This window comes from Pseudonocardia sp. WMMC193 (genome assembly GCF_021728735.1).
In the GTDB taxonomy this organism is placed as follows: domain Bacteria; phylum Actinomycetota; class Actinomycetes; order Mycobacteriales; family Pseudonocardiaceae; genus Pseudonocardia; species Pseudonocardia oroxyli.
The window spans coordinates 6,733,840-6,791,510 of sequence record NZ_JAKKDO010000003.1 but is presented as its reverse complement, the minus strand read 5'-3'; the positions used below and the strand labels follow the sequence as shown (position 1 = coordinate 6,791,510).

Sequence of the window (57,671 nt, the reverse complement as noted above, 5' to 3'; positions counted from 1 at the left end):
CGGCGATGGTCGAGACGGGCGCCGAGTACGACGCGATGGTGGCTCAGCTGATCGCCAGCGGCACCATCTCCGACCCGGGGATGCTCTACTTCGACATCCGGCCCAGCGCGCACGTGCCGACCGTCGAGCTGCGGGTGTGCGACGCGTGCACCGAGGTGGACGACGTCGTGCTCATCGCCGGGCTGTTCCGTGCCCTGGTCTGCCGGGCGCGCGAGGAGATCGACGCGGGGCAGCCGCTGCCCGCGGTCAGCCAGGAGCTGCTGCGGGCCGCGGCCTGGCGGGCCGCCCGGTCCGGGCTGGAGGGCGACCTCGTCGACCTGGCGGGGCCCACGCTCGTCAGCCCGCCGCTGCTCGTCGGGCAGCTGGTGCAGAGCCTGCGCCCGCAGCTGGAGGAGCTCGGCGACTGGGAGCAGGTCCTGGAGCTGTCCCAGGGCACGCTGCTGCGCGGGTCCGGGGCGGCCCGGCAGCGGCGGATGTACGGGCGGCGCGGCGAGCTGGTGGACGTCGTCGACGCCCTGATCGAGAACACCCAGGGCAGGCTGCTGGCGATCGACCCGCCGGTCGAGGCGCCGCTGGCCCAGGCCCTGCTGCAGGACTACCACCCCGCCACCTTCGACGAGGCCGTCTCCGACGGCGGCACCGTGCTGCCCGCCTACGGCTGGATGTTCCGGGCGCTCGACCGGCTCGGGCCGCGCGGCCTGGTCGCGGCCGAGGCCGCGCTGGCGACCGAGCAGCGCGCCCGCGGCGTCACCTTCGGGGACGACGGTCGGCTGTTCCCGCTGGACCTGGTCCCGCGGATCATCACGGCGGACGACTGGCAGACGCTGGAACCCGGCCTCGGCCAGCGCGTCCAGGCCCTCGAGCACTTCCTGCGGGACGCCTACGGCGACCGCCGGATCGTCCGGGACGGGATCGTGCCGGCCGCCGTGCTCGACAACGCACCCGGCAGGCACCGCAACGGCGAGATCGTGCCCGCGGACGTCGTCCGGATCGCGGTGGCCGGGATCGACCTGGTCCGAGACGCCCCGGACCACTGGCTCGTCCTGGAGGACAACCTGCGGGTGCCCTCGGGCATCGGGTACTCGATCATGTCCCGGCGGCTCGTGCGGTCGGTGATGAGCGATCTCGAGCCGCCCACCGGCGTCGTCGGGTTGGAGGACGTGCCCGGGCGGCTGCGGGCCGCGCTGCTCTCCGCCACCGAGACCGGCACCCCGGGGCACGACGAGGTGGCGCTGCTCTCGTCCGGCCCGTCGGACTCCGCGTTCTTCGAACACGAGCTGCTCGCCACGCAGATGGGGGTCCCGGTGGTCACCCCGCGGGACCTGCAGGTCACCGACGAGGGCGTCTACCTGGTGTCGGTCGGCAGCAAGCGGCGGCTCTCCGCGCTCTACCGTCGGATGGACGAGAAGGACCTCATGTCCTCGCGCGGCGCGGACATGCGCCCGATCGGACGGGCCCTGGCCGCCGCCGTCGCCAAGGGGCGGGTCGCGCTGCTCAACGCCCTGGGCAACGGGCTCGCGGACGACAAGCTGGTCTACGCCTACGTCCCGGACATGATCCGCTTCTACCTCGGCGAGGAGCCGCTGCTCGACTCGGTGCCGACCTACCCGTGCGTCGACGACGCGCGGCGCGCCGAGGTGCTCGACCGGCTGGACGAGCTCGTCCTCAAGCCGGTCGACGGCTACGGCGGCAGCGGGATCGTGATCGGCCCGCACGCCGAGCGCTCCGAGCTCACCGAGGTGGAGAAGCAGATCCGCGCCGAGCCCGCGCGGTGGGTGGCGCAGGACATGGTGCAGCTCTCCACGCACCCGACCTTCTCGGGGCGCCGGTTGGAGCCGCGCGCGGTCGACCTGCGCGCGTTCGTCTTCCAGAGCCAGTACGGCGGCAACGCGCACCTCGACGTGGTGCCCGCCACCCTGTCCCGGGTCGCGCCGGCAGGCTCACTGATCGTCAACTCGTCGCGGGGCGGCGGGGCGAAGGACACCTGGATCTTGCGCTGAGGTCGTGCGCGGCGAGTGGTGCTCTGGCACCACTCGCCGCGCACGGGTAGGGAGTGGCACATGTGCGGTATCGCGGGCGAGATGCGGTTCGACGGGGAGGCGGCGGATCCGGCGGTGGTCGCGCGGATCACCAAGGCCCTCGAACGGCGGGGGCCGGACGGGACCGGGGTGCACGCCGCGGGGCCGGTCGCGCTGGGGCACCGCAGGCTGAAGATCATCGACCTGTCGGAGCGCGGGGCGCAGCCGATGGTCGACTCGGCGCTCGGCCTGGCCGTGGTGTTCAACGGTTGCATCTACAACTACCGCGAGCTGCGCACCGAGCTGGAGGCCGCGGGGCACACGTTCTTCTCGAACTCGGACACCGAGACCGTGCTCAAGGCCTACGCGCACTGGGGCGCGGCCTGTGTGGAGCACTTCAAGGGGATGTTCGCGTTCGCGGTGTCCGAGCGGGACACCGGGCGGCTCGTCCTGGGCCGCGACCGGCTGGGGATCAAGCCGCTGTACTACTCCCCCGGCCCGCGCCGGATCCGGTTCGCCTCCTCGCTGCCGGCGCTGCTGGCGGCGGGCGAGGTCGACACGTCCATCGACCCGGTCGCGCTGCACCACTACATGACCTTCCACTCGGTGGTGCCGGCGCCGCGGACGATCCTGAACGGCGTCCGGAAGCTGCCGCCCGCCACCGTGCGGACCTACGAGGCGAACGGCACGTTCTCCGACCACGTCTACTGGACCCCCGTCCACGAGCGACGGCTGTCCGTGCCGGACTGGACCGAGGCCGTGCTCGAGGGGCTGCGCGCCGCCGTCCGGCGCCGGATGGTCGCGGACGTGCCGGTCGGGGTGCTACTCAGCGGCGGCCTCGACTCGTCCCTGATCGTCGCGCTGCTGGCGCAGGAGGGGCAGCGGGACCTCAAGACCTTCTCCGTGGGCTTCCACGCCGCCGGCGGGGAGAAGGGCGACGAGTTCGAGTACAGCGACATCGTCGCCAAGGAGTTCGGGACCGACCACCAGCAGATCCTGGTCGACCCCGCCCGGATGCTCCCCGCCGTCGACGACACGATCACGGCGATGTCCGAGCCCATGGTCAGCCACGACTGTGTGGCGTTCTACCTGCTCAGCGAGGAGGTCGCCAAGTCGGTGACGGTCGTGCAGAGCGGGCAGGGCGCCGACGAGGTGTTCGCCGGCTACGACTGGTACCCGCCGCTGGCCGCCACACCGCGGGACCAGGCCGTGGAGGCCTACCAGGCCGTGTTCACCGACCGGCCGCACAGCGACCTGGCCTCCATCCTCGAACCCGAGTGGCTGCTCGACCACGATCCCAGCCGCGCGTTCATCACCTCACATTTCGCGCAGCCGGGGGCGGAGCGCACACTGGATGCGGCACTGAGGCTGGACAGCACGATCATGCTCGTGGACGATCCGGTCAAGCGCGTCGACAACATGACCATGGCCTGGGGGCTCGAGGCACGGGTCCCGTTCCTGGACCACGAGCTCGTGGAGCTGGCGGCGGCGTGCCCACCAGAACTGAAACTCAGCGAAGGCGGCAAGGGGGTCCTGAAGAAGGCGGCCCGCGGCGTCGTCCCGGACGCGGTCATCGACCGGCCGAAGGGATACTTCCCGGTACCGGCCATCCGGCACCTGGAGGGGCCGTTCCTCGAACGGGTGCGTGCCGCCGTCACCGATCCCGTGGCCAAGGCCCGGGGGCTGGTCCGCAGCGACTGGCTGGAGCGGATGCTGGCGGATCCGAACACGCAGCGCACCAACCTGGGTTCGAACGCGTTGTGGCAGGTAGCACTGCTGGAGATGTGGTTGCAGGAGAGGGGGATATGAGTGGAGAGCTTCACCGAACGGCGGCGCGCCCAACTGGCCGGTGACCTCGGCGATCAGCTGATCGTCCCCTCCTACCGGTCCCCGCTGCCGTCCCCCGACGGCACGCTGCTGGCCTGGATCTCCGACCGGGACGGGCGGCCGCGGGCGTGGGTGGCGCCGTTCGGCGAGGAGCCCGCCGCGCCGTTGGACACCGAGGTGGACCCGACCGTGGCCTGCGACGTCGTGGCCCTCTCGTGGTCGCCGGACGGCGCGTGGCTGGCCGTGCAGATCGCCCCCGGCGGCGGGGAGCGGACGCGGGTCCTGCTGCTGTCGCCGAACGGGGTGGAGCGCCGCGAGATCGCCGCCGGGTCGCTCGCGGTCACCCTCGGTGCGTGGTCGCCGAGCGGACGCCAGGTCGGCGTCACGATCTACGGCCCGGACGGGGACGGCACGGCCTGCCTCGTCGACGTCCGGGACGGGTCCTCGACGGTCCTCGCCTCCGGGCCCGCCGCCGTGGTGTGCGCGGTGAGCCGGGACGGACGGATCGTCGTGGTGCGGACCGGGCGGCGCGGCCGCCGCGGCCTGGAGCTGATCGACCTGTGGACCGGGCGTCGGGTGGAGCTGCTGCCCGGCCACGACGCCACCGTCGCGGACGCGCGGTTCGGCGTCACCGGGTCCGTCCTCTACCTGCACACCGACGCCGGTCGGGACCGCCCCGCGCTGCTCGCCTGCACCGTGTCCGACGACGACGTCTCCCTGGCCTGGGAGGTCGCCGCCCGCGGCGGAGACGATCTGGACGCCTACGCGCTCGACCCCGCGGGCGCCCGCGCCGTGCTGTCCTGGAACGTCGACGGACGCAGCGAGCTGGAGCTCGTCGACCTGCGGGACGGGCTCTCCTCCCCGGTCTCCGACCAGCCCGGGGACGTCGTGACCGGGCTGGCGTTCACCCGGGACGGGCACACGCTGCTCGTCGCGTCGGAGGGCCCCACGATGCCGCCGGGCATCACGCGGATCGCGCTGGACGTGCCCCTGGCCGAGCCGGTCGCGGTGCTCCCCGGCGAGATCGAGGTGGTCGAGGACTTCGTCGAACCCACGCTGCACGAGTTCCGCGGCGAGGACGGGCTCGGGCTGACCGGCTGGCTGTTCCGGCCCCACACCGCCTACGGCGCGGCGCCCACGCTGATCTGGCTGCACGGCGGGCCGGAGGCGCAGGAACGGCCGGTGTTCCACCCGCTGTTCCAGGCGCTGGTCGCGGCCGGGGTGCAGGTCTTCGCGCCGAACGTCCGCGGCTCGGCCGGGTTCGGCCGCGCGTTCTCCCAGGCGGACGACCTGGACCAGCGGTTCACCGCCATCACCGACGTGCGGGCGGCCGTCACGTTCCTGCGCACGTCCGGGCTCGCGGACCCGGACCGGATCGGGGTGTCCGGGCGGTCCTACGGCGGGTACCTCACGCTCGTCGCACTGGCCTGGTTCCCGTCGCTGTTCGCGGTGGGTGTGGACGTGTGCGGGATGAGCGACCTCGAGACCTTCTACGCCGAGACCGAGCCGTGGATCGCGTCGTCGGCGACCACGAAGTACGGGGACCCGGTGGCGGACCGCGAGCTGCTGCGCTCGCTGTCGCCGATCCACGCCGTCGACGAGATCCGGGCCCCGCTGATGGTGGTGCACGGGCGCTACGACACGAACGTCCCGCTGGGCGAGGCGCTGCGCATGGTCGCGGCCCTGGAGCAGCGCGGCGCCACCCCCCGGCTGCTGCTCTTCGACGACGAGGGCCACGAGACCCACGCCGTCGCCCACCGGGCGCAGTTCGTCCGCGAGGTGGTGGGGTGGGTCACCGCGCACCTGCAGGAACCGGCCTCCCAGACGGCGTGAGGCGGCGGTCCGCTCAGGCCCGCGAGAAGGACTGGATCAGGTCGTCCTGCACGGTGAACGTGTAGGGCTCGCTGCTGGTGGAGCCGTCCGCCCTGGTGAAGACGATGGTGGCCGAGACCTGGCCGTTCCCCGAGCTGCGGGCGTTCTGCACCTGCACGTCCCGGATGCCCGCGTAGAAGTTCCGGAAGCCGGAGATCCCGCCCGAGGCCGCCTGCGCCTGCGGGCTGAGCCGTACGAACGCGGCGTCCGGGTCCTCGGGCAGCAGCCCGTAGTAGTCCTGCACGAAGGCCACCGCGCCGTCGCTCGCGGGGGTCGTCGTCGGGGTCGTGGTGGTGGGGCGGGGCGTCGTGGTCGTCGGCGCGGCGGTGGTGGTGCGCGGCGCGGCCGTGGTGGTCGGCCCCGCCGCGACCGGCGGCGGGTCCTCCTGCTGCCCGGTGTTCGCGCGCAGCGCACCGATCAGGACGCCGGCGCCCACCACCAGCACGGCCAGCACGCCGACGAGGATCGGGACCCACCGGCGGCGGGTCGGGGGCGTGCTCGGCGGGGGCGCGGCGGGCAGGTCGGTGAGGGTGCGCGGACCCTCCGGCGGCGGCGGGGACGCTACTGCGGCGACCTGCGTGACCGGCGCCGTCGCCACCATCCCGGCCGCGGACCCGCCCGCCGCGATCGCGGACAGGGCGTCCCTGGCCTGCGACGCGGTGGGCCGGTCGCCGGGCTCGTTGGCCATCAGGCGCATGAGCAGGGCGGTCAGCGCGCCCGCGTGCTCCGGCGGGCGGATGCGGCCGGTCGCGACCTTGTGGAGCAGGGCGTAGGCGTTGTCGTCCAGTCCGAACGGCGGCTCGCCCTCGACCGCGGCGTAGAGCGTGGCGCCGAGCGCGAACACGTCCGACGCGCTGGTCGGCTCCTGGCCGCGCGCCACCTCGGGGGCGAGGAAGGCCGGGGTGCCCGCGATCATGCCGGTGCGGGTGAGCTGCACGTCGTCCACGGCGCGGGAGACGCCGAAGTCGGTGATCTTGGCGCGGCCGTCCTCGGCGATCAGGACGTTCCCGGGCTTGATGTCGCGGTGCACCACCCCGGCCGCGTGCGCCGCGGCCAGCCCGTCCGCGATCTGCACGCCGACGGCCGCGGCGTCCTTCGGCGTCATCGGGCCCTTCTCCCCCAGGACCACCGCGAACGAGCGGCTGGGGAGGTACTCCATGACGAGCCAGGGCCGCTCGTCGTGCACCACGACGTCGAACATGCTGATGACGTGCGGGTGCTGCAGACGCGCCCCGATCCGGCCCTCGCGCAGCAGCCGCTGGCGGGACTCCTCGGCGGCGTCGTTCCCGTGGCCCATCGGGGCGCCCGCGACGATCAGCTCCTTGATCGCGACGGTGCGGTTGAGCAGCTCGTCCGTCCCGCGCCACACCGCGCCCATCGCCCCGGCGCCGATGCGCTCCTCCAGGCGGTAGCGGTTCCCGATGCGCGCGCCCCCCTCGGACGACGGCGCGGGGGGCTCGGGCGGGGTCATGACCCCCAAGGGTAGGCGGGGCTCGGCGGGGCGCTGCTCCCAGGTGCGGGGGTCATCGTGGGACTCATCGCGGGGGTGCTCGCGAGGGTCTGTTCGGGGGTCGTCGCGGGGGTCATCGCGGGAGTCCGAGCTTGCGGGCGCAGGCGGGCCAGCTGCCGTAGCCGCCGCGCTGGTCGCGGACCTTCGTGGCGACCGCGATCTGCTGTTCCCTGGTCGCGGCGTCGGCGCGCGGGGCGTGCGCGGTGCCGCCGAAGTCCTCCCAGGTCGCCTGGCTGAACTGCAGGCCACCACTTATCTGGACATCTCCTACGCCACGACGAGGAAGCTGCAGGTCAGACGACGACGGTTCATGATCTAGTTCGCGGTCATGCGAGTGGTGAAATGCGAACCGGAGCGGCCAGGAGAGCCGACGGTGGCTGTGGTCGACGACTGCGAGGTGCCGGTGGCAGAGGTGTCGGCGTTCCTGTCGTCGTTGGCGGTGCGGGAGTACTCGCCGAACACAGTCCGGGCCTACGCCTACGACCTGATGAAGCTGCTGCAGTTCCTCGACGAGCGTGGCGAGCCGGTCAGTGGGTTCTCCCCGATGCTGGCCACGGAGTTCCTGGGCTGGCTGCGGGTTCAGTCCTCGGCCGGGCGGGCGCAGCGCAGCCAGCTCGGTTTGGTCAGCGGGGACGGGCGTCGGTTGTCGGCGCGCACCTGCAACCGGGTGCTGGCTGCGGTGTCGTCGTTCTACGAGTTCCTGATCAGCTGCGGCGGCTACACGCAGGTGGAGAACCCGATCCTGCGCGAGGCCGACCAGGCCTCGTCCCGCGTGCTGGGCCGGCATCGGCCACCGCTGTTGACCAGCGCCGATCAGCGCCCGGTCCGCCGGATCTTGCGGGTCCGCACCGTCGACACGCTGCCGCGCCCGATCCCGGACGAGACCTATCTGGCGCTGCTGGGGCAGCTGGACAAGCTGCGCGACCGGGCGCTGCTTGAGCTCATGCACGAGGGCGGCCTGCGACCGGGTGAGGTGCTGGGCTTGCATCTGGAGGACATCTCCTACGGTCGGAAACGGGTCACCGTCCGCCACCGCGACGATCACCCGCAGGGCGCACGGCAGAAGTCCCGCCGAGATCGGGTGGTGGACCTGCTCGAGGACCGGGCACTCCCGGCCTTGAACCGCTACGTGCTGCTCGAACGCCCCCCGGACGCCCAGACACCGCTGCTGTTCCTGATCGGCGGCCGAGGCGCCCGCAGAGACCACGCACTGAGCTACGACGGCCTGGTCCGGCTGTTCCAGCGGGCTGCGACCCGCGCCGGAGTGCGCGAGCCCTGGCTGACCCCACACAGCCTGCGCCACACCCACGCCACCCGGATGACCGAGCTCGGGATGCGGGAGCTGACCTTGATGCGCCGCCTCGGTCACGCCCACCCGGACTCGACCAAGGTCTACGTCCGGCTCACCGACCACCAGGTCCGAGACGACTACCGGACCGCCTTGGAGCAGGGCCCGCAGCCGGAGACGGCGCGATGAGCGCGCCAGGACGTTCGCGGTCACCGCGCACCACTGACGGCTACTCGGGTCCCTCGCACGCCTCGGTCGAGGAGTACGAGCGGTTCCTGCGCGTCGGGCTGCGCGGGTCGAAGAACTGGACACCGATGCTGCTGCAGGCCAGGGCCGAGTTCGTCGAGCACTACCCGTCGATGACGCGATGGGCCCGTCGCCCGCTGGCGGAACGCGTCGGTCCCACGATCCACGCGCGCCCCGCCCCGGCGGGCACGCTGGTCGACCCGGCAGGCGCGGCGGCGAGCTTCCGAGCGCGGCCCTACCTGTTCTATCTGTCGTTGACCGGGCGGCTGCGTCTGGACTGGCCGTGGTTGTTCGGGGCCGCGAACCTGCGGATCCTCGCGATCGCCGACGGGCTGGGTCTGCCGCTGCGCGCGCAGATGGCCGCCCTGCGCGAGCAGGAGCTCGGACGAGGTGTCTCGGTTCCCAGCGTCAACAAGAGCCTGCCCTGGGCGCTGCCTCGGCTGATCCTGCACCGCGCCGACCCCGATCTCACGACGTTGTCTCTCGCCGAGATCGACGAGCTGCGCACGACCATCCGCACCGTTGCCTCGCTGCCCGAGATCGAGCAGCTCGACCTGAAGGTCCAGATGCGGTCCGGGTTCCCGATGGCCTGGCACAGCAGCGTCACCCAGACCGGGGTCGCGCTGTTCCACGCCGGGTTCATCGAAGCCCTGCCACTGCGCAAGCAACCCCGCCCGCTGGCCGCGATCAGCACCGTCTCGGCGGTCGAGGAGGCGATGCAGCGCTACCTGCGCGAGCTCGCCGTCCGACGCGCGCCCGGCACCGTCACCCAGGCCCGCTCGGGCCTGCTGCGCCTGGCGGCCTGGCACGCTGAGACCCGGCCCGAGCAGACCACCCTGGCCGGGCTCGACCGGCCCGCCCTGCTGGAGTTCCTGGCCTGGCTGCCCCACCAGCGCAAGTGGAAGCACCCCGACCAGCCGCTCTCGGCGGTCTACCGCGATCACGTCATCGGCCACGTCGCCCGGTTCTTCCGCCACGCCGCGATCAACGAGTGGCCGCACATGCCCACCAGACCCCCGCTGACCAGCTCCGACGTTCCTCGCGGGATCGAGCGCGTCCCACGGTTCATCCCGGCCGAGCAACTCGACCCGCTCATGGACGGCATCCGCGCCCTGGCTGACCCACTGCAGCGCACCGCCCTGCTGGTCGCCCGCTGGAGCGGCGCCCGCAGCGGGGAGATCCGCAAGCTCGACCTGGACTGCCTCGACACCTACCCCGACAGCACCCACCGCCTGCGCCTCGCCGCGGGCAAATCCGCCAAGGAACGGGTCGTCCCGATCCACCCCGAGGCCGCCGAGGCCGTCCGCGACCTCATCACCCGTCGCCGCGCCCAGACCGACCAGCCGCTGTTCGACCAGCGACTCGGCCGGACGGTTCGCTACCTGTTCTTGCGCAACGGGCGCCTGGCCAGCCCGGACTACCTGTTCAAAGCCGGCCTGACCGAGGTCTGCCGCGCGCTGGGCCTGGTCGACGACGACGGCAAGGCGTTGGTCCACCCGCACCGCTTCCGGCACACCATGGGCACCCAGCTCGGCGAACGCGGCGCGAAGATCCAGACCATCATGAAGGTCCTCGGGCACCGCTCCGCGGGTATGTCGATGACCTACACCAGCCTGTCCGACCCCGTCGTCCTCGCCGACTACCAGGCCGTCCTCGCCCCCGGCGCAATCCTGGCCGGGCCGCAGGCCGAGGCCATCCGCAACGGCGACCTCACCACAGAGGCCGTCAACTGGCTGTCGACGAACTTCTTCAAGACCGAGCTCGAGCTCGGCCGCTGCCTGCGCCTGCCCCAGGAAGGGCCATGCGAGTGCGACCTCTACCTGACCTGCTCGAAGTTCGTCACCACCCCCGACTACACCCCGAGACTCCGCATCCGGCTCGACACCGAACAGCAGCTCGTCTGCGACGCAGAAGCACGTGGATGGGATCGTGAGGCCGAACGGCACCGACGAACAGCAAGTCGCGTCCAAACGCTGCTCGATGAACTCGAGGGCACCCGCCCTGCTCAGGCTGAGTGACATCGGCCCGGGGGAGCGGGTCATCTCGACCACCAGCTTGCAAGGGCGCTCAAGCTGGCCCACCAGCTGCTCGGGAGAGCCGCCGGCTCCCCTGGGCCGCAGTGATCTGCATCACTGCCGACCTCAGCTGTTCGGATAACGCCGTAGTAGCCGTTCCCGGTCGCGATGTCCCAGTCGCCGGAGGACTCGCACGCGGCCAGACGGTCCCAGACGGGGTCGGCGGCGGGCGGTGGGGCTGCGGCAGGTGGGGTGGTGGGTTCCGGGGCGGGTGGGGTGGTGGGCTCCGGGGTGGGTTCCGGGGTCGGCTCCGTGGCGGGTGGGTCGGCGGATCGGGAGCCGGCGGTCTGGGCGTCGCCGGCCTGAGTGTCCGTGGCCTGGCTGTCGGTGGCCCGGGTGTCGGTGTCGGGGGTGTCGGTGTCGGGGGTGTCGGTGTCGGGGGTCGTGGGGGTGCCGGGGTCGTCGAGGATCTCGGAGCCGGGGGCGCCGTAGCCGGCGGCGGCGTCGTCGAGGACGAGGACCCAGTCCCGCTCGTCCCCGGTGCCCGCCGGGGCCTCGAACGCGGCCGTGCCGGTGGCCTGAACCGGCTCCGGGACCTCCAGGACCTCCCCCGTCCGTGGGTCCACCCACGAGGCCTGCACGGTCTCCGCCGCCAGCATGTCCAGGTCCACGGTCACGTCCATGCCCTCGGGCGTGTACGCGACCAGGAACGACCCGTCGGAGGCCACCGCCGCCGACACCCGTGCGTCCCCCTCCAGACCGGATCCGCCGAGGGCCTCGTCCGCCGGTTCGAGCAGGCGGTAGGGCCGGGACTCCATGACCCGCCGCAGCACGCCGAGCTCCGCGCCGTCCGAGCCGTCTGCACCGTCCGAGCCGTCTGCACCGTCCGCGCCCTGCTCCCCGGTCGGTCCGGCGTAGGTGGCGCCGGTCGCCCCGCCGAGGGTGGCGCGCCAGGCCTCGGCCCGGACGTCGTGCGCGGTCGTGGTGCCCGCACCCCCGCAGTCCTCGCCCGCTCGGGGCGGTGTCGCGTCGACCACCGGCTCGCCCGACTCCCGGTCCGACGCCCGCGCCCGCGCCCGGGTCGCCGAGTCCGCGCAACTGCCCGTCGCGGTGCCGGTGACCTGGCCGGTCGCACGGTTGTCGGGCTCGTCGGGGTCGCCGTCCGGCGCGCCGGTGCCGTTCCGGGGAGCTCCGGTCTCGGACGGCGCGGTCCTGGCCTCGCGGGGCGCCGGGTCGGTCGTGGGGTCGGTCGTCGGGTCGGATCCGCGGCCAGTGCTGTCGGAGTCGCCGGTCCTGGCCTCCGATCCGCCGCCAGTGCTGCCGGACCCGCGGCCGTCGCCACTAGCCCCACCGGCACTGGCAGCGGATCCGCGGCCGCTGCTCTCGTCAGCACCACCGGCACTGCCGTCGGATCCGCCGCCAGTGCGGCGGGACTCGCGACCGGCGCCGCCAGACCTACCGGCCCCGGCAGCGGATCCGCGGCCAGTGCTGTCCGCACCACCGGCACTGACATCCGATCCGCCGCCGGCACCGTCCGATCCGCCGGCACCATCCGATCCGCCGGCACCATCCGATCCGCCGGCGTTGTCGGACTCCCTCGGCGCCCGGCCGGACCTGCTCTGCACCGGAGCGTCACTCCCACCCGAGCGCAGCCCGTCGACCAGCTCGGACCAGATCTCGGGGCGGCTGCCGTCGTCGTCGGTGAGCCAGACCACCGAGGCGTCTCCGTAGCGGGCCGCGAGGAAGGTGCCGTAGTCCCGCGCGTTCGACTCGGTGAGCAGGCTCCCGACCTGCGCGGACGCGATCGGGGCGAGCGCCAGCGTGAGCCCTCGGGACTCGGCCTCGTCGACGATCGTGTCCACGTGGTCCCAGTAGCCGCCCTCGCTCAGGTCGAGCGCGCCGAGGTGCCCGCGGAAGGCCCGGCCGTCACCCGCCTGCAGCAGCGCGGTCCGCACCACGGTGAAGCCCTGGTCGGCTCGCGCCGCCAGGTAGTCGTCCGCACCCGGCGCGGACAGGAGGTCCCACGCCGTGTCGGCCAGCCAGTACAGCGGCGTCCCGTCGGCGTGCGCGAACCACCGACCGTCGACCCGCACCCCGCCCGGTTCCGGCCGCCCCGGGAGCACCAGCACCACTCCCACGAGCACGGCGACCACCGCCACGGCGGCCGCGCCGACCCGGCCGACCTCTCGAACCCTCCCGAAGACACGCACGGGGCGGACCGTCGCAGCATCGCGGGCCGCCCGCGGCGGAACGCGGGAGGACCGTTCACGACTGCGAACGCCGCCGCGACGCCGAGATCCCGCGTGCGAGCGGGTGATCTTCTACACCGTTTCGTGTCGAAATCATCATTCGAGGAGCACACTGTGAACGCACCGGAAAAGCGACTCAGCGGAGGGCAGAGCGATGAAGATTGCCGACATCCTCGACACCAAGGGACGGACCGTGCACACGATCCTCCCGTACGCCACCGTCACGGACGCGGTGCGCCGCCTGGAGCTCCTCGGGATCGGCGCGCTGGTGGTGTGCGACACCGAGCACCGGCTCGTCGGCATCCTCTCCGAGCGCGACCTGATCCGCGAGCTCGCGCAGCGCGGCCCAGAGCTGCTGACGCAGCCGATCTCCGAGGTCATGACCAGGAAGGTCGCCACGGCGCGCCCCGCGGACGAGCTCACCTCGGCGATGGCCCGGATGACCAGCGGCCGCTACCGCCACCTGCCGGTGCTCGACGGTGGACGGCTCGTCGGCATGGTCTCGATCGGCGACCTGGTCAAGGCCCGCCTGCGCGACATGGAACTGCAGACGGGCGTCCTCCGCGACGCTGTGATCGCCGCCCACTGAATCGCTGAAACCACCCGAACCGCCCTTTCGCGCCATTCGCGCGAAAGGGCGGTTCCGCGGATCAGTAGTCGAAATCCGGATCCTCGGTACGGGTGCGCTTGAGCTCGAAGAAATGCGGCCAACCGGCCAGCAGGTGGGCGCCGTCGAAGACCTTCCCGGCCTCCTCGCCGTGCGGCACCTTGGAGATGACGGGCCCGAAGTAGGCCACGCCGTCGACGTGCAGCACCGGGGTGCCCACGTCCATGCCGACGGGGTCCATGCCCGCGTGGTGCTCGGTGTTCAGCTTCTCGTCCCACTCGGTGGAGGTGGCGGCCTCGGCCAGCTCGGCGGGCAGGTCCTGCTCGGCGAGCGCCTCCTTGATCACGACGTCGAAGTCCTTGTTGCCGCCGTTGTGGATCCGCTCCCCCATCGCCCCGTAGAGCGGGCGGACGACCTCGCGGCCGTGGCCCTCGGCGGCGGCGATCAGGACCCGCACCGGACCCCAGGCCTTCTTCATCATCTCCTGGTACTGCTCGGGCAGGTCCCGGCCCGCGTTGAGCACGGCGAGGCTCATCACGTGGAAGTCCAGGTCCAGGTCCCGAACCTGCTCGACCTCGAGGATCCACCGCGAGGTGAGCCAGGCCCAGGGACACAGCGGGTCGACCCAGATGTCGACCTTGGTCCGGTCGGTGCTGGTCACAGGCACTCCGTTCGTCGTCCTAGAACGCCCAACCGGCGCCGCCCCGGCCGTGTTCCCGCACGGCCGGGAAAGACCTCGCCGCCCGTGATTGGATGCGGGAAGCACCCTCGGACCGGAAGGACCACATGGCCCCGCCCAACCTGACCCAGGCCGACGCCGAGCGCCGGGCCGCCCTGCTGGCCGTCTCGTCGTACGTGGTCGACCTCGACCTGACCGACGGCGCGGGCGGACCGGGCGAGAAGACGTTCGCGACCACCGCCACGGTCCGGTTCACCTGCGCCGAGCCGGGTGCGGACAGCTGGATCGACTTCGTGGGCGCGGGCGTCGAGTCCGCCGTGCTGAACGGCACCGCGCTCGACGTGTCCGGCTACCGCGAGGACGACGGCCTCGCCCTGCCGGACCTGCGGGCCGAGAACGAGCTGACGGTCGTCGCCACCGGCACCTACATGAACACCGGCGAGGGCCTGCACCGCTTCGTCGACCCGGTCGACGGCGGCGTCTACCTCTACTCGCAGTTCGAGACCGCGGACTGCAAGCGCCTGTTCGCCTGCTTCGACCAGCCGGACCTCAAGGCGCGCTACACCCTCACGGTCACGGCGCCGTCGGACTGGAAGGTCGTCTCCAACGCGGTGGCCGAGGTCGCGGACGGTGTCCACCGCTTCGCCGAGACCGAGATCATGTCGACCTACCTGGTCGCCCTGATCGCGGGCCCGTACGCGAGCTGGCACGACGAGCACGACGGCATCCCGCTCGGGATCTTCTGCCGGGCGAGCCTTGCCCCGCACATGGACCACGAGCGGATCTTCACCGAGACCAAGCAGGGCTTCGACTTCTACCACCGCAACTTCGGGATCCGGTACCCGTTCGGCAAGTACGACCAGCTCTTCGTGCCGGAGTTCAACGCGGGCGCGATGGAGAACGCGGGCGCCGTCACCTTCCTCGAGGACTACGTCTTCCGCTCCCGGGTCACCCGGTTCCTCTACGAGCGCCGCGCCGAGACGATCCTGCACGAGATGGCGCACATGTGGTTCGGCGACCTCGTGACCATGCGCTGGTGGGACGACCTGTGGCTGAACGAGTCGTTCGCCACCTGGGCCTCCGTGCTCTGCCAGGCCGAGGCCACCGAGTACACCGAGGCCTGGACGACCTTCGCGAACGTCGAGAAGTCCTGGGCCTACCGCCAGGACCAGCTGCCCTCGACGCACCCGATCGCGGCGGACATCCCGGACCTGCAGGCCGTCGAGGTCAACTTCGACGGGATCACCTACGCCAAGGGCGCGTCGGTGCTCAAGCAGCTCGTGGCCTACGTGGGGCTCGAGCCCTTCATGGCGGGCCTGCGGGCGTACTTCGAGGCCCACAAGTGGGGCAACGCCACCTTCGACGACCTGTTGGGCGCCCTGGAGGAGTCCTCCGGACGCGACCTGAGCGACTGGGGCGCGCAGTGGCTGCGCACCACCGGGCTGAACCTGCTCCGCCCGCAGTTCGAGGTCTCCCCCGAGGGCACGTTCACCAGCTTCGAGATCGTCCAGGGCGGCGCGCGGCCCGGCGCCGGGGAGACGCGGACGCACCGCGTCGCCGTCGGGATCTACGACGAGGACTCCCACGGCCGGATCGTGCGCACCGAGCGCATCGAGGTGGACGTCACGGGCGAGCGGACCCGGGTCGACGCCCTCGTCGGCACTCCGCAGGGCAAGCTCGTGCTGGTCAACGACGACGACCTCACCTACTGCGCCCTGCGTCTGGACCCCGCGTCGCTCACCACGCTGATCGACCGGATCGGGGACATCGCCGAGCCGCTGCCGCGCACGCTGTGCTGGTCGGCGGCCTGGGAGATGACCCGCGAGGCCGAGCTCAAGGCCCGGGACTTCGCCACCCTCGTCTCCGGCGGGTTCGCCCGGGAGACCGAGATCGGGGTGCTGCAGCGGCTGCTGCTGCAGGTCCAGACCGCGGTCGCCTCCTACGCGGACGAGAGCTGGGCGGCGGAGAAGGGCTGGCCGCAGCTGGTCGAGGCCATGCTCGCGGGGCTCGACGGCGCGGAGGCGGGCTCGGACACCCAGCTCGCCCTGGTCAACTCCCTGTCCGGGTCGGTGCTGCCCGCGGCCGTGCTGGACCGCTTCGCGGCGTGGCTCGACGGGCGGGACGTGCCCGCGGGCCTGACCGTCGACACCGACCTGCGCTGGCGGCTCCTGCACGCCCTGGTCGCGCACGGGCGGGCCGGGGAGCCGGAGATCGAGGCCGAGCACGCCCGGGACGCCACGGCGGCGGGCGAGCGGCAGGCCGAGCGGGCCCGCTCGCTCGTCCCGACCGCGGAGGCCAAGGCCAGGGCGTGGCAGCGCGCGGTCTACGACGACGAGATCCCGAACGCCGTCCAGGAGGCGATCATCGGCGGGTTCGCCCACCCGGCGCAGCGGGGGCTGCTCGGCGGGTACGTCGAGAAGTACTTCGACTCGGTCGCCGAGGTGTGGTCGCGCCGCACCTCGGAGCGGGCGCAGAGCGTCGTCCTCGGCCTGTTCCCGAGCTGGGCCGTCGAGAAGGGCACCGTGGACGCGGCGGACGCCTGGCTCGCGGACGACACGCACCCCCCGGCGCTGCGCCGGCTGGTCACCGAGGGCCGGGCGGGCATCGTGCGGGCCCTCGCGGCCCGCGAGTTCGACCGCTCCTGACGGGGTCGTCCGGGCCGCGGCGGGGTCTCCCGTCGCGGTCCGGGCGCGTGTGCGGTGCGACACCGCACGTCACTCGGTTCAGTGGTGATTCGCGGCGCGCCGCTTGGGATGCTTGATCACGTGACGAGTGCCCGCCCGTTCACCCCTGAGATCCCACCCACCCTCCGAGTCCCCGCCCTGCTGCTCATCGCGCTCGCCGTCGCGGTGTTCGGCGTCGGTGCCGCGGCCTATGCGGGCAGCACCGGGAACGGCGCCCTGGACCTGCACACCGAGTCCCTGGTCGCGGGCGCGACCCGCCCGCACGAGCACCTGTTCCGGGTGCTCACGGCCTTCGGGTCCCCACCGACGGTGGTCGCGGGCGCGTTCGGCCTCGCGGCCGTCTGCCTCGCGCTGCACCGACGGCGGCTGGCCGTGGTCGCCGTCGTCGGGCCGGGGCTGACCGGCGTGGCGACGACCCTGCTCAAACCGGCGATCGGCCGGACCACCGAGTTCGGTGGCTTCGCCTACCCCAGCGGCCACACGGGCGGCGCCACGGCGATCGCCGTGGCCGTGGCGTTGCTGCTGGTCAGCCTGGTACGTCCGGGCCGCACGACCGGCACCGCGCTGATCGTGACCCTCGCGCTCGTCGCGGGCGGCGGCATCGGCGTCGCCCTGGTCGCGACGGACGCCCACTACCCCACCGACACCGTCGGCGGGTTCTGCGCCGCGGTCGCCCTGGTCCTGGGCACGGCGCTGGCGCTGGAGTGGGCCGCCGCCCGCCGCCGGGCACGCGCCACCGGCTGAGATCACGACCGGCGGGCACCGGCGGCGACGTCGCTATCCTCGAACGGGTGACGACGACCCGGGGAACCGCAGGTGGCCGCCCCGCCACGGACGGTCGCCGCCAGGCCTTCGCGGCGCTCGCGCTCGCCGCGGCGGCCGTGGTCGTGGCGCTGGGCGTGCACGTGGCGGGCGGGTCCGCCGCGGGCCGGCTCGACGGCCGCGTCACGGCCGCGGTCGACACGCTCACGTCACCGCACGTGTGGACGGTGCGCGAGCTGACCACGTTCGGGTCTCCGCCGTTCGTCGTGGCCGCGGCACTCGTCCTCGCGGTGGTCGCCCTGGCGCTGCGGGAGCGACTCCTCGCGCTGCTCGCGCTCGCCGGGCCGGGGCTCACCGGCCTCACGATCATGGCGATGAAACCGGTGGTCGGGCGGACGCTGGGCGCGGACGGCGGCCACGCGTACCCGAGCGGTCACACCGGAGGCGCCACGTCCGTCGCGCTCGTGGTCGGCCTGCTGCTGCTCAGCAGGCTGCGGGTGTCCACCGGGGTCGCCGTCGCGGCCCTCCTCGCGTTCGCCCTGGTCGCCGGCGGTGTCGTCGGCGGCGGCATGGTCGCGATCGGGGCGCACTACCCGACGGACACGGTCGGCGGGTTCGGCACGGCCGTCGCGGTGGTGCTGGGCCTCGCCGCCGCCGCGGACCTCGTGGCCGAACGGCTCCGGACACGGACCGAGGGCCCCGCTGGGGAAGCGGGGCCCTCGGCTCGTCCGTGACTCGGACGCGGTGGGTCAGCGGCGGAACAGCCGGGCCAGCAGGCCCTTCTTCGGCTCGTCGCCGGTCGCGTCCCGGTAGTGCTCGCACACCGCGACGCCGCAGGCGCCGCAGTCGTCACCGGCGCGGTAGTGCTCGTGGGCCTCCGCCGCGTGCCCGCACACACAGGTCCCCGGTAGGGCCTGGACCGGCGGCGGGGGCGCCACCGGCGGTGCGGTCGGGGCGCTCGCGAGGTTCTGCTCGGGAGCGCGCTGGGCGGGGACCGTGATGTCCTCGATCGAGGGCAGACCCGTGGGCGGGGTCAGCACCGACGAGACGGACCCCTGGGTCTTGCGCGGACGGGGGGTGTCCGTGTCACCCATTCGGGATCCCTCCTTTCTGCCGACCGGCCCCCCACAAGGGGCCGGAGTGCGCACAGTATGTCGTGATCGGACCCATTGCGTCATCACCGAGATCGGTGAGACGTTCGACGGCGCGTGAAGTTGCGCCTACGGTGCGATCGCGTCGGCAGCCGGTCGTTCGGCGTCGACGGCCGGGATCGACAGGCGGGCCGCACAGCCCCGCGGGTCCTCCACGGTGCGCAGGCTCAGGGACCCTCCCTGGCCTTCGGCGAGCTCCCGGCTGATGTGCAGCCCGAGCCCGGAGCCGCCTGCCCGCGGGTCGTGCACCCCGCGCACCAGGACGACTCCCTCACGGCCCGGAGGGAGCCCCGGACCGTGGTCCCGCACCTCGATCACCACCGTGTCCTGCTCCGAAAACGCCCGGACCAGGACCGGAGTTCCGGCGGCGTGGCGTTCACAGTTGGTCAACAGGTTCGTGACGATCTGCGCGACGACCGCGGAGTCCCCCCGGGCGCGCAGCCCGTCGGGGACCTCCAGGCGCACGTCACGCCCCTGGGCCCGCTGCAGCTCGACCAGCCCGGCGAGCATGGGTTCGACGAGGTAGTCCTCGGCGTCCGTCGCCCCCGCGAGGGCCGCCAGCCGCTCCGGGTCGGTGGTGGACTCCAGGATCGTGTGCAGCCTGCCCAGCTCGGCCAGCACGGCGCTGCGCAGGCGCTCCTGGTCCGGCCCGTCGACCTCCGCGGACAGCAGGTGCGTGATGCCGGCCAGCCCGGCGAGCCCGTTGCGCAGCTCGTGGTTGCGTTCGGCGGTGTGCGCGGCCGCGCGCTCCATGTGCAGCGCCGCGACCGCGAGCTCCTCCTGCTGCACGAAGTTCTCCTCCTGCAGGCGGCGGACGCCCCGCCCCACGATCTGCAGCAGCCCCACCAGCACCACGACGAGCCCGACCAGCCGCAGCGCGGGGAAGACCAGGTCGGTCGCCGGGACGCGCGCGCCGTTCGCGGTCCGGTAGAGCTGAGCGCCCGCGAGGACGACGAGCCCCAGCCCGGCCCGCAGCCGCGGCCCGCTCTGCCTGCGCGCGGCGTCGACCACGCCGAGCACGGCCGCGGCGGCCCACCCGATCACCAGGACCGTGGTGTACACCGGCCCGGTCAGGACCTCGGTGAACGAGCCCGGGTCCGGCACCACGAACAGGGCGAGCAGCGACGCGCCGCCGCCCGCGAGCATGATCAGCCAGCCGCCCCAGGCCCCCATGCGGCGCGGCGCGCGCAGCGCGAACACGAGCAGCACGAGCGCCGTGGCGTAGGCGAGCATCCGGGACACGCGCGCGGCGGTCGACTCCGCCGTCCCGAGCGCGGTCCACGGCAGCACCACCACGCAGTAGAGGACCAGCGCGGCGGCGAGCCACGCCAGCCGCGCCTCGCCGAGCACCCGCGACCCGATCAGGGCGAGGATGGCGGTGGCCGCACCGACGCCCGCCGCGACCAGCGTCAGGAGGTCGACCACGAACTCCTCGTGCACCCAGTCCAGGATCCGCGGGCTCGACGCCAACACCACGACACCCGCGCACAGCACGACCAGCGCGCTCACGTCGATGCCCATTCGCGAGGTGAAGCGCGCGCGGCGCAGCCTGCCCACCGCGCTGGTGACCCCCGTGGCCATGTGGTCGGAGACCCCCCTCCGCGACCCACCACCCGGCCGGCCGTTCATCCATCTTAGGGATGTGCCACGACCGTCGACAGCGGACGATGGACCTCAACCGAACGGCTGCGGGGCGTTCACCCGACACCGCCGTGCGCGGATCAGCCGCCGGTGGCCTGCCGGTAGAGGGCCACGGCCTCGAGCTGCGAGCCCACCTCGAGCTTGGTCAGCACGGCCCTGATCTGCGTGCGCACGGTCGCCAGCGACACCACGAAGTGGTCCGCCACGGCCTGGGCGCGTCTGCCCCTGGCCAGCTCGGCCAGCACCTCGCGCTCCCGCTGGGTCAACCGGCCGAGCTTCTCGGCCAGGTCCCGGCGCTCGGCGGTCCGTCTTCGGGACACGTCGATGAACTTGCGCCTGCGGTCCTCCGACATCACCGGGCGGCCCGCGACGGCCTCCCGCACCGCGGCGAGCAGGGTGGGGAACGGGGCGTTCTTCGGCACCCAGGCCAGGGCGCCCGCGTCGAGCGCGGAGCCGATCCGGGCGGGGTCGGCGCTGCCGGAGAGGACGAGGATCTGCCACCCGGCCTGCCGCAGCGGCCCGACGAGCTCCACGCCGTCGATCCGGTTGCCCTCCGCGTCCCGCCCGAGGTCGAGGTCGAGGAGCACGAGCCCCGCGGGCACCCGGCCCGCCTCCGCCAGGATCCCCCGCTCGGCCGCGGGCCGGATCCGGCCGGCCTCGATGCCCTCCTTCTCGAGGCTCATCACCAGCGAGGTCGCCACGAGCTCGTGATCGTCCACCACGATCACGGGCACCGGGGGGCGCCGGAGCGTCCGCTCCGGCTCACGCGGCGAGATCGGTTCACTCATGGGCGATGCGAGGGCTTCCGCTGCGGGGCCGACGACCGGTCACGTACCTGCAACGACCCGCCGCGGCGAACGACGCGTACTGCTCACCGTGACGGAACCACTGCACCTTGCCCACATGCTTACACCATATGGCTGACCGCACCCAACCATCACGCATGTTTGCCGGATGGAGCGGGCGAACTCGCCCGAAAGGGGCAACCCCGCTCTAGCGGCGGTGGCCCGCCTGGTCGGCCAGCATCCGCAGCCCGCTGAGCAGTCCGCCGAACAGGTCGCTCTCCTTGAACGAGGCCACCATGCTCATGACGGCGAGCTTCGCGCCCCGGTCCGGCAGCCGCAGCTTCGCCTCGGGCCCGGTCACGACCTCGACCAGGCGCTGCCCCGGGCTCACGGCCACGAGCACCGCGGTGTCCGACGGGTCCAGCGAGGCCTGGTACTCCGCCGCGGCGGCCTCGGGGTCGCCGCCCAGGTCGCCCAGGTAGATGGCGAAGAACAGCCCGGTGTCGCGGCTCGCCAGGGTCAGCGCCTCGTCCAGCCGGGACAGCTGCTCGGTGCTGAACGGCGGCTTCCCCGTGGTGTCCGGCTCGGTGAAGACCTCGGCGGCGGAGACCCGCCCGGACCCGGTGACGACCGCGCCCTCGGGCAGGTCCTCGGGGTCGACGGTGGCGACGGCTCCGTGGTCGGCTCCGTGATCAGCTCCGTGATTACCAGTGGCCACGGGCTCCCCCGGTCTGTGCGTTCGTCGGCTCGACGGTGTCGGAGCGCTCGGCGGGCAGGTGGGCACCGGCCGGGTTCGCGGTCCACAGGACGGGCTCGTAGTCCCATGCCTCGCCGGACCGGTACCGCGGCTTGCGGCTCGCCTTCCGGCCCACGGTCAGGCCGAAGACGACGAGATAGACCACCGCCGGTATCAGGAGGAAGACCAGCACCGTCTGCACCACGCTCACGGCGCAGAACCTACCACTGTGCTCCGACACGCCGTAGAAGGTCGCTCACACCCCCGGCTCGCACGGGAAGACGCCGGCCCGCACCGCCGCCGTCAGGTCCGCGTGGTCGCGCTCGGTCTGGTCGGCGTAGGCCCGGGCGAAGCGGCGGATCGCGGTGCGCACCCGCCCGCCTCCGCCGAGGTAGGCCGCGATCATGGAGGCGCCGCTGGTCCGCGCGTGGCCCTTCGCCAGCAGCAACCCGCAGACGGCGGCGTAGTCCACCAGGCCCGCGGGCTCCATGTGGTCCAGGTCGAACGAGCCCTTCATGTCGCGGAACTGGCGCACGTAGTACTGCCGGTTCCCGGCGGTCGTCCAGCCCAGCAGCGGATCGGACACGGTCTGCAGCGCCTGCTGGTACTCGACGACACGTCGGCCCTGGTGGTCGTGCAGCGCCGTGTCGCCGTGCACGAACGGGGCGATCACCGACCGGCGGGCCTGCTTGAGCTGCAGGAACAGGACGTCGTCCGGCCCGGAGCCCTCGCACAGCGCCAGGTAGGCGCGCAGCCCGACCGATCCCACGCCGACCACCTTGTGCGCCACGTCCACCACCCGGTACCCGCCGACCACGCGCGCCCAGTGCGGCGGCAGCGTCGTGAGGTAGTCGTCGAGGGCGAGGACGAGCCGGTCGTACTGCTCGGGATCCGGCCGGGTGATCAGCGGCGGGTCGGCGACGATCCGGCGCGAGTCACCGTCGGTGAAGCGGGGCAGGGCGCGGTCGCTGGTGCGCCGCCGGGCCTTGCGGGCCGCGTCCGCGACGGCCTTGCGGCTGCCCTTGCGGTCCGCGCGTTCCTCCAGGTCGTCCGCCTCGATGCGCTCGTACGAGCGGGTGAGCAGCGGCTGGGAGGCGAGCCGCGCGAGGTGCCGCCGGTAGGCGTCGACACAGCGGGCCACGGCCTCGCCGCACTGCTCCTCGGTGGCGCCGCACTGCCGTCCGGCCACATGGATGCTCGTCGCGAGCCGGCGCAGATCCCACTCCCAGGCCCCGGGGTGGGCCTCGTCGAAGTCGTTGAGGTCGAAGACGAGGTCCCGCTCGGGCGAGGCGTAGAAGCCGAAGTTGCCGAGGTGGGCGTCCCCGCAGATGACGGGTTGGACGCCGGTGGCGGGCAGCGTCGCGAAGTCCGCGGCGTGCAGGTGGGCGGCGCCGCGCAGGAAGGCGAACGGGCTCGCGGACATGCGCCCGATCCGGACGGGGATGAGCCGCTCCACCCGGCCGGCGTTGGTCAGCCGCACCGACTCGACGGCCCCGATCCGCCGGTTCGCCGGGGTCCACGCCGCCAGCGCCTCCCGCGGCACCCGGTCCCGCAGCTCCCGCCCGAGCGCCTGCCGCGCCTCCCGCGGTAGCGCGGGCGCCGACAGCAGCGCGAACCCGTCCCGGGCGGCGGGGTCGAGGGAGGCGAGGACGGTGTGCGGCCGCATGGGTGCATTCTCCACCCGGGGTGACCCGGCGATCACCAGGCGAGTTGTTCCGCGGGGTGACACGGGGAAGCATGGGGGGCATGGACTTCCGCCGGGCGGCCCTCGGTCTCGTGCTCCTGGCGACCCTCGCCGGGTGTGGGTCGAGCGGGCCGACCGCGCAGTGCGATCTGGCCTCGACGGCGCTGAACCAGGGCCAGCTCGCCACCGCCGCCGAGCTCTACGCCCGCGCCCAGCGCAGCGGCGAGGGTTCGTGTGCGGACACCGGGCTCGACTCGGTCGCGAACCGGTACGCCTCGGCCTTCCGCGAGGCCGCCCGCGGCACGGCGTTGGAGGTGGCGGCGGACAACGCGGGCGCCCAGGCCGCCTACCAGTCCGCGCTCGCCCTGGACCAGGGCAACCAGCCGGCGATCAACGGGCTCACCCGGCTCGGGGTGCCGCAGGAGCAGCGGATCACCTCGCTCCCGCTGCCCGCCACGCCGCCGTACCCGCAGGCCACGGCCTGGACGGGCTGGCCGATCGTGCTTCCCACCTTCCTGATCGCCCTCGCCGCCCTGGCCTTCGCCCTGCTGCGTCGTCCCGCACCGGGCGGCTACGGCTCCGACGGCTCTGCCCGCGGTTCCGCATCGGGGCGACCCGCCGGGCGCAGGTCGTGGTGGGGCCGCGCGAACGACTGGGTCGCGGGCGGGCGGCAGGCCGCGGCGGAGGGGCCGCCGGAGGACGAGGGGTACGCCGCGGACCGGGGCGAGGCGGCGGGGCCCGCGGAACCGCGCCTCGGCAGTCCCGTCGCGGCACCGCGCCCCTCCCCCGAGCCGCCGACACGACCAGTCCGCCCCGTGACCGGCGAGGACGCCCGCACCGACCCGATCACGGTCGTCACGCCGCAGGGCCTGGACCTGGGCCGCCGCTCCGACCAGCCCCGGTCCCGGACGGTTCGGCCCCACGATCCGCCCGCGGAGGACGACGACCCCGACCCCGGGGCATCTGTGCCCGGCGACGCTGCTCCGCCGCCCCTCGATGCGTCCGCCGGCCCAGCCCGATCGGACGGTGACGCGGCAGCCCAGGCCGCACCCCCAGGACACCCGACCCCCGCGACGCCCGGGGCGCTCGGAGTCGGTGCGGCGGGGGCCTCGGTGATCGGCCTGGCCGCTGCGCGGGCCGAGTCCGAGTCGGCCGACCCGCCCGCTCCCTCGTCCGCCGAGCCTCCGACCACCGAGCCGGAGCAGCCCGAGCCCGCCGAGCCGGAGCAGCCCGGGCCAGAGCGACCCGAGCCCACCGCCGAGCCGCCGGCCCCGCAGCCGTCACCCACCACGCCGGAGCAGCCCGCGCCCACCGCCGAGCAGCCGCCACCCACCCCACGACCCGATCCCGCGCTCGTCGCCCAGGGGGCGGAGATCGGGCAGCTCCAACGGCTTCTGGACCGCTCCTTCCGGGCGGACGACCGGCCGCTCCCCCGCCGCTACTTCGCCGCCGCGGAGCCCGTGCCGGGCCCCGTCGTGGGTGTGACCCTCGCCGTCTGCGTGGTCGGGCTGTCCGGCTCGGAGCGGCTGCTGTGCGTGCAACGGCTGGTCGACGCGTCCCCGCCGGACGCCGACTGGGTCCCCGACCCGGACCGACACCCGGAGGTGGCGGCGGCGGTCGCACGGCGCGCGGTCGGGTCGATCCGCGACCACGACGAACGCATCTGGGCCACCGACCCCGTCGCCGACGAGCGCGCCCTGCTGCGCCTCGTCGACGCCGCCCGCCCGGTGTGGACCGACCTGTTGCGGGGCGCCGAACCGCCGGACGGCGGGCCGCTGAACCCCTCGACGTCGCCGGGCTCGGCCATCCTGCAAGGGGCGGTCACGGGGCGCGGGCCGGTGGCCGACGAGGGGCCGAGTCCCACGGACGTCCGGGTGGTCGCCCTCGTCGGGGCGCTGCTCGTCGAGGGCGCGGTCACGAACGCCCGGGTCGAGGCGCAGCACCGCGAGATGCCGGCCGTGGCCGCGGCGGAGTCGATCGAGTCGGCGCTCGCCGCGGAGCTGGCCGACCTTCAGTAGCGGGGCAGCAGACCCTTATCACGGGCCTCGGCGAGGGTCGGGGCGTCCCGGTCCTTGGCGGAGAGGATCAGCTCCAGGTCCGCGGGCCACGGCAGTCCCAGCGCGGGGTCCAGCGGCGAGATCCCGTGCTCGGCCTTGGGGTTGTACGGCGTGGAGCACAGGTAGGCCATCACCGTCGGCTCCGCCAGGGCGACGAACGCGTGCCCCAGCCCCTCGGTGAGATAGACCGCGTTCATCCGCTCCGAGTCGAGCTCCACGGCCTCCCACTGCCCGAAGGTCGGCGACCCCACCCGGACGTCGACGATCACGTCGAGCAGCCGACCCGACGGGCAGTACACGTACTTCGCCTGCCCGGGCGGCACGTCCGCGAAGTGCACCCCCCGCACCACACCGCGCGCGCTGCGCGAGTGGTTGGTCTGCTGCGTGGTCAGCTCGAAGCCGAGCGCCTCCCGGAACACCGGGCCCTGGTAGGGCGCCACGAACACGCCCCGGCTGTCCGGGAAGACCGTCGGCTCGAACGCCCACGCCCCGGAGATCGACAGCTCGCGGTACTTCACGCCGAGACCCCCGACTTGATCGGCTCCCACCACGGACGGTTGTCCCGGTACCAGGCCACCGTCTCCGCCAACCCCTCGTCGAACGAGTGCCGCGGCGCGTACCCCAGCTCCGCGTTGATCTTCGACCAGTCCACCGAGTACCGCCGGTCGTGCCCCTTGCGGTCCGCCACCCGCTCGATCATGTCCTCGCCCGCACCCACCGCCGCCAACAACCGGTGGGTCAGGTCGTGGTTCGTCAGCTCGGTGCCGCCGCCGATGTTGTAGATCTCCCCCGCCCGGCCACCCCCGGCGACCAGCGCGATCCCCCGACAGTGGTCGTCGACGTGCAGCCAGTCCCGCACGTTGAGCCCGTCGCCGTAGAGCGGGACCTTCCGCCCGTCGAGCAGGTTGGTCACGAACAACGGAATGACCTTCTCCGGGAACTGGTACGGCCCGTAGTTGTTCGAACACCGCGTGATCGACACGTCCAGCCCGTGCGTGCGGAAGTAGCTGCGCGCCAACAGGTCCGACCCCGCCTTCGACGCCGAGTACGGCGAGTTCGGCAACAACGGGTCCGTCTCCGGCCACGACCCCTCCGAGATCGAGCCGTACACCTCGTCCGTCGAGACGTGCACGAACTTGCCCACCCCCGCGTCCAGCGCGGCCTGCAACATCACCTGCGTGCCCACCACGTTGGTCGACACGAAGTCCGCCGCCCCCGTGATCGAGCGGTCCACGTGCGACTCCGCCGCGAAATGCACCACCACATCCACCCCGGCCACCGCCCGCCCGACGGCCTCGGGGTCCCGGATGTCCCCCACCACGAGATCCACGCCTGAGTCAGACAGGTACCCGGCCAGGTTCTCCCGCCGACCCGCGTAGGTGAGCAGGTCCAGCACCCGCACGTCCCCACTCAAGGCCGGATACGCCCCGTCGACCAGGGACCGCACGAAATGCGAGCCGATGAAACCCGCCCCACCCGTGACCAGAATCTGCACGCGGGGAGACTAGCGACACGATCGGGAGTTCGTGCTAACAGCGGGACAGATCACTGCGACGATGGTGTCGTGCGCGCGATCATCCTGGGAGCGAACGGGCAGCTCGGCCGAGCCCTGTCGGCGGTGGTGCCCGAGGCTCGTGCGCTCGCGCGCAGCGACCTCGACCTGACCGACGCCGAGGCTCTCGCCACCGTCGATTGGTCGGCCTACGACACGATCCTCAACGCGGCCGCTTACACGAAGGTGGACGCCGCAGAGACCGCCGAGGGCCGGCGCGCCGCCTGGGCCGCGAACGCCACGGGGCCCGCCCACCTCGCCCGGATCGCGACAGAGCACGGTCTTCGGCTGGTCCACGTCTCCACGGAGTACGTGTTCGACGGGACGGAGGACGGACCGCTCCCCGAGGACGCCGCGATCGCCCCGCTCAGCGTGTACGGCGCGTCGAAGGCGGCCGGGGACGCCGCCGTCGCGACCACGCCGAAGCACTGGATCGTCCGCCCGACGTGGGTGATGGGCGACGGAGCGAACTTCGCCCGCACCATGCGGACGCTGGCCGAGCGCGGGGTCTCCCCGACGGTCGTCGCGGACCAGGTGGGGCGGCCCACCCTGGCCTCCGACCTCGCCGCGGGGATGCTCGCCCTCCTCGACGCGGAGCCGGGGACCTATCACCTCACGAACTCGGGTTCCGCGGCGAGCTGGGCGGAGGTGGCACGCTTCGTCTTCGAGCAGTCCGGCCGCTCGGGCGCGGACGTCGCCGACACGACCACGGCGGAGTACTTCGCCGACAAGCCCGCGGCCGCACCCCGGCCGTTGAACAGCGTGCTCGACCTGACCAAGGCCGAGAAGGCGGGCGTGGCCCTGCCGGACTGGCGCGAGTCCCTGGAGAGGTACCTCAGATGAAGGGCATCGTCCTCGCGGGCGGCACCGGCACCCGACTGCACCCGATCACCCGGGGTGTCTCCAAGCAGCTGCTGCCGGTCTACGACAAACCGATGATCTACTACCCGCTCTCCACGCTGATGCTGGCGGGGATCCGGGACATCCTCGTGATCACCACTCCCGAGGACGCCCCGATGTTCCACCGCCTGCTCGGCGACGGCGCGGAGTTCGGGCTCAACCTGTCCTACGCCACCCAGGCCGCCCCGAACGGCATCGCCGAGGCCTTCCTGATCGGCGAGGAGCACATCGACGGCGACTCGGTGGCACTCGTGCTGGGCGACAACATTTTCCACGGCCCCGGTTTCTCCGGGATGCTGCGGGACGCCCGGGCCGGCCTCGGCGGTGCGCACGGGCACGGCCACGGACATGGACACGAGGGCGACGGCTGTGTCCTCTTCGGCTACCCGGTGAAGGACCCCGAGCGCTACGGCGTGGGCGAGGCGGACGCCACCGGACGCCTGATCTCCATCGAGGAGAAGCCCGAGAAGCCGCGCTCCGACCGGGCCATCACCGGCCTCTACCTCTACGACGGCACCGCGGTGGAGCGGGCCCGCGCGTTGACGCCGTCCCCGCGCGGGGAGCTGGAGATCACCGACCTCAACCGCGCCTACATGGACGAGGGCCGCGCCCGCCTCGTCGACCTCGGCCGCGGCTTCGCCTGGCTGGACACCGGCACCCACGAGTCCCTGCAGGAGGCCGGCCAGTACGTCCAGATCCTGGAGAACCGCCAGGGCATCCGCATCGCCTGCCTCGAGGAGGTGGCGCTGCGGATGGGCTTCATCGACGCCGAGGCCTGCTACGCGCTGGGCGAGAAGCAGGGCAAGAACGGCTACGGGCAGTACGTGATGGAGGTCGCCCGCACCGTCTCCGGCTGAGGCCGCGACGTCACGAGGGCCGGTCTGTGGCGATGCGGACGCGCTCGAGCGCCTCACCCAACGCGCCGACGCCGAAGAGGGCCCGCACGCCGTCCCTGGACACCGGGTCGACGGCGGGGTCGTCCAATGCCGCCACGATGGCGGCGGCGAACTCCTCCGCGGTGTCGGCGACCCGGACCTGCGCGGCACACGAGGCGGGGAGGCCCGCCAGGCCCTGTGACCGGGACACGATCGGGGCCTCGGTCATGAGCATGTCGATGACCTTGAGCTGCACCCCGCTGCCAACGGCGACCGGGTTGGCCAGCACACGGGCGCCGAATTGGTACGGCGTCACGTCCGGGACGTCGTAGAAGGTGACGACCTCGGGCACGGGGTCGAGCTCGGCGGCGAGCCCGGGGTCCGGGTAGGAGCCGACCACTCCGAAGGTCGTGCCGGGCCGTTCGCGGAGCACCAGCGGCCGGACCTCGCGCACCAACCACCGCACGCCCTGTTGGTTGTTCGGTGTGCGCAGCCCACCGACGAACACGACGTCGCACGACACCCGCTCGTCGGACGGCGGGGTGAGCGCGAGCTCGGGCAGCGGCGGCAGCCAGCCCACATGCTCCACTCCGTGCCGGCGCCAGTACCGGAGATCGTCCTGGGAGATGTCGAACACCGCGGCCGACTCCTGCATCAGGGCGAGCTGGTATCGGCGCAGCCCGAGCGCGGCGAGCCTCCACGCGAGCCGGTTGCGCAGCCGAGCGGCGGCCGCCGCCTGACGACGCAGGTAGGTGTGCTCCAGGTTGTGCGAGCGATAGGCGATGGGGACGTCCCGCTCGCGTCGGATCCGGCGGACCACCTCGCCGAACCACGGACCGTCGAGCCACAGCAGGTCCGGGTCGAACCGGGCGACGGCCTCGAGCAGGGCGGGATACTCGTCGCGGTCGGGCACCCGCGTCGCGACCCGCCACGGCACCCGCAGCACGCGGACCAGGCGACGAAGCGATCGCCAGCGCCCACGTCGGATGGCGAACGAGAAGCGCGCCTGGACGCGGGCGTCGACGGCGGACAGGTCATCGACCCCCGGCACCCGTGGCCCGGCCGGGTCGACCTGGTTAACCAGCATCACCTCGTGGCCCAGCTGCAGCAGACCTTCGATGCGGCGCCAGACGTCCGCGCGGCCACCGCCGCGCGGCGGGTACGGGAAGTCCCACGCGAAGACGGCGATCCTCACCGCAGCGGGTCCGCCGAGGCCGTGGCGCGCCGCGCGGTGACCGCACGCTCGAACGCCTCCCGGTGCCGGACGCCGGTGTCCGCCCAGTCTCGCCGAGACAGGTCCGGTTGGGGTGAACGGGCGGTGCTGCGGGTGGCGCGCAGGGCCGACTCGATCGTGTCGGCCGCGAGCGGACCGTCGAAACCGATGACCCAGCCGTCCCCGACCTCCCGAGCGAGCGCGCGGTTGAACGCCGTGTTCGGCACCAGGACGGGCCGGTTCAACGACAGCGCCGCGAGCACGCTCCCGGAGTTGTGCATCTCCCGGTACGGGAGCACGACGAGCTCCGCCTCCCCGAGCTCGCGCACCAGGGCGGCGTCGTCGAGGAACGACAGCTCCAGCGAGATCCGGTCGTCGCGCTCCGCGAGCCCGGTGAGCTCGCGCACCAGCTGCGGGCTCGACGGCTTTCCGGCGATCCGCAGGCTCACGGACTCGGTGCGGCCCAGTCCGCTGAACGCCTCCGCAAGGCCGATGGCGTTCTTGTACCGGCGCACCTTCCCGGTGAACGTCAGCCTGCCGGGCACGGTCGAGGCCTCCGGGTAGCGGTCGAACCAGTCCCGGTAGTGCCCGTGCTCGATCAGCGCCACCTCGGTCCCCGGAGTCGTGGGGGTGAACTCGTTGAGCACGATCTCGACGGCGGTGAGCTCGTCCACGCCGTCGAGCAGCGCCGACTCCACACGCGAGAGCTGCGACGGACGACCCAGGTTGTGCACGGTGCGGACGATCGGTGTCCTGGTGACCCGCAGCCGCACCAGCAGCGCGGCGAAAAGGATCCGACGGGCGACGGTGGAGACCCGCCCCCGACGCTCGACCAACGCCTCCGGCCAGTGAGTGTGCAGCACGTCGTACCGCCCCAGCAGCGCGGTGCCCCAGCTCCAGGCGCGGGCGTCGAGGCCGGGAGTCGAGTTGAGGGTGGCGAACAGCTGCGTGATGTAGGGGTTGGTGAGAGAGCCCGGTGTCGCGAACGACTCGACGACGCGGAGGGGGCCGCCCCGCTGCTCGCGGCGCTCGACCCGCCATGCCGCGGCCACACCTCGGGCGTATGCCCGCCAAGGGGTGACACCCTCGACGAACTGCCGCCGACCGCCCTTGAGCAGAACGTCGAGCGCCGTGCGCGGGGTCTGTCGGACCCAGCGTCGCCGGTCGCCGGGCGAGAGCCACTTCGAGGCGTAGAGCGCGCGGTTGCGGATGTTGGCGACGTAGTAGGTCTCGGACTTCGCCCGGCCGGTGTGCGTCTCCGCGTGCGTACCGCCCTCGTCGTGCACGGCGACGATCGACTCGTCGACCCGGATCGAACCGCCCGCCTCGTGCACCCGACGACAGAGGTCGATGTCCTCCCAGTACAGGAAGTAGTCGTCGTCGAAGCCTCCGGTGCGACGCCACAGCTCTGCGCTGAGCACCATGGCCGCACCCGACACCCATTCCATCACCGCAGCTCCCGGCACCCGCCGCCGGCTAGAGCCGACCGTGCCGTCGTGGAGCCGGAGGTCCATGATCGTGGACTGCCATCGCGCCCCGTCGGCGGTCTCGATGCGGGGTGCCAGCAGCAGCATGCGGTCGGCCTCGACCTGCCCGAACAGCCGCTCCGCGTCGGCGGGGTCGATCCGCGCGTCCGGGTTGAGCAGGAAGAACGACTCCGCCCCCGCCTCGAGCGCACGTGCCACGCCAAGGTTGCAGCCACCGCCGAACCCGGTGTTCCGCTCAGGAGACTCGATGAGCCAACCGCGCTCACGACCGAGCTCCTGGACGCGCTGTCTCTCGTCCGCGGAGCTGAAGCTGTCGACCACCACGACGACACATCCCGAGGGAACGCTCGTCGCGAGGTTTCGCCGCAGCAGGGCACTGCTGCCGTAGTTGACGACGACCAACGCTCGTGGCCGGGGTGCGGCCTCCTCCGACACGGTGCGGCTCCTCCTCGTGTCTCGACCGCACGTGCGGTCAGGGCAGACTACCGGCGACTAGCGGGGCGAGGTGGACAACGCCTCGTCCGGGTGGGCCGCGAGGTAGCCCGCGACCGTGCCCTCACGGACGGCCTGCCAGTACTGCGGGGCGAGCTGCTCGTCGAGGTAGACCACGGACTGGGCCCCCTCCCGTCCCAGGCCCGCGACCGGCGCGTTGGTGAACGTCACCCCCGAGGCGCGCAAACCCCGCCACTGCAGGGCGAGGTCGCGGAGCGCCCCGTTCGACAAGGTGTCGTCGATGCTGACCGTCCTGGTGGTGCTGTCGACGAGGTCGTAGAGCCCCACCGGGTCCGACGTCGTCGTCCCCGCCTTGGTCAGCAGCGACTTCAGTGCGTTCTGCTGGCGCTTGGCCCGGTCGAGGTCGCCACCGGGCAGGTCGTAGCGCTGGCGCACGTAGGCCAGCGCCTGGGATCCGTCGAGGTGGTTGAGCCCCTCGTGGAAGTCCACGCCGATGTTCGACGTCGCCCGAGCCACTCGGACGTCGATCCCGCCGACGGAGTCCACCATCTGCTGGAACCCGGCGAAGTCGATGATCCCGAAGTGGTCCACCCGCACACCCGTGAGGTTCTCGATGGTCTCGATCAGCAGAGGCGCCCCGCCGAAGGCGTACGCGGCATTGATCTTGTTCATTCCGCGGCCGGGAATGTCCACCCAGCTGTCGCGCGGGATGGACGTGACGGACGCCGTCGTCCCGTCCGGGGCCACCCGCGCGATCATGATCACGTCGGACCGCTGAGAACCCGGGTTCACCCCCGCGGCGGCATCGGTGCCCGTCGTCGGTTCGTCGGAGCGGCTGTCGGTGCCGACCAGCAGGAAGGTCGTGGCGTCGGTCGCCGCCGGGCGGGCGGACTCCTCGATCCCGGCGAATGCGCCCGGGATGCGGGAGACGTTGTTGCCCAGGCTCTCGGTGACGACGTAGACCGCGGCCGCCGCGGCGAGGACCAGGCCGAGCAGCACCGCGACGGCAGTGACGAGGATCCGACGGTTGCGGCGCGAGGACGTCCCGTCCGCGGGCGCCGTCGCCGTGCCGAGCGCCGGTCGCCCGCTCTGGTCGCTCGCCATGTCTCTCCTCGCCGCGTTGTGCCGATTCGACTCTCATGTCTCGTCCGTGGGCCCCGGCGTTACGCCGTGCGGCGGGTAACGGGCGGCGACGACCGGCCGACTTCCCGACCATGGAGGAACCGGGCGTGCCGCGCTCCAAGCGACAGCGGTACTCCTCGCCCTCGCCCTCCCGTGTGCGGGACGAGGCGCCGACGGCGGAGACCGAGGCGAGCGGACCGCGGCACGCCGCGTCGCCGCCACCGTCGACACCATCGCCCGGGCCACCGCGCGAGCGTCGCTTCCGGCTCGCCCCCTACGTCGCCACCGCCGCCGTGGCGTTCGCCCTCGGCGTGCTCGTCGGGACTCAGGACCTCGCCCGGTTCCTGGCACCGGCGCCCCCGGGCGAGGCGACCGCGGTCGACACGGGAGAGCCCACGGGTGACGCACCTGCCTACCCCGGGGCGGAGGACGGGGACGTGGTCGGCGCCGCCGGGGACACCCTGGTCGTGGGCGGTCTGCAGGTCTCGGCGTCGCTGCTGCGGGCGGGGGCCGCCGACGGGCCGCCGACGGTGTGCACGACGGTGTCCGTGTCCGGGGCCGGCGGCATCACCGCCGCGGTCTACGACTCTGAGGCGGACTGGCACCTCCAGAATCCGCAGGGCCTGTCCACCGCGGCCGTCGCCTGGGGGTCGAGTGCCCTGTTGGGCGCCGGTGAGGCCGGCCCGGGCTCGACCGTCTCGGGTGATGTCTGTTTCGACCGCACCGGGCTAGTCGCGGGTCAGTACTCCCTCCTGTTCCGGTCGAGCGCGGCGAACGCCCCGGGACGGGGTGTCTGGGTCACGAACGTCGTGTTCGGGTAGAGCCCGGCTGTCACGAACACCACGTCCGATCCGAGTCCCCTGTCCGAAGCGCCGGTGTCCGCTCGCTGCGCGTCCGTGCACGGCGATCGCGCGCCGGTGATCTCCCCGGGAGACGGCATCGTCACCGCGCTCGGTCGGCAGCGCATCCTGACCGGCCGTGGCCGGGCGACGGCTCAGAAGCCCTGCGCTCGGTACCGGTCGTAACCCACTGCCAGGGTGTCCACGTCCGCACACGCCTTCGCCCTGGTCAGCTGCCACTGTAGGAGGTGCAGCACCGACTGGTTCGTCTCCAGGATCGCGCGCCGGAGGTTCGTTGCGGCGACCTCGTCGTTGTAGTGGCACTCCCCGATGATCCAGGGCAGGTCGCCCAGCCCCAGCTCGAGGAGGACCTGGTGCGCCCGGACGAACCGCTGGTACTCATCCCGCCCCGGGCTCGGGTAGATGTGCAGGTCGACGGCCTTCGGCAGGGCTCCCCGGTACACCTCGGGGAGCATCCGGACGCGCACCTCGTCGCTGATGCAGGAGAAGCCGATCGTGTCGTCGGCGCCGAACGCCTCCGTGTAGTCCGCCCAGAGCTGCTGGGCGGCCCTCAGCTGGTGGGGCCGCCCAGCAGGCGGAACCAGCTCGTTGCAGAGGTCGATCGTGTAGTCGACACCGGAGTCGACGAGCACCGGGCGCGTCCGGAAGACCAGGTCCCGGTTCTCGCGGTAGAGGTCCGCCCGCCACTCGGTCCAGCGCAAGGCGGCGTTGTCCTTGCTGGGGAAGAAGCCGACCTGGACGCCTTCGAAGCCGGCGCGGTCGATGCTTGACAGCAGGTCGGCGAGATTCTGCTGGTTGACGTCGGACAGGGCACCCGACGAGGAGTCCATGATCGTCCCCGAGTCGGGACCGTGTCGGTGGAAGATCAGGATGCGAAGTCTGCGCTGGCCGGCCGCGTACATGTCCGACAGCTGCGACTCGATCAGGTCGCGAGCGCGGTTGAAGGTGTTGACCACGCCGTAGCGCTCGCGGCGACATCCGTCGTCGAGCTGGTACCAGCCGAAGTTGGTGCCGCCGCGTTCACTGGTGACACGGTTGAGTTCGTCCTCGATCTGCAAGGCGATGGGCACGCCACCCAGGCCGAAAGTGGCTCCGACCCCGATGGCCGTTCTCAGGAAGTCCCGCCGAAGCACATCTCCCCCTGCTGTCCCCACGACGTGCTCCAGGACCGACCCGGAGGCGATTCGCCCGATTCTAGGGCGACAGCGGAGCCATCCGTCAGACATCGGTTCGAATATCAACAAGTTTGGACGGCCGAGGTGTCACGATTCACCTCACCCCTGCGATAGCACCTCCGAGGCGAGCGCGACAACGGCCGGCGAGGGCATCGAACCTCACCTCGCGGTGACCCACGCCGCAGCCCGTCTCACTCGAATGAGTGACAGGTCCCTCACTTGGCGTCGTCAGCGTTCCTCACTCGTTTGGCTACACGCAACCAGTGGTCCCCCAGACGGTAACGCGTTCCCCCGTCTGCGCGACTCTTTCTCAGGAACTCATCAACCCTTGGTAACCCCCACGCGGGATGCGTTCCCCCACAACCGGTCACCCCGAAGCCAGAAGGACAACGATGAGCTCAGAGCCCGCGGTCGACGGGTCACCCCTACCCGTCCCCGGTCCTCGACTCTCTCTCAGCGGCGCCCGCGCGGCTGCGCGCGTCACCCCACGGGCGGGCGGGTCACGCCCCGCGTGGATCCGGCGCTATCGGTCCGCCGTCATCGTCGTGGACGTCGCGTCGGTGGCGCTCGTGGTCGGAGCCGGGTGGCTGCTCGGCTACCGCCACACCATCGGCTGGCTCGGTGAGCCCGCCGTCCAGTCCGCACCCGCGGCCGCGGGTCTGAGCCTCCTCTTCCTCTGGCTGATGCGCGCGTGGGACCCGTCGGTCCTCGGCTACGGGGCCGAGGAGTTCCGCCGAGTCGTCCGCGCGCTGGCCGTCGCCGCCGTGGTGCTCGGGCTCACCGGACTCGCCCTCGAGAGCGTGAGCGTCCGCCCCTGGGTGTTCGGCCTGATGCCGGCCACCGCCGCACTGGCGACGCTCGGCCGTTGGCTCGTCCGCAAGCGGCTGCACCGCCTCCGCCGCGAAGGGTCCTGCACACTTCCGCTCCTGGCGGTCGGGTCTCCCGACTCGGTCGAGGAGCTCATCCGGCGGACACGACGTGACGTCCACCAGGGATGGACCGTGGTCGCCGCCTGCACCCCGACAGGCACCGGACCGGACGGTTCGCCGTTCATCGCCGGTGTACCGGTGGTGGGTGACCTCGACTCGGTCAGCAGTGCCGTCCAGCAACAGGGACCGGCCGTCGTGTCGGTCAGCGCGGCCCCCGGCTTCACCGGCACCCGCCTCCACCGGCTGGCCTGGGACCTGGAGGACGCGGGCGCCGAGCTCGTGGTCGACCCCGGACTGATGGAGATCGCGGGCCCGCGGCTGCACGTCGCCCCGGTAGACGGCCAGCCCTTCCTCCGGCTCACCAAGCCGACCCTCAACGGTGTGGCCCGTGCGGTGAAGAGCACCATCGACCGCATCGGAGCGGGGGTCCTGCTGGTACTCCTCGCGCCCGTCCTCGTCGTCGCCGCGGCCGCGGTCAAGCTCGACGGCGGACCGGTTTTCTACCGACAGCGACGAGTCGGTCACCGAGGCCATCACTTCAATATGATCAAGTTCCGATCGATGGTCGTGGACGCGGACGCCCAGGTCGACGCGCTCCTCGCGGCCAACGAAGGTTCTGGTCCGCTGTTCAAGATGCGGACCGACCCCCGCGTCACCCGCGTGGGCCGAACACTCCGCCGCTACTCGATCGACGAGCTACCCCAGCTGCTCAACGTGCTGACGGGCTCCATGTCCCTGGTCGGGCCGCGACCTCCGCTTCCCCGCGAGATCACGAACTACAGCCGGGGCGCGAGCCGGAAATTCCTCGTGAAACCCGGACTCACGGGCCTGTGGCAGGTGAGTGGGCGCAGCAACCTGTCCTGGGAGGAGTCTGTCCGACTCGACCTGCGGTACGTGGAGAACTGGAGTCTCACCCAGGACGCGGTGATTCTCTGGAAGACCTTCGGTGCCGTTTTCTCCAAGACCGGCGCCTACTGATCCACCCCATTCTCCCGCATCCGCCCCAATGCCGGCGGCGGCCGATAGTCGAATTGGAAACAGGAGTAACCGGCCATGCGAATCGGCTACGCCCCCGGCGTGTACGACATGTTCCACATCGGCCATCTCAACATCTTGCGGCAGGCTGCCGCCCGCTGTGACCGGCTCGTGGCCGGCGTCGTGTCGGACGAGATGGCGCTGGCGGCGAAGGGCAGGCTGCCGGTCATCCCGCTCGAGGAGCGACTCCAGATCGTGGACGCCATCGACTGCGTCGACGCGGTGTGGTCGGAGACGGTCGCCGACAAGCTGGAGACGTGGCGCGAGGTGCGCTTCGACATCCTGTTCAAAGGCGACGACTGGCGAGGCACCCCGAAGGGTCGCAAGCTCGAGGCGGATTTCGCCGTGGTGGGCGTGGAGGTCGTCTACTTCCCTTACACGCTGCACACGTCGAGTTCCATCCTGCGGACCGCACTCGAGAACGCCACACGGCCCACGATCTCCCAGATCGCCTCGGCCACGGCCGCCCCGGGCGATCGCTGATCGGACGGCCCCACTACGGTGTCTTCCAATCGGCGCAGTTCAGAGCACCGGCGCCCGGACATCTGGAGGACTCGATGACCCGCCGTGCACGCGCCGCGATGGTGACCACGCTGCTCGCGGCCCTCGCACTCTGCGCCGCCTGCACCGGCGCCGACGAGCCCAGCCCGCAGACCAGCGATGCGCCGACCGCACTCACCGTGACCCCCGGACCGGCCCCCGCGCCCGGCGCCACCGGGGCTCCCACGGTGGGCGTGAACTCGCTGGCGCCGGTCCCGGTCTCCCAGGGGTCCGACTTCGGCAACGGCCTCGTCGCCACCGTGACGAAGATCGACGACTCCGCCCGGCTCGAGGCCAACGGCCCGGGTGACGTGGCGGGGCCGGCCGCGATCGTGACGGTGCAGGTCCGCAACGACACCCCGGACACCGTCGACCTCACCGGTGTCACGGTCACCGCGACGGCGGACGGTGCCCCGTCCACACCGTCGTCCTCGGACCCCGCCGCGCCCTTGGCCGGATCGCTCCCGAATGGCGAGAGCCGAGACGGTGTCTACGTTTTCCGAGTGTCCGACCAGGATGCTGCCCGACTGCTCGTCGAGATTTCCTGGAACGGCTCACCCAACGTGGTTCTCGTGCAGCGCTGAGTCATTTTCGCCGGCGCTCCGGCCCGACTTCCCGGCGCACCCGCCGACACCTTCTCGGCGCACGGTTCTCATCAGCACTGATGATTGCCCCGCACACCGGCCGGAGCACGTAACATACGAGGTCACCACAACGAAACAGCGGACAGTTCACTCCTGAGAGCAAACGGGGTCCGCCGATGTTTCGATCACCCGCCACTCGCCGCACGCGGTGGTTAGTGGGTCTCCTGACCGCTGCAGTCGCAGTGGTGGGTCTACCGGCGCTCGCCGCGCCTGCGTACGCGGACACCGCACCGCCCCCGGCCACACCGCCGACGACGCCGACCGTTGCGGCCGACTCCCTCCCGACCGTGCAGATCAACGGTGTGGTGTGGGACCAGGTCACGGTCGGTAACACGGTGTACGCGACTGGCCGGTTCACCTCGGCACGTCCGGCAGGCTCCGCGGCCGGCTCGAACGAGACCGCGCGGTCGAACATCCTGGCGTTCAACCTCAGCACCGGCGCACTCATCACCTCCTGGGCGCCGTCGCTCAACGCGCAGGGCCTCACGATCGCCGCATCGGCCGACGGGTCGACCATCTACGTGGGCGGCGACTTCACCCAGGTCTCCGGTACCACCCGCTCCAGGATCGCGGCGCTCGACGCCGCCACGGGCGCTGTGAAGGCGTTCAACCCCGTCGCGGGAACGACGGTCCGCGCCATCGCGGTCGACGGGAGCACCGTCTACGTCGGTGGCGGATTCGCCTCGATGGGCGGGCAGGCCCGCACCAAGATCGCCGCGGTCGACGCGACGAGCGGCGCGGTCAAGCCGTGGGCCCCGTACGTGGACGCCGACGTGCTGGCGCTGACGGTTCCCGCGGGCAAGGGCACCGTGGTCGCCGGCGGTCGCTTCCAGTTCGCGGGCGCGTCCGCGGCACAGAACCAGGAGGTCGACGGCCTTGGCGTCTTCTCGACGTCGACCGCGGCGCTCCAGCCCTGGGCCGCCTACGGCATCTTCCCGAACTACGGCCCGCGGTCCGCGATCTGGTCGCTGACCTCGGACGCCTCCCAGGTGTACGGCACCGCGTACGATTTCGGCGGTCCGGCGGGCGACCCCTTCGAGGGCACCTTCGCCGTGGACGCCGCGACCGGCACGGTCAACGCCGTCCTCGGCTGCAAGGGCGACACCTACGACACCTTCCCCGTCAACGGCGTCCTGTACTCCACGGGCCACCCGCACAACTGCGAGATGGTCGGCGGTCACCCGCAGACCGAGCCGTGGACCTACCAGCGCGCACTGGCTACGACTCTCGGCCCGGCCGCGGACGGCCGCGTCAACACCTACGGTCGCTACCAGGGCTACAAGGCACCGGAGATCCTCCAGTGGCTGCCGACCTACCCACCGGGCACCTTCACCGGCCAGGGCCAGGCAGGCTGGTCGGTCACCGGCAACAGCCAGTACGTGGCGGTCGGCGGCGAGTTCCCCTCCGTCAACGGCGTGGCACAGCAGGGCCTCTCCCGGTTCGCGATCTCCTCGATCGCCCCGAACAAGGAGGGCCCGCAGGCGAACACCTCGACCACACTGAAGCCGACGCTGGTCTCCCTGGCCCCCGGAACGGCCCGCATCTCGTGGCAGGCCGCCTGGGACCGGGACAACAAGCGGCTCACCTATGAGGTCCTGCGCGGAAGCACGGTGGCCAACTCCACGGTGCTGACGACCCTCACCGCGGACTCGAACTGGTGGAACCGTCCACAGCTCAGCTTCACCGACACCACGGCCCCCGCGGGCACGCAGAACTATCGCATCCGCGTGAAGGACGCCTTCAACAACACGATCGTCTCCAACCTCACCGCCTTCACCGTCGACAACACCCCGACCGCGCCGAGCCCGTACGGCGACGCGGTGCGCGCGGACGCCCCCACCAGCTACTGGCGCCTGGGTGAGACGAGCGGGACCACCGGCTACGACTGGATCGCCGCCGCCGACCTCACCGTCGACGGTTCGGCCACCCGCAACGTCACGGGCCCGCTGCCGGACGGCAACAACGCGACGGGCTTCTCCGGCACCGCCGCCGTTCCCGCGGCCATGAGCGGCACGCCGATCGCCGGGCCGCAGACCTTCACGGTCGAGGCGTGGATCAACACGACCTCCACGGCGGGCGGCAAGATCGTCGGCTTCGGCAACAGCAACACCGGCGACAGCGGTAGCTACGACCGGCACCTCTACATGGGTGGTGACGGCAAGGTCTACTTCGGTGTCTACCCGAACTTCGCGGCGGTCGTGCAGTCCGCCAAGGCGCTGAACGACGGCCAGTGGCACCACCTCGTCGGAACCCTCGGCCCGGCGGGTCAGGCGCTCTACGTGGACGGCAAGCGCGCCGGCTCGCGGACGGACGTCACGGCCGCGCAGGCCTACAGCGGCTACTGGCGGGTCGGCGGGGACAACTTCGGCGGCTGGCCGGGGTCGACGGGCAACAACAAATTCGTCGGAGCCATCGACGAGGTGGCGGTCTACCCGAACGCGCTGTCGTTCGACCAGGTCCAGGCGCACTACATCGCGTCGGGCCGCACCCTCGCCGGGGCCGCCGCGCCCACCGACGCCTACGGCGCGGCGATCTACGCCGCGCAGCCGAGCGCCTACTGGCGGCTCGGGGACACCGGCACGACGATGACCGACACCTCCCGCGACCAGACCGGGATCGGCACCTACTACAACGGCCCCGTCCAGGGTGCGACGGGCGTGCCCGGCATGCCGGGTACGGCGGTCCGGTTCACCGGCCAGGGCAGCGTCGGAGCCTCCTCGGACGAGCCGGTCAACAACCCGACCACCTACTCCGAGGAGCTGTGGTTCAACACCACGACGACGGTGGGCGGCAAGCTCATCGGCTTCGGAAACGAGCGGTCGGGCAACAGCTCGGGCTACGACCGCCACGTGTGGATGATGAACGACGGGCGCCTGGTCTTCGGCACCTGGACGGGCCAGACGAACACCGCCGAGTCGCCGGTGGGCACGGCCTACAACGACGGCGCCTGGCACCACATGGTGGCGACGCAGGGTACCGACGGCATGAAGCTGTACGTCGACGGCGCGCTGGTGGCCACGAACCCTCAGACCGCGGCCCAGGACTACTCGGGCTACTGGCGCCTGGGCGGTGACGTCGTCTGGTACGGCGCGAACAGCTTCTACTTCGACGGGACGCTCGACGAGGCCGCCGTCTACCCGACGGTCCTCACCCCGGCTCAGGTGCTCGACCACTACACCAAGGGTGGCGGCGTGGTGAACCAGGCCCCGGTGGCCGCGTTCACGTCGACGACCGCCGAGCTCACGGCGGACCTCGACGCCTCGACGTCGACGGACGACGGCACCATCGCGTCCTACGCCTGGAACTTCGGCGACGGCGCCACGGGTACCGGTCAGACGGCGAGCCACCCGTATGCGGCGGCCGGCACCTACGACGTCACGCTCACCGTGACCGATGACAAGGGCCTGACCAACTCCGTGACCCGCCAGGTCACGGTGGCGGCGAACCTGCCGCCGACGGCCGCATTCACCGCCACGACCGACGGCCTCGAGGTGAACGTCGACGGGAGCGGTTCCATCGACCCCGACGGCACCATCGCGTCCTACGCCTGGGACTTCGGCGACGGCGGCACCGCCACCGGCGTCACGGCGACGCACACCTACGGGGCCGCCGGCACGTTCACGATCAACCTGACCGTGACCGACGACAAGGGACGTACCCACACCCAGCCCAACGAGGTCACCGTGACGCCGAACAACGCCGCCCCGGTGGCCGCGTTCACCACGGCGGTGACCGACCTGTCGGTCGCGGTGGACGGCACCGGCTCCAGCGACGCGGACGGCACCATCGCCACCTGGGCCTGGCAGTTCGGCGACGGCGGCACCGCCACCACGCCGACCGCGACCCACGCCTACGCCGCCGCCGGCAGCTACCAGGTCACCCTGACCGTCACCGACGACAAGGGCGCGAGCACATCGCTCACGAAGACCGTCACGGCGACGGCGGCGAACGTCGCCCCGACCGCGGCCTTCGCGGCCGGCTCGACGAACCTCACCGCGTCGTTCGACGCGAGCGAGTCCAGCGACCCGGACGGCACGATCGCCTCCTACGCCTGGAACTTCGGAGACGGCACCCCGGCCGGCACCGGGAAGACCCCGACGCACGCCTACGCGGCGGGCGGCACCTACCAGGTCACGCTCACGGTCACCGACGACAAGGGCGCAAGCGGCACCCTGACCAAGGCGATCACCGTCGCTCCGGCCAACCAGGCACCCACCGCGGCGTTCGACTACACCAAGGCCGGCCTCGCGGCGAACTTCGACGCCACGGCGTCCGCCGACCCGGACGGCACCATCGTCTCCTACGCCTGGGACTACGGGGACAACAGCCCCGCGGGTACCGGGGCGACGAGCAGCCACACCTACGCGGCCGCCGGGGCCTACACGGTCACCCTGACCGTGACCGACGACAAGGGCGCCACCGGGACGGTGTCGACCTCAGTCACCGTCGCGGCGCCGAACCAGCCGCCGGTCTCGGCGTTCACCTACCAGGCCACCAACTTGTCGGTGGCGTTCGACGGCAGCACGTCCTCGGACGCGGAGGGCCCCATCGCCTCCTACGCGTGGGACTTCGGCGACACCGGGGTGGGGGCCACGGCGACCCCGACCCACGTTTACGCACAGCCCGGCACCTACCAGGTCGAGCTGACCGTGACCGACGGCGCGGGGGCGACGGCGACGGCGACCCGGTCCGTGACCGTCGCGGCCGCGAACCAGCCGCCAACGGCCTCCTTCACCGCGGTGGTGACGGACCTGAGGGCGACGTTCAACGCCACGAACTCCACGGACCCGGACGGCACCATCACCGGGTACGCCTGGCAGTTCGGTGACAACACCACGGGTACCGGCACGAGCGTCGAGCACACTTACGCGACGCCGGGCACCTACACCGCCACGCTGACGGTGACCGACAACGGTGGGGCCACCGCCACCACCACGCGTCAGGTCACGGTCACCGCTCCGGCCCCGACGGCGTACGCGACCGACACGTTCTCCAGGACGGTCACCGGCGGTTTCGGGTCGGCCGACACCGGCGGGGCGTGGACGCTCTCGGCGGCTGGGACGAGCTACTCGGTGTCGGGCGGGACGGGCAAGATCAGCGTGGCGGCGTCCAAGCAGCTCGCCGCTTACCTGAACGGGGTCTCGCAGAGCGACACCGAGCTCACCGCGACGGTCAGTGTGGACAAGGTCCAGACGTCGAACGGCACGACGGTGAGCCTCATCGGCCGCAAGGTCGGCAACGACGACTACCGGGCCAAGCTTCGGTTCGCGTCGAACGGAACGCTCGTCCTGAACGTCTCCAAGGTCGTCGGTGGGACGGAGACCCAGCTCGGAGGCACCGTCACCGTGCCGGGCACGACGTTCACCGCCGGGACCCCCATCAAGATCAAGGTCCAGGTGACCGGGACCGGGACGACCACCGTCTCGGCGAAGGCCTGGGCTGCGGCGGCGGCGGCGGAGCCTGCGGCGTGGCAGCTGACCGTGACGGACACGGCGACCTCGCTGCAGGCACCGGGCTCCGTCGGGGTCATGGGGTACCTGTCGGGCTCGGCGACCAACGGCCCGATCGTGGTCTCGGTCGACGACCTGACCGCCCGCAGGCCGGCGGGGCTGTGACGGAGACCTGAGCCGGACGACCGCAGGGCCCGTTCCCCGGAACGGGCCCTGCGGTTACCGTCTTCCAGGGCAGGACAGGGATGAGGGAAGGAGCTTCGGGCTCTCGTGAGCATGACTCTGCTCGTCGTCGCGTTGGCGGCGGCGGGACTGGCCGCCATCGCGTGGATGCTCATCCCGGACAAGAAGGTCTTCGTGGCCGTGGGCTGGTTCGCCTCGGTCTGCCTCGTGCCCGTCTGGTTCGGTGTCTCCGTCGTCGTCTACGTGATGCCGGCGGTGCTTGCGGGGGCCCTGGTTCTCGGCACGCTGCTGCTGATGCAGCCCCGCCGGACGATGGTGTGGACACCGGTCGACCTGGGGGCCGCCGCGTTCTTCGGCTGTTGCCTCCTGCCGGCGCTCGTGGGGAGCACGACCCGGAGCGTCTTCTTCATCCTGGTCAGCGAGTGGCTGCTGGGCTTCGCCGTCGGCCGGATCATGCCGGACAAGCTCGGCCCGGACCGGGTGGCGCGCATCTGCTCCTGGGTCTTCGGCCTGGTCGCCGCGCTGGCTCTGGTGGAGTTCGTCACCGGCTGGAACCCCTGGGTCGGGCTCGCCCGGGCCAACGCGTCCTACGAGCTCTGGGGAGTGCTGCAGGAGCGCGGCGGCATCCTCCGGGCGGAGGGTGCGTTCGGGCACTCCATCGCCATGAGCTGTTGTATCGCCCTCGCCATCCCGATCATGCTCGGCTCTGGCCTCCGCGACCGGACGAAGGCGTTGCTGCTCGCGCTCGCGTGCGCGGGGACGGTCGTGTCCTTCAGCCGGGCCGGGATGCTGTGCACCGCGCTCGCCGTGGTGCTGATGTTCGTCTTCCACCGCCGCTCGCTCGGCTGGTCGCTGAAGGCGGTGGTGCCGATCTGCGCGGCGGGCGCGGGCATCGCCGTGATCCCCTACGTCGCCTCGATCTTCACCGCGGCGGGGAGCGAGGCCACCGGCAGCTCCGCCTACCGCGGCGAGCTGTACGGCCTGATCGCGGACATGGCCCCGCTCGGTCTGTCCCCGCTCCGGGAGACCTCGGCGGAGGGCGACATCACCTACGGCGGTTTCGAGTCCATCGACAACGCGCTCGTCCTGTTGGGCCTGCGGTACGGCTGGATCCCCGCGCTCATCCTGGCCGTGCTAATCGTCGTCGCCGCCGGTGTGGTGCTCGCCCGGAAGGCCACGCCGGCCACGATCTCCATCGTGGCGTCGGTCCCGGCCCTGCTCAGCGTCGCCTTCATCACCCAGTACGGGATCTTCTTCTTCTTCGTCGCCGGTCTGGCGGCGCACAGCTGGGCACCCCGCCGACGTCGTGCCGCGACCCGTTCCTCCTCACGTCCGGAGATCACGGCATGACCGACGGTCCCACCCCACGCGTCCTGGTGCTCTGGGCCGACGGGCACTCGACCAACCTCGGTGTCCAGGTCCTCGCCGAGGGCACGGCCGAGCTCGTCCGCCGGGTCGCCCCCGGCGCGGAGATCGTTCACCAGAACTACGGGAGCCGGATCCCCGAGCTGCCGATCGGGTCCGTGCGGTCGCTGATGCGCGAGCGCGTCACCGGCAAGCGGGGGATGCAGGCCTGGCTGGGCGGCTTCGACCTGGTGATCGACACCCGTGCCGGTGACTCGTTCGCCGACATCTACGGCTTGCGCAGGCTCCTGGTGATGTCTCTGGTGGGAGAGTTCGCCGCCCAGGCGGGCACCGCCGTGGTCCTGGGCCCGCAGACCATCGGGCCGTTCCGGTCGTCGCGGGCGAAGGTTCTCGCCCGCCGCTCGCTGCGCCGCGCGGCCCTCACCGTCGCGCGGGACAGCGCGAGCGAGACCTACGCCGTCCGGCTCGGTGTACCCGCGACGCTGCGGTCGTCGGACGTGGTGTTCGCGTTGCCCGTACCGACGGTCGAGCGCCGCCACGACGTCCTGCTGAACGTGTCGGGGCTCCTCTGGCGGGAGAACCCGCACGTCGACCACCGCCGCTACCGCCGGGTGCTCGCCGACCTGGTCCGCGGGCTCGACGACGCCGGACGGCGGGTCTCCCTCCTCGCGCACGTGATCGACTCCCCCGACCCGGACAACGACGTACCCGCGGTACGGGAGTTCGCATCGACGACGGCCCGGGACGCGGAGATCGTCGTGCCCGGGGACCTGGCCGCGGCGCGCGCCGCGGTGGCGTCGGCGGCGGTCGTCGTCGCCTCGCGGATGCACGCGAGTCTCAACGCCTTGTCCGTCGGGACGCCGGCCGTCTCGCTCGCCTACTCCCGCAAGTTCCGCCCCCTCTTCGCCGATCTGGGCTGGGACGCGACGGTCGACCTGCGAGACGAGACCGACCCCGTCCCCGGAGTGCTGCGCCTGCTCGGGGACCCGGGCCTCGCGGACCGGGTGCCCGAGGTGCTCGATCGCGCGCGGGCCTCACTCGGTCCGGTCGAGGCCGCGCTCGGGAAGCTGCTGTGAGCGCGGAGGCCGACCGCTCGACCGAAGATCTCGGAGGCCGCGCAGCGCGCGGCGCCGCGGTCACCGCGATCGGCCAGGCCTGTCGGATCCTGGTGCAGGTCGGCTCCGTCGTCGTGCTCGCGAGGCTGCTGAGCCCGCACGACTACGGCCTGTTCGCCATGGTCATGACGCTGGCTGGGATCGCCGAGATCTTTCGGGACTTCGGTCTGTCGTCGGCGGCGATCCAGACCCCGAACCTCAGCCGCGGCCAGCGCGACAACCTCTTCTGGCTCAACTCGGCGATCGGCCTCGGGCTGTCCGTCCTCGTGTTCCTGGCCGCGCCACTCGTGGCCGCGGTGTACGGCCCACCCGAGCTCGTCGGCCTGGCCCACCTGGTCTCGACGGTGTTCCTGATCAACGGGCTCGCCACGCAGCACCGCGCCAGCCTGAGCCGCGACCTGCGGTTCCGTGCACTCGCGGTGATCGACGTCGTCGCACCCGCACTCGCCCTCGGAGTGGGTGTCCTGTGCGCACTCGCCGGTCTGGGCTACTGGTCGCTGGCCTTCCAGCAGATCGCCCAAGCGGTGATCCTGCTCGTCCTCCTAGTCGCGACGGCCCGCTGGCTGCCCGGGCTCCCCAAGCGCGACGCGCCGACCGGCCACCTCGTGCGGTTCGGCACCAACATGGTCGCGAGCCAGATCCTCGGCTACATCGGGAACAACGCGGACTCCGTCCTCATCGGGCTCCGTTTCGGCACCGTCCCGGTGGGTCTCTACAACCGTGCCTTCCAGCTGCTCATGACACCGCTCAACCAGCTGCGGACGCCGATCACCAACGTCGCGGTCCCCGTGCTGTCACGGATCCAGGAGGACCAGCAACGCTTCTCCGAGTTCATCTACCGGGGGCAGGTCGCCCTCGGCTACACGCTCGTCGCCGCACTCGGCGTGGTGATCAGTGCCGCGGGCCCGATCACGGTGATCTTCCTGGGCTGGCAGTGGACCTCGATCACGCCCATCCTGGCCCTGCTCGCCGTCGCCGCGGTGTTCCAGACGCTGGCGTTCGTGGGTTACTGGGTGTACGTCTCGCGCGGTCTCACCGGGGTGCTGTTCCGCTACACCTTCATCAGCGTCGGCATCAAGATCACCTGTGTGCTGGTCGGCTCGCTCTGGGGAGTCGTCGGGGTCGCCGCGGGCTACGCGGTCGCGCCGATCCTTGCCTGGCCGGTCTCGTTGTGGTGGGTGTCCCGGCACACGCCGGTCCCCGTGCGCAGGCTGGTGCTGGGAGTTCTGCGGATCTCGGCACTCACCGGCGCGGCCGCAGTCGTCGCCTACCTCGTCGTACGGCTCTGCGCCCCGGCGGGGCCCTGGGCCCAGCTCGGCGCGGACGTCGGCGTCACGATCACGTGCTATGCCCTGGCCGCCGCCGTCCTGCGGCCTGTTCGGCGGGACCTGACCGACGTCCTCGCCATGATCCGGATGGTCCGCCGCAGAGCCTGAGGTGCGGGGTCCTGTCAGTGGCGGGCCCGGTGGTAGGAGCCGCGCGCGAACTCGAGCGCACGGCGCGGGCTGCGCAGTGCCCGACCCACCAGGCCGTAGCCCGTGATCCGCGGGACCGCCCGCCCCGCCAGCCGACGCCCGACCAGCCGGCCGAGCAGCGTGGTGCGGCGGAGCCTCTGGAAGGGCTGGATCCCCGCGACGGCGTCCGGGGTCGCCGGCTCGAGCACGATCACCCCGGCCGCCTGCGCCTCGAGCAGGACCGCCGCCCCGCGCGGGGTCCTGGCGATCACCGCGGACCGGCCCTCCCCGTCGGCGAAGACCGGGTAGCCGTGCTCGTCCGCCTGCCAGAAGTCCCCCACGGCGACGTCCGCGTGTTCGCCCGTGCCGTCCGGACAGATCCGGCAGCGGTCCTGGAGAGCCCGGCCGAGGTGCGCTCCCCACGACTCGTCGTAGGACAACCGCCCACCACGCCCGACGCCGTCCGCGACTCGGAACTCCCCGGGCCAGCCGTCGCCGCGATAGGCGAGCTCGGTGACCGACGCCGGGTCGGCGCCGAGCAGCCGAACCAGCGAGTCTGTGGCCCTCTGCGACGGGACACCGGCGCAGAAGAAGGAGAGGAGCAGAGGCGGCGCCTCACCTGCGAGCCTGCGCGCCGCGTCGGCCTCGCACGGCTTCGCGACGATCATCGGCAGCAGTCTGCGCCCCGGGATGCCGCCCAAGGCCGAGGCCGGAGCGTACCGCGAGCCTGCCGATCCCCGGACCTCCGCCGCCGAGGTGGCGACGGTGATCACCGTGCCGGTCGGGGGGTCCACACTGCGCCGGGCGACGGTCGTCGCCGGCATCCGACCGGTCTCGACCAGCCACGCGGCAAGGGCCGTGAGGACTCCCCCGCTGCTGCCTCTCCGCTGGATATCGGGGTCCTTCGCCCAGCCGACGTACACCTCGACATAGGGCCCGAGGACGGGATGGACTCGGCGGCCGGACGCCCTCGGCGCCCGCACCCGCACCCCGGGGCACGTCTCCTTGAACCGGCCACGGATGGCGCGACCGTCCGGACCGTCGGCCACGCTGACCGGCCGGACGAAGCCTTCTTCGCCGAGCCGCATCTCGAGACCCGGATCGAGGAACGTGCACGCTCCGCAGCCCGAGCAGTTGCCGTTGTCCACGACCTGCCGGACAGCTCGGCGAAGTGGCGTGTCCGTGGTGGTGCGGACCGCCCCGGTCATCGCGCCGCGGCGCGCTTCTTGAAGGGCGCCTTGACCAGCGTCGCCTTCGGAGCGGGCTCCTCGGCCTCCGGCTCCTCGTCGACGGTGACCGCGACCGGCTCCTCGACCGGCTCCTCGGGCTCCGGCTGGGGCTCGGGCACGCGAGTCCCGTAGTACGACCCGTAATGCGAGTAGGCCGAGCCCTGGTGGCCGCCCGTCATCGTCAGGATCGTGCCCAGGATGCGGGCCGACACCGAGTCGAGGGCCTGCTTGGCGACGACGAGCTGCGCCGACGTGGTCTTCCCCGCCCGGCAGACCAGGACGGCGCCGTCGGTGGCGGGGGCGATGGCGGCGGCGTCGGTGACCGGGAGGAGCGGGGGCGCGTCGATGATCACCATGTCGTAGCGGTTGCGCACCTGCATCAGCAGCTTGCGCATCTGCTGGGACGCCAGCAGCTCGCTGGGGTTGGCCGGTAGCGGGCCGCTGGCGAGGATGTCGAGGTTCTTGTCGCCCCAGGACTGGACCGCCTGCTCGACCGAGGCGATACGCCCCGAGAGCACACTGGTCAGCCCGATCGCGCCTTCGATGCCGAAGAGGACGTCCTGGCGGGGTCGTCGGAGGTCCGCGTCAATCACCAACACGCTCATGTTCGCGGCGGCGAGGGTCAGGGCCAGGTTGGCCGTGGTGACGGACTTGCCCTCGGACTGCACCGAGCTGGTGACCAGGACGACCTTGGGCGGCGAGTCGACGTCCGAGAACTGCAGGTTGGTGCGGATCTGGCGGAACGCCTCGGCGCGCGGCGACCGGGGATCGTCCGCCACGATGAGCGGCCGCTCGGACGCGTTCGGGTCCTTGGCCACCGACCCGAGCGTGGGTAGCGAGGTGGCCGCGTGCAGCTGGGACGGGCGCTTCACCGTGTTGTCCAGTGTGTTCCGCAGCAGCGCCGTCGCCACCCCGAGGATGAGGCCGAGCGCGAGCCCGGGGAGCAAGGTCTTCAGGAGGCCGGCCGACGAGGGCGCCTCCGAGGGGACGGCCCGCTCCACGACCCGGATGGCCACCGGCGCCGGGGCCTGCGGGTCCGTCGGACGCTCGAGGTCGGCGACCAGCCGGCCGAAGACGTCGGCCGTCGCGTTCGCGATCGCCGCCGCCTCCACCGGATCGGTGTCGGTCACGGCGACGTCGATGACCACGGAGTCGGTCGCGCTGCTGGCGGAGATCTGGCCCGCGAGCTGCTTGGGCGTGGCGTCCAGGCCGAGCTGGGAGATCACCGCGCTGGTGACCCTGGTGCTGTTGACCAGACCGGTGTAGGACTTGACGCGCTGGGTCGAGAGCTGGGCGCCCTGGAAGGCGGCCTGCGGCGTGTCACCCGTCTGCGACGACACGTACATCGAGACCGTGGAGGTGTACTCGGCGGGCCGCGTGGCGAAGTACGTCGCCGCCGAGACCACGCAGATCACCACGCTGAGGGCGACGAACAGCCACCGTTCGCGCATGATCTTGAGGAACTCGCGAAGAGTCACCCTTACACTCCCACCCCGTCGTCGACGAACACTCAGTGAAATGTTCGCGCCGACGGGCCCATCCGCTACATCGTCCGCCCCGGAGACCGATGATCTCCGACACACGGCTCCCTGACCTGGAGGTTCCATGCCCGCGGCCGGTGCGCTCGGACGACCACGTGTCCTCGTCGTCCATCCGTCGGCCGAGCTGTACGGGTCGGACCGGGTCGCGTTGGAGACGGTGCGCGCGCTCGTCGAGGCCGGTGCAACGGTCGAGGTCGTGCTGGCCGGAGACGGCCCGCTCGCCATCGAGCTGGCCGCGGTCGGTGTCCGCGTGTCGGTCGTGCCGCTCCCGGTGCTGCGCAAGTCCGTCCTCACACCGCGGGGTATCCTCGGTTTCGTCGGTGGCACGCTGCGCTGGACGCCACGGGCGATCTCGCGGCTCCGGGCGACCCGTCCCGCGGTCGTCTACGTCAGCACGGTCACGATGCCCTGGTGGCTCGTCCTCGCCCGGCTGGTCGGCGCGCGCCCCGTGTGTCACGTACACGAGGCCGAGGAGGACGTGCCGTGCCCTGTGCGCTGGGGACTCGCCGCGCCGCTCCTCGCGGCGGCATCGGTCATCGCGAACAGTGCCCGCAGCGCCGAGGTCGTGGGCCGCGCGATCCCGAGGCTCGAACGTCGCACCCGAGTGGTCTACAACGGTGTCCCGGGACCAGATCATGTCACCGCGCCGCGTGAGTCCCTCGACGGTCCGGTGCGGCTCGTGCTCATCGGCAGGCTGTCCCCCAGGAAGGGCACGGACGTCGCCGTCCAGGCCCTGGCCGAGCTCGTCAACCGCGGCCGGGATGTCACGCTCGACCTCGTCGGCGGGGCGTTCACCGGGTACGAGTGGTTCGTCGACCAGGTCCGGGCCGCGGCGACGGACGCAGGCGTCGCCGACCGCGTGCGGTGGCGCGGCGAGCTGCCCGACGTGTGGCAGGCACTGGCCGAGGCGGACGTCGCTCTGGTGCCGTCCCGGGTCGAGCCGTTCGGCAACGCCGCCGTCGAGGCCCTCCTGGCGGGCAGGCCCGTCGTCGCGGGTGACACGCAGGGCCTGCGTGAGATCGTCCGGCCCGGGGTCAACGGTGAGCTGGTCACCCCGGGCGACGCAGCCTCGCTCGCCGACGCCGTGGAACGGATCGTCGAGGACTGGCCCACGGCCCTCGAACGGACCGTCACCGCTCGCGAGGCCGCGGAACGGGACTTCGCGCCTCCGCGCTATCGCCGGGACGTGGTGGCGATCATCACCGAAGTCGCTGATCGGTAACGTCAGGTCGCCGTCGGCCGACCCTGGCGATGACGTGGCACCGGTGACCAGATGAGGCGAAGCATGACGAGTCCGCACGCGGTAGCGACGCCGAGCCCTCCGTCGTCGAGCATGCGCGAGACCCTGCGGCGGCTGCGTTCGGCCCAGAAGCCGCCTGCGACCGGCTCCCCGGCGTACTCCCGGTTCGTCAACCGCCGGATCGGCCGGGTCCTGGCCGCGGCCTCCTTCCATCTCGGGCTCACGCCCAACCAGGTCACCGCCATCAGCGCGGCGTTCTCCGCGGCCGCGATCGCCGCGATGGCGCTGGCGCCGCCGCACCCGCTGACCGCACTGCTCATCGCGATCGGTCTGCTCCTCGGATACGCCTTCGACTCCGCGGACGGGCAGCTCGCCCGCCTGCGTGGAGGGGGCACGCCCGCGGGCGAGTGGCTCGATCATGTGGTCGACAGCGTGAAGGCGGCCGCCCTCCACCTCGCGGTGCTCATCGGTTGGTTCCGCTTCTGGGACGCCACCCAGGCCTCGCCGGCGCTGCTCCTGCTGCCGATCGGTTTCACCCTGGTCTCGGCCGTGTTCTTCTTCGTGCAGATCCTCACCGACCAGCTGCGCCGCTCCCGACCCGACCGCGCACCGAAACCCGCCGACGCGAGCCTCAAGGCGGTCCTGCGCTCCGTGGCGGTGGCACCCACCGACTACGGCCTGCTCTGCGTGTTGTTCGTCCTCTTCGCCTGGCCGCCGGTGTTCGCCGTGGCGTACACCCTCATGCTGGCCGGCACCGTCCTGTTCCTCCTCGCGGCCCTGCCGAAGTGGTACCGCGAGATGGCGGCACTCGCCCGCTGACCCACCGAGAGGTCGACCATGCGCATCGCGATGATCGGTACCCGCGGCGTCCCGGCCCGCTACGGTGGCTTCGAGACCGCGGTGGAGGAGATCGGCGCGCGGCTGGTGGAGATGGGCCACGAGGTGGTCGTGTACTGCCGCGGCGAGGACGACAGCCAGTCCTACCTCGGCATGAGTCGGGTCCGGTTACCCGCCCTGAAGCACCCGGTCATGGAGACGCTCAGCCACACCGCACTGTCCGTGCTGCACCTGCTGCGGCGTCGCACCGACGTCGCGGTCGTGTTCAACGCGGCCAACTCCCCGCTGCTGCCCCTCGTCCGAGCTGCCCGCATCCCGGTTGCGGTCCACGTGGACGGACTGGAGTGGAAGCGAGCGAAGTGGGGCCCGAACGGACGGCGCTACTACCTCGCGAACGAGCGGCTCGCCGTACTCCTGGCGGACGAGCTGATCTCGGACGCCGTGGGAATCCAGGACTACTACCGCGGCCGCTACCGCACGGAGAGCGTGTTCCTGCCCTACGGTGCGCCGATCGTCGCGCAGCCGGCACTGGACCGGTTGTCCGAGCTCGACCTCGAGCCGGGTGGCTACCACCTCGTCGTGGCGCGGATGGAGCCCGAGAACCACGTGGACGTGGCGATCGAGGGTTACCGGTCTAGCGGGTCGACCAAGCCACTGGTCGTCGTGGGATCCGTGCCGTACCCGAGCGAGCACGAGCGGCTGGTCAAGGAGCGCGCCGCGACCGACCCGCGGGTCCGGCTGCTGGGCGGTCTCTGGGACCAGGAGCTCCTCGACGCGCTGTACGCGGGGGCGGCGAGCTACGTGCACGGCCACTCGGTGGGCGGCACCAACCCGTCCCTGCTGCGGGCGATGGGCGCGGGAGCGACGGTGTCCGCCTGGGACGTCGACTTCAACCGCGAGGTTCTCGGCGAGAGCGGCCGCTACTTCGACGGCCCGGCGGCCCTCGGGCGCCTGGTCGACGAGGTGGACACGAACCCGGACGCCGCGGCCGAGCGCGGCGAGCTCGCTCGGGCCCGCGCCGCGGGCCGGTACCGGTGGGACGAGGTGGCCAAGGGCTACGAGCAGCTCTGCGAGGAGCTCCATGCCCGCACCCGCACTCGTCGCATCCGCCGCCGCGCCTGAACAAACAGCCACGCACAGAGGAGCCGCACGCCCGCATCGGGCGTGCGGCTCCTCTGTGTACTACGGGGCGGCGCTACTGACGGCGGACACGTCGTCCACCGCGAGCACGAGCGGCCCGTTGGTCGAGGAGCCGGACAGGTAGAACTGCAGACCCACCCCGCCCGCGGCCTGGAGGACCGGGGTGGTGTCGGTGGTCGTGAGGTTCCAGGCTCCCGGCTCGGCGTCGACGGCCTTCCAGAGCTTCGCCTGCAGGGTCGTGGTGCCGTTGCCGGTGAGGCGAAAGGTCATGCGGACCTTCTCCCCCGGTGCGCCGGTGAGCCCCGGGATCGTCACCGCGCCCCCGATCAGCGTCTCGGTGCCGCCGACGAGCCGCGCGAACTGAGCGGAGACTGCGCCGGTGGCGAGGTAGCGGACCTTGACGCGGTAGTCGTTCGACGCGTCCACGCGGCGCCCCTGCAGCGTGACGTACGACCCGCCGCCCGTCTGGACCTTGTCCATGTCCACTGTGGCCGAGAACTGGACGTCCTGCTGACCGATGGTCAGGAACGCCGAGCGGGTCGACCCGGCGACGGTCTGCATTCTCCCGACACCGTCCGCCACGGAGTAGTTGGCCGGGCCTGCGCCGATCGTCCACGGCCCGCCCACGTCCGCGCTGCCCCAGCCGCTCGCCACGGTGCGCGCGAAGGGGTCGGTGGCGAAGGCGCCCTGCGGGGCGGCCGTGACCGTGACCGGCTTGACGATCACGTTTGTGGCCGCGTCGTCGTCGGTGACGGTGAGGGTGACCTGGTAGGTGCCCGCCGCCGCGTAGGTCCGCGACGCGGTGACCCCGGAGCCGGTGGACCCGTCCCCGAAGTTCCAGGCGTAGGACGCGATCGTCCCGTCCGGGTCGGTGGACGTGGATGCGTCGACGTTCGCGGTCAGCCCCGCCGTGGTCGAGGTGAACGCCGCCGTCGGGGCCACGTTCGCCGGGGTTCCGGCGGCCGCCTGGAAGTGCGCGGACACCCGCGCGGCGGACAGCGCGGCCGGATAGACCGCGACGTCGTCGACGGCGCCGTTCAGGCTCGCCGAGGTCGGCCTGCTCGGCCAGCTCGTGAGGTTGTCGCCGCCGATCCGCCAGTGCCCGTTGTAGGCCTGTGCGGCGGTGACGTCCGCGCGCGCCGCGACCTGTTGTCCGTCGACGTAGAGCACCATGCCCTGCGCGCTCAGCGTGCCCACGACGTGGTGCCACTGGCCGTTGTTGATCGCGCCCGGGCTCTCGATCACGGTGCGGGAGCCGGGGTTCACACCGAACAGCACCTTGCCCGCGTTGGTCAGGTACAGGTGCCGGTCGTTGCTCGAGCTGCTGCCGGTGGCGCTGTTGCCGAACCCGACGATCTTTCCGCCGGACGTGCTCGTGGTCCGGACCCACGCCTCCACCGAGAAGGTCTGCGGCCCCGCCGTGGCGGTGCCGGTGGTCGAGGCGGGGACCGTGGCGTTGCCCGGGAACGTGGTCGCCGTGGTGCCGTCGCCGACGGCACCCGCGGTTCCTCGGGTCGCGCCGGCGGCCAGGGTCAGGTCGCGGCTGCCGACCCAGTCGAAGCCCGTGGTGCCCGATGCCTCGCCGAGCCGCCAGTAGTTTGTCGGCCCGTCGGCACGCACGGCATCGAGGTAGACGCTGCTCGCGCCGGTGCCCTCGACCGTGAACGTCGTGAGGTTCGAGACGACGGCGTTGGCGAGCGGGTCCTTGACCCGGACCCGGTAGGTCTGCGACCCGGCGGGTGCGTTGGAGTCCGTGAAGCTGAGCTGGGGCCGGTTCCACCAGGTGGAGTCAGCAGTCAGCGTTCCGACCACCGTGGCCGAGCCGACGTTCGCGCCGCGCAGGATCTCGTAGGTGAGCCGCTTGTTGTCACGGTCCCACGCCGCCTGCCACGTCAGCCGCGCGGTGCCCGGTCCGACCGAGCTGATCACAGGCTTGAGGTTGGTGGAGGCGTTGGCCTGCGGGCCCTCCTTGTTCGGGGCGACCGAGGAGATCGCGAACCGGGAGAGACCCTGCTGGGCGATGCCGTTCACGGTGGGGAACTCCCCACCGACCACGATGTACTGGCTGTTGCCCGTGACGGACCAGCCCGCCTGGCCCTGGCCCGTGAAGGTGCCCGAGTTGTAGGTCGGAAGCCAGTGCAGCAGCTCCGGAGCGCGGTACGCGGCGTAGGGGCCGTAGGTGTTCTTGCGCCCGTCCGCCGCCGCGGTCAGCGTGGTGGCCATGGCCCGCTGGTAGGTCCACGGGTTCTCCTGCGGATGGCCCTGGATCATCCCGCAGTCGTGTGGATGGCCGACCGTGTAGAGCACGCCGTTGACCGGGAACGACGAGTAGGTGTCGCCCTTGCAGGCGGCCACCCAGTTCACCGCGCCCGTGCCGAGGTCCGCTCCGAAGCTGCCTTCGAACGGACTGCCACCGCCGAAGTCGTACGCGGTGCCGAAGACCTGGCCGCCAGAGGAGGACAGGGAGTAGATCGCGGACTTGGGCCCATAGTTCGGGAACACGCCGTAGGCCGCCCACGGCTGCACCGCGGCGGTGTCCGCCGCGAAGACCGCCAGGCCCTTCACGTCCTGGTTCTGCGTCGACGACACACCCGCGTAGCGGAACCGGCCCCCCGCGACGACCCGGTTGGTGCCGGGCGGAACGGTCAGCGCGTAGACGTCCGAGTCCAGATAGGGCGCGAACGGTCGCAGGGCGCCGGTGGTGCCGTCGACTGCCGCGATCCGGGTCCGGGGCTGGCCGCCCATCGAGGAGAAGCCACCGCCGACGTAGACGGTGTTCCCCTCGACATCGATGGCCCGGACCGTAGTGCCCGCGATGGCGTTGAACGACTTGACCGCCCCGGTGGTCGCGTCGAGGGCCGCGATCCGTGAGCGGGTGGTGCCGGACACCTGGGTGAAGTCGCCGCCGACGTAGATCGTCGACCCGTCCTCGGAGGCGTCGATCGTGAGGCCCGGCGCATTCAGCGTCGGCGCCCAGCTCGTGACGAGCGCGCCGGTCGACAACGTGTAGGCGAGGAGGTTCGCGCGGGGTGTCTCGTTGGTTCCCGCGGCCGATCCGGCCGGTCGGGCCGCGGTGAAGTCCCCCGTCGCGTAGACGGTGTTGCCGACCACGACCTGGTCCCAGACCACGCCGTTCATCTGCACCGTCGGCAGTGCGTCCGCGGCGACCGTGGTCGTCGTCGGCGGGTTCGCGGGCGGCGGCGCCGTGTCGGCCGCGGCGGTGCCGATCCCCGCGAACGGCAGGCCGAGAACTGCGACCCCGACCGCCGTCAACGCGGCCGTCACCTTGGCCCGGCGTGTGGCCGTGCGCCCCATCGTGTCCCTCCGATTACTCCGGTTGCTGGACGGATCGCGAGAAGCCACGACGTCGTTACGGTTTCCGGAACATCAGGGGCACAGAGCACGCTCCACATCAGACGGTGGTACAGGCGGCGTTGTCGCCGTGGTAACCGGACCGGCACAACCCGTCACTGACGCAGCCAGCGGCCGGACGGTCGTGGTCGTGGTTGCGGTCGACGGGA

At 72.2% G+C, this 57,671-nt stretch carries 42 protein-coding genes and 1 pseudogene (2 of these 43 only partly in view); 23 read left to right on the top strand and 20 right to left on the bottom strand.

What is annotated here, in order from left to right; translation table 11 throughout:
* The 3 genes in view from L3X23_RS34525 to L3X23_RS36500 are tightly spaced (at most 60 nt apart) and all read left to right on the top strand, a layout consistent with a single transcriptional unit that may run on beyond the window.
* Positions 1-2,000 carry the 3' portion of a carboxylate--amine ligase/circularly permuted type 2 ATP-grasp protein gene (locus L3X23_RS34525; RefSeq protein ID WP_237190144.1) on the top strand. Its footprint begins 556 nt before the window's first position, so the window shows 2,000 of its 2,556 coding nt (coding positions 557-2,556); the start codon falls outside the window, past its left edge; its stop codon occupies positions 1,998-2,000.
* Positions 2,001-2,060: 60 nt separating this feature from the next.
* Positions 2,061-3,827 carry an N-acetylglutaminylglutamine amidotransferase gene (locus L3X23_RS34520; protein ID WP_093089040.1) on the top strand — a complete coding sequence of 589 codons (1,767 nt, stop codon included), beginning with the start codon at positions 2,061-2,063 and terminating at the stop codon, positions 3,825-3,827.
* Positions 3,828-5,678 carry a prolyl oligopeptidase family serine peptidase gene (locus L3X23_RS36500; protein ID WP_237190143.1) on the top strand — a complete coding sequence of 617 codons (1,851 nt, stop codon included), beginning with the start codon at positions 3,828-3,830 and terminating at the stop codon, positions 5,676-5,678.
* Between the two features lie 13 nt (positions 5,679-5,691).
* Here the strand turns inward: L3X23_RS36500 and L3X23_RS34510 are convergent, their stop codons facing one another.
* The gene (locus tag L3X23_RS34510; RefSeq protein WP_237190142.1) at positions 5,692-7,188 is read right to left on the bottom strand and encodes a serine/threonine-protein kinase; all 1,497 of its coding nucleotides are present in this window, start codon (positions 7,186-7,188) and stop codon (positions 5,692-5,694) included.
* A 112-nt stretch (positions 7,189-7,300) separates the two neighbouring features.
* Positions 7,301-7,477: pseudogene (locus L3X23_RS34505) on the bottom strand (transglycosylase family protein); the annotation flags it as partial.
* Between the two features lie 123 nt (positions 7,478-7,600).
* Between L3X23_RS34505 and L3X23_RS34500 the strand changes: the two are divergent.
* Both L3X23_RS34500 and L3X23_RS34495 read left to right on the top strand, forming a co-directional pair.
* Complete coding sequence (locus L3X23_RS34500) at positions 7,601-8,704, top strand: tyrosine-type recombinase/integrase (protein WP_237189971.1); 1,104 nt, start codon at positions 7,601-7,603, stop codon at positions 8,702-8,704.
* Positions 8,701-10,779 carry a site-specific integrase gene (locus tag L3X23_RS34495; RefSeq protein ID WP_237189972.1) on the top strand — a complete coding sequence of 693 codons (2,079 nt, stop codon included), beginning with the start codon at positions 8,701-8,703 and terminating at the stop codon, positions 10,777-10,779. The genes L3X23_RS34500 and L3X23_RS34495 overlap by 4 nt, the downstream gene beginning before the upstream one ends.
* Before the next feature lie 20 nt (positions 10,780-10,799).
* On the opposite strand, the gene L3X23_RS34490 is transcribed toward L3X23_RS34495, so the two are convergent.
* On the bottom strand, positions 10,800-12,986 hold the full coding sequence (locus tag L3X23_RS34490; protein WP_237197901.1) for a DUF4038 domain-containing protein: 2,187 nt from the start codon (positions 12,984-12,986) through the stop codon (positions 10,800-10,802).
* A gap of 193 nt (positions 12,987-13,179) precedes the next feature.
* Here L3X23_RS34490 and L3X23_RS34485 point away from each other — a divergent pair, with 193 nt between their 5' ends.
* Entirely contained in the window at positions 13,180-13,614 is a 435-nt protein-coding gene (locus L3X23_RS34485; protein WP_237197900.1) for a CBS domain-containing protein, read from the top strand.
* Positions 13,615-13,675: 61 nt separating this feature from the next.
* Here L3X23_RS34485 and L3X23_RS34480 read toward each other — a convergent pair whose 3' ends face one another.
* Positions 13,676-14,293: a DsbA family protein gene (locus tag L3X23_RS34480; RefSeq protein ID WP_237197899.1), complete on the bottom strand. Its 618-nt coding sequence runs from the start codon at positions 14,291-14,293 to the stop codon at positions 13,676-13,678.
* A 125-nt stretch (positions 14,294-14,418) separates the two neighbouring features.
* Between L3X23_RS34480 and pepN the strand changes: the two genes are divergently transcribed.
* From pepN to L3X23_RS36495, 3 genes are all read left to right on the top strand, one after another.
* Positions 14,419-16,956 (top strand): aminopeptidase N, encoded by a 2,538-nt coding sequence (gene pepN / locus L3X23_RS34475; protein ID WP_237197898.1) that lies wholly within the window; start codon positions 14,419-14,421, stop codon positions 16,954-16,956.
* Positions 16,957-17,076: 120 nt separating this feature from the next.
* Positions 17,077-17,739 carry a phosphatase PAP2 family protein gene (locus tag L3X23_RS34470; protein WP_176921504.1) on the top strand — a complete coding sequence of 221 codons (663 nt, stop codon included), beginning with the start codon at positions 17,077-17,079 and terminating at the stop codon, positions 17,737-17,739.
* 47 nt (positions 17,740-17,786) lie between these two features.
* Positions 17,787-18,491, top strand: coding sequence for a phosphatase PAP2 family protein (locus L3X23_RS36495; RefSeq protein ID WP_237197897.1), 705 nt, complete (start codon positions 17,787-17,789; stop codon positions 18,489-18,491).
* Positions 18,492-18,506: 15 nt separating this feature from the next.
* On the opposite strand, the gene L3X23_RS34460 is transcribed toward L3X23_RS36495, so the two are convergent.
* The 6 genes from L3X23_RS34460 to L3X23_RS34435 all read right to left on the bottom strand — a co-directional run bounded on the left by L3X23_RS34460 (position 18,507) and on the right by L3X23_RS34435 (position 23,736).
* Positions 18,507-18,851 carry a hypothetical protein gene (locus tag L3X23_RS34460; RefSeq protein WP_093088948.1) on the bottom strand — a complete coding sequence of 115 codons (345 nt, stop codon included), beginning with the start codon at positions 18,849-18,851 and terminating at the stop codon, positions 18,507-18,509.
* A gap of 126 nt (positions 18,852-18,977) precedes the next feature.
* Positions 18,978-20,489 (bottom strand): HAMP domain-containing sensor histidine kinase, encoded by a 1,512-nt coding sequence (locus tag L3X23_RS35915; RefSeq protein ID WP_305080946.1) that lies wholly within the window; start codon positions 20,487-20,489, stop codon positions 18,978-18,980.
* A 140-nt stretch (positions 20,490-20,629) separates the two neighbouring features.
* Positions 20,630-21,337 (bottom strand): response regulator transcription factor, encoded by a 708-nt coding sequence (locus L3X23_RS34450; RefSeq protein ID WP_237197896.1) that lies wholly within the window; start codon positions 21,335-21,337, stop codon positions 20,630-20,632.
* 205 nt (positions 21,338-21,542) lie between these two features.
* On the bottom strand, positions 21,543-22,052 hold the full coding sequence (locus L3X23_RS34445) for a DUF5130 family protein (protein WP_237197895.1): 510 nt from the start codon (positions 22,050-22,052) through the stop codon (positions 21,543-21,545).
* Positions 22,039-22,281, bottom strand: a complete 243-nt coding sequence (locus L3X23_RS34440) for a hypothetical protein (RefSeq protein WP_093088952.1) — start codon at positions 22,279-22,281, stop codon at positions 22,039-22,041. Before L3X23_RS34440 ends, L3X23_RS34445 begins: the two co-directional genes overlap by 14 nt.
* Before the next feature lie 45 nt (positions 22,282-22,326).
* Positions 22,327-23,736 carry a DUF2252 domain-containing protein gene (locus tag L3X23_RS34435; RefSeq protein WP_237197894.1) on the bottom strand — a complete coding sequence of 470 codons (1,410 nt, stop codon included), beginning with the start codon at positions 23,734-23,736 and terminating at the stop codon, positions 22,327-22,329.
* A gap of 80 nt (positions 23,737-23,816) precedes the next feature.
* Between L3X23_RS34435 and L3X23_RS34430 the strand changes: the two genes are divergently transcribed.
* Positions 23,817-25,772, top strand: a complete 1,956-nt coding sequence (locus L3X23_RS34430) for a hypothetical protein (RefSeq protein ID WP_237197893.1) — start codon at positions 23,817-23,819, stop codon at positions 25,770-25,772.
* On the opposite strand, the gene L3X23_RS34425 is transcribed toward L3X23_RS34430, so the two are convergent.
* Together L3X23_RS34425 and rfbB are read right to left on the bottom strand one after the other, a co-directional pair.
* On the bottom strand, positions 25,766-26,329 hold the full coding sequence (locus tag L3X23_RS34425) for a dTDP-4-dehydrorhamnose 3,5-epimerase family protein (RefSeq protein ID WP_237197892.1): 564 nt from the start codon (positions 26,327-26,329) through the stop codon (positions 25,766-25,768). The genes L3X23_RS34430 and L3X23_RS34425 overlap by 7 nt on opposite strands.
* The gene (rfbB, locus tag L3X23_RS34420; RefSeq protein ID WP_237197891.1) at positions 26,326-27,306 is read right to left on the bottom strand and encodes a dTDP-glucose 4,6-dehydratase; all 981 of its coding nucleotides are present in this window, start codon (positions 27,304-27,306) and stop codon (positions 26,326-26,328) included. Before rfbB ends, L3X23_RS34425 begins: the two co-directional genes overlap by 4 nt.
* Before the next feature lie 69 nt (positions 27,307-27,375).
* Here rfbB and rfbD point away from each other — a divergent pair, with 69 nt between their 5' ends.
* The gene (gene rfbD / locus L3X23_RS34415; RefSeq protein ID WP_237197890.1) at positions 27,376-28,206 is read left to right on the top strand and encodes a dTDP-4-dehydrorhamnose reductase; all 831 of its coding nucleotides are present in this window, start codon (positions 27,376-27,378) and stop codon (positions 28,204-28,206) included.
* Entirely contained in the window at positions 28,203-29,120 is a 918-nt protein-coding gene (gene rfbA / locus L3X23_RS34410) for a glucose-1-phosphate thymidylyltransferase RfbA (protein WP_237197889.1), read from the top strand. The genes rfbD and rfbA overlap by 4 nt, the downstream gene beginning before the upstream one ends.
* Before the next feature lie 10 nt (positions 29,121-29,130).
* Here rfbA and L3X23_RS36490 read toward each other — a convergent pair whose 3' ends face one another.
* From L3X23_RS36490 to L3X23_RS34395, 3 genes are read right to left on the bottom strand one after another with little or no spacing between them, the layout of a single operon-like run.
* Entirely contained in the window at positions 29,131-30,333 is a 1,203-nt protein-coding gene (locus L3X23_RS36490) for a glycosyltransferase (protein WP_237197888.1), read from the bottom strand.
* Entirely contained in the window at positions 30,330-32,273 is a 1,944-nt protein-coding gene (locus L3X23_RS34400; RefSeq protein WP_237197887.1) for a hypothetical protein, read from the bottom strand. Before L3X23_RS34400 ends, L3X23_RS36490 begins: the two co-directional genes overlap by 4 nt.
* Before the next feature lie 57 nt (positions 32,274-32,330).
* Positions 32,331-33,395: an LCP family protein gene (locus L3X23_RS34395; RefSeq protein WP_237197886.1), complete on the bottom strand. Its 1,065-nt coding sequence runs from the start codon at positions 33,393-33,395 to the stop codon at positions 32,331-32,333.
* 125 nt (positions 33,396-33,520) lie between these two features.
* Here L3X23_RS34395 and L3X23_RS34390 point away from each other — a divergent pair, with 125 nt between their 5' ends.
* Positions 33,521-34,234, top strand: a complete 714-nt coding sequence (locus L3X23_RS34390) for a hypothetical protein (protein ID WP_237197885.1) — start codon at positions 33,521-33,523, stop codon at positions 34,232-34,234.
* Between the two features lie 173 nt (positions 34,235-34,407).
* On the opposite strand, the gene L3X23_RS34385 is transcribed toward L3X23_RS34390, so the two are convergent.
* Positions 34,408-35,343 carry a hypothetical protein gene (locus tag L3X23_RS34385; protein WP_237197883.1) on the bottom strand — a complete coding sequence of 312 codons (936 nt, stop codon included), beginning with the start codon at positions 35,341-35,343 and terminating at the stop codon, positions 34,408-34,410.
* Positions 35,344-35,840: 497 nt separating this feature from the next.
* Here L3X23_RS34385 and L3X23_RS34380 point away from each other — a divergent pair, with 497 nt between their 5' ends.
* The 7 genes from L3X23_RS34380 to L3X23_RS36485 all read left to right on the top strand — a co-directional run bounded on the left by L3X23_RS34380 (position 35,841) and on the right by L3X23_RS36485 (position 48,145).
* Entirely contained in the window at positions 35,841-37,355 is a 1,515-nt protein-coding gene (locus L3X23_RS34380) for a sugar transferase (RefSeq protein ID WP_374204974.1), read from the top strand.
* 75 nt (positions 37,356-37,430) lie between these two features.
* Entirely contained in the window at positions 37,431-37,895 is a 465-nt protein-coding gene (locus L3X23_RS34375) for an adenylyltransferase/cytidyltransferase family protein (protein WP_255734054.1), read from the top strand.
* Between the two features lie 74 nt (positions 37,896-37,969).
* Positions 37,970-38,536, top strand: a complete 567-nt coding sequence (locus L3X23_RS34370; RefSeq protein ID WP_237197879.1) for a hypothetical protein — start codon at positions 37,970-37,972, stop codon at positions 38,534-38,536.
* A gap of 245 nt (positions 38,537-38,781) precedes the next feature.
* On the top strand, positions 38,782-44,211 hold the full coding sequence (locus L3X23_RS34365; protein ID WP_237197876.1) for a LamG domain-containing protein: 5,430 nt from the start codon (positions 38,782-38,784) through the stop codon (positions 44,209-44,211).
* A 105-nt stretch (positions 44,212-44,316) separates the two neighbouring features.
* Positions 44,317-45,579 carry a hypothetical protein gene (locus L3X23_RS34360; protein ID WP_237197874.1) on the top strand — a complete coding sequence of 421 codons (1,263 nt, stop codon included), beginning with the start codon at positions 44,317-44,319 and terminating at the stop codon, positions 45,577-45,579.
* Positions 45,576-46,670 (top strand): polysaccharide pyruvyl transferase family protein, encoded by a 1,095-nt coding sequence (locus L3X23_RS34355; RefSeq protein ID WP_237197873.1) that lies wholly within the window; start codon positions 45,576-45,578, stop codon positions 46,668-46,670. Before L3X23_RS34360 ends, L3X23_RS34355 begins: the two co-directional genes overlap by 4 nt.
* Positions 46,667-48,145 (top strand): lipopolysaccharide biosynthesis protein, encoded by a 1,479-nt coding sequence (locus L3X23_RS36485; RefSeq protein ID WP_237197871.1) that lies wholly within the window; start codon positions 46,667-46,669, stop codon positions 48,143-48,145. Before L3X23_RS34355 ends, L3X23_RS36485 begins: the two co-directional genes overlap by 4 nt.
* Before the next feature lie 14 nt (positions 48,146-48,159).
* On the opposite strand, the gene L3X23_RS34345 is transcribed toward L3X23_RS36485, so the two are convergent.
* The gene (locus tag L3X23_RS34345; RefSeq protein ID WP_237197869.1) at positions 48,160-49,371 is read right to left on the bottom strand and encodes a Coenzyme F420 hydrogenase/dehydrogenase, beta subunit C-terminal domain; all 1,212 of its coding nucleotides are present in this window, start codon (positions 49,369-49,371) and stop codon (positions 48,160-48,162) included.
* Positions 49,368-50,870 (bottom strand): polysaccharide biosynthesis tyrosine autokinase, encoded by a 1,503-nt coding sequence (locus L3X23_RS34340; protein ID WP_237197867.1) that lies wholly within the window; start codon positions 50,868-50,870, stop codon positions 49,368-49,370. The genes L3X23_RS34345 and L3X23_RS34340 overlap by 4 nt, the downstream gene beginning before the upstream one ends.
* A 127-nt stretch (positions 50,871-50,997) precedes the next feature.
* On the opposite strand from L3X23_RS34340, the gene L3X23_RS34335 reads away from it, so the two are divergent.
* The 3 genes from L3X23_RS34335 to L3X23_RS34325 all read left to right on the top strand — a co-directional run bounded on the left by L3X23_RS34335 (position 50,998) and on the right by L3X23_RS34325 (position 54,132).
* Positions 50,998-52,155 carry a glycosyltransferase family 4 protein gene (locus tag L3X23_RS34335; protein WP_237197865.1) on the top strand — a complete coding sequence of 386 codons (1,158 nt, stop codon included), beginning with the start codon at positions 50,998-51,000 and terminating at the stop codon, positions 52,153-52,155.
* A 63-nt stretch (positions 52,156-52,218) separates the two neighbouring features.
* The gene (locus L3X23_RS34330) at positions 52,219-52,992 is read left to right on the top strand and encodes a CDP-alcohol phosphatidyltransferase family protein (protein WP_237197862.1); all 774 of its coding nucleotides are present in this window, start codon (positions 52,219-52,221) and stop codon (positions 52,990-52,992) included.
* 18 nt (positions 52,993-53,010) lie between these two features.
* Entirely contained in the window at positions 53,011-54,132 is a 1,122-nt protein-coding gene (locus tag L3X23_RS34325; RefSeq protein ID WP_237197859.1) for a DUF1972 domain-containing protein, read from the top strand.
* 60 nt (positions 54,133-54,192) lie between these two features.
* Here the strand turns inward: L3X23_RS34325 and L3X23_RS34320 are convergent, their stop codons facing one another.
* Both L3X23_RS34320 and L3X23_RS34315 read right to left on the bottom strand, forming a co-directional pair.
* On the bottom strand, positions 54,193-57,465 hold the full coding sequence (locus L3X23_RS34320; protein WP_237197857.1) for a LamG-like jellyroll fold domain-containing protein: 3,273 nt from the start codon (positions 57,463-57,465) through the stop codon (positions 54,193-54,195).
* Positions 57,466-57,537: 72 nt separating this feature from the next.
* Positions 57,538-57,671: the final stretch of a lytic transglycosylase domain-containing protein gene (locus L3X23_RS34315; protein ID WP_237197854.1), read on the bottom strand. It continues 1,096 nt past the right edge of the window; only the last 134 of its 1,230 coding nucleotides appear in the window; its start codon lies beyond the right edge, outside the window; it ends in the stop codon at positions 57,538-57,540.

Coding starts and splice junctions, on each gene's coding strand:
- L3X23_RS34345 (WP_237197869.1), bottom strand. CDS start 49,371: ATGACCGGGGCGGTCCGCACCACCACGGACACGCCACTTCGCCGAGCT.
- L3X23_RS34335 (WP_237197865.1), top strand. CDS start 50,998: ATGCCCGCGGCCGGTGCGCTCGGACGACCACGTGTCCTCGTCGTCCAT.
- L3X23_RS34330 (WP_237197862.1), top strand. CDS start 52,219: ATGACGAGTCCGCACGCGGTAGCGACGCCGAGCCCTCCGTCGTCGAGC.
- pepN (WP_237197898.1), top strand. CDS start 14,419: ATGGCCCCGCCCAACCTGACCCAGGCCGACGCCGAGCGCCGGGCCGCC.
- rfbA (WP_237197889.1), top strand. CDS start 28,203: ATGAAGGGCATCGTCCTCGCGGGCGGCACCGGCACCCGACTGCACCCG.
- L3X23_RS34375 (WP_255734054.1), top strand. CDS start 37,431: ATGCGAATCGGCTACGCCCCCGGCGTGTACGACATGTTCCACATCGGC.
- L3X23_RS34325 (WP_237197859.1), top strand. CDS start 53,011: ATGCGCATCGCGATGATCGGTACCCGCGGCGTCCCGGCCCGCTACGGT.
- L3X23_RS34355 (WP_237197873.1), top strand. CDS start 45,576: ATGACCGACGGTCCCACCCCACGCGTCCTGGTGCTCTGGGCCGACGGG.
- L3X23_RS34520 (WP_093089040.1), top strand. CDS start 2,061: ATGTGCGGTATCGCGGGCGAGATGCGGTTCGACGGGGAGGCGGCGGAT.
- L3X23_RS34380 (WP_374204974.1), top strand. CDS start 35,841: ATGAGCTCAGAGCCCGCGGTCGACGGGTCACCCCTACCCGTCCCCGGT.
- L3X23_RS34495 (WP_237189972.1), top strand. CDS start 8,701: ATGAGCGCGCCAGGACGTTCGCGGTCACCGCGCACCACTGACGGCTAC.
- L3X23_RS34320 (WP_237197857.1), bottom strand. CDS start 57,465: ATGGGGCGCACGGCCACACGCCGGGCCAAGGTGACGGCCGCGTTGACG.
- L3X23_RS34485 (WP_237197900.1), top strand. CDS start 13,180: ATGAAGATTGCCGACATCCTCGACACCAAGGGACGGACCGTGCACACG.
- L3X23_RS34435 (WP_237197894.1), bottom strand. CDS start 23,736: ATGCGGCCGCACACCGTCCTCGCCTCCCTCGACCCCGCCGCCCGGGAC.
- L3X23_RS34370 (WP_237197879.1), top strand. CDS start 37,970: ATGACCCGCCGTGCACGCGCCGCGATGGTGACCACGCTGCTCGCGGCC.
- L3X23_RS34430 (WP_237197893.1), top strand. CDS start 23,817: ATGGACTTCCGCCGGGCGGCCCTCGGTCTCGTGCTCCTGGCGACCCTC.
- L3X23_RS34450 (WP_237197896.1), bottom strand. CDS start 21,337: ATGAGTGAACCGATCTCGCCGCGTGAGCCGGAGCGGACGCTCCGGCGC.
- L3X23_RS34460 (WP_093088948.1), bottom strand. CDS start 18,851: ATGGGTGACACGGACACCCCCCGTCCGCGCAAGACCCAGGGGTCCGTC.
- L3X23_RS35915 (WP_305080946.1), bottom strand. CDS start 20,489: ATGGCCACGGGGGTCACCAGCGCGGTGGGCAGGCTGCGCCGCGCGCGC.
- L3X23_RS34395 (WP_237197886.1), bottom strand. CDS start 33,395: ATGGCGAGCGACCAGAGCGGGCGACCGGCGCTCGGCACGGCGACGGCG.
- L3X23_RS34510 (WP_237190142.1), bottom strand. CDS start 7,188: ATGACCCCGCCCGAGCCCCCCGCGCCGTCGTCCGAGGGGGGCGCGCGC.